General features: G+C 65.9%; 48 protein-coding genes and 3 tRNA genes (1 of these 51 running past the window's edge). 32 read left to right on the forward strand and 19 right to left on the reverse strand.

Annotated elements, in window-relative coordinates:
• Positions 1-123: 123 nt before the first annotated feature.
• Complete coding sequence (locus HUX88_RS27480) at positions 124-1,662, reverse strand: DUF1800 family protein (RefSeq protein ID WP_176363809.1); 1,539 nt, start codon at positions 1,660-1,662, stop codon at positions 124-126.
• 118 nt (positions 1,663-1,780) lie between these two features.
• Here HUX88_RS27480 and HUX88_RS27485 point away from each other — a divergent pair, with 118 nt between their 5' ends.
• Both HUX88_RS27485 and HUX88_RS27490 read left to right on the forward strand, forming a co-directional pair.
• Positions 1,781-2,416, forward strand: a complete 636-nt coding sequence (locus tag HUX88_RS27485) for a DUF6622 family protein (protein ID WP_308937153.1) — start codon at positions 1,781-1,783, stop codon at positions 2,414-2,416.
• A 79-nt stretch (positions 2,417-2,495) separates the two neighbouring features.
• Entirely contained in the window at positions 2,496-3,248 is a 753-nt protein-coding gene (locus HUX88_RS27490) for a tetratricopeptide repeat protein (RefSeq protein ID WP_176363811.1), read from the forward strand.
• On the opposite strand, the gene HUX88_RS27495 is transcribed toward HUX88_RS27490, so the two are convergent.
• A complete protein-coding gene (locus HUX88_RS27495) occupies positions 3,249-4,025 on the reverse strand; it encodes an ABC transporter substrate-binding protein (protein WP_176363812.1) in 777 nt (258 codons plus the stop codon). It lies immediately after the preceding gene.
• Between the two features lie 78 nt (positions 4,026-4,103).
• Here HUX88_RS27495 and HUX88_RS27500 point away from each other — a divergent pair, with 78 nt between their 5' ends.
• On the forward strand, positions 4,104-4,712 hold the full coding sequence (locus HUX88_RS27500; protein ID WP_176363813.1) for a transglutaminase family protein: 609 nt from the start codon (positions 4,104-4,106) through the stop codon (positions 4,710-4,712).
• 27 nt (positions 4,713-4,739) lie between these two features.
• On the opposite strand, the gene HUX88_RS27505 is transcribed toward HUX88_RS27500, so the two are convergent.
• From HUX88_RS27505 to HUX88_RS27515, 3 genes are read right to left on the reverse strand one after another with little or no spacing between them, the layout of a single operon-like run.
• Complete coding sequence (locus tag HUX88_RS27505; RefSeq protein WP_176363814.1) at positions 4,740-5,516, reverse strand: UDP-2,3-diacylglucosamine diphosphatase; 777 nt, start codon at positions 5,514-5,516, stop codon at positions 4,740-4,742.
• 3 nt (positions 5,517-5,519) lie between these two features.
• A complete protein-coding gene (locus tag HUX88_RS27510) occupies positions 5,520-6,014 on the reverse strand; it encodes a peptidylprolyl isomerase (RefSeq protein ID WP_117009952.1) in 495 nt (164 codons plus the stop codon).
• Between the two features lie 42 nt (positions 6,015-6,056).
• Positions 6,057-6,677: a peptidylprolyl isomerase gene (locus HUX88_RS27515; protein WP_176363815.1), complete on the reverse strand. Its 621-nt coding sequence runs from the start codon at positions 6,675-6,677 to the stop codon at positions 6,057-6,059.
• Between the two features lie 261 nt (positions 6,678-6,938).
• Here HUX88_RS27515 and cysS point away from each other — a divergent pair, with 261 nt between their 5' ends.
• The 8 genes from cysS (at position 6,939) to HUX88_RS27555 (ending at position 15,317) form a co-directional block, all read left to right on the forward strand.
• A complete protein-coding gene (cysS, locus tag HUX88_RS27520) occupies positions 6,939-8,330 on the forward strand; it encodes a cysteine--tRNA ligase (protein ID WP_176363816.1) in 1,392 nt (463 codons plus the stop codon).
• Positions 8,330-8,989 carry a DNA-3-methyladenine glycosylase gene (locus HUX88_RS27525; protein ID WP_117009955.1) on the forward strand — a complete coding sequence of 220 codons (660 nt, stop codon included), beginning with the start codon at positions 8,330-8,332 and terminating at the stop codon, positions 8,987-8,989. The genes cysS and HUX88_RS27525 overlap by 1 nt, the downstream gene beginning before the upstream one ends.
• A gap of 64 nt (positions 8,990-9,053) precedes the next feature.
• On the forward strand, positions 9,054-10,028 hold the full coding sequence (locus HUX88_RS27530; protein WP_117009956.1) for an acetyl-CoA carboxylase carboxyltransferase subunit alpha: 975 nt from the start codon (positions 9,054-9,056) through the stop codon (positions 10,026-10,028).
• 61 nt (positions 10,029-10,089) lie between these two features.
• Positions 10,090-11,499: a tRNA lysidine(34) synthetase TilS gene (tilS, locus tag HUX88_RS27535; protein WP_176363817.1), complete on the forward strand. Its 1,410-nt coding sequence runs from the start codon at positions 10,090-10,092 to the stop codon at positions 11,497-11,499.
• 143 nt (positions 11,500-11,642) lie between these two features.
• Positions 11,643-12,890, forward strand: coding sequence for an aspartate kinase (locus tag HUX88_RS27540; RefSeq protein WP_117009958.1), 1,248 nt, complete (start codon positions 11,643-11,645; stop codon positions 12,888-12,890).
• A 114-nt stretch (positions 12,891-13,004) separates the two neighbouring features.
• A tRNA-Ser gene (locus HUX88_RS27545) sits at positions 13,005-13,097 on the forward strand.
• A gap of 394 nt (positions 13,098-13,491) precedes the next feature.
• Positions 13,492-14,169: a GDSL-type esterase/lipase family protein gene (locus tag HUX88_RS27550; protein ID WP_176363818.1), complete on the forward strand. Its 678-nt coding sequence runs from the start codon at positions 13,492-13,494 to the stop codon at positions 14,167-14,169.
• 119 nt (positions 14,170-14,288) lie between these two features.
• Complete coding sequence (locus tag HUX88_RS27555; RefSeq protein WP_176363819.1) at positions 14,289-15,317, forward strand: cupin-like domain-containing protein; 1,029 nt, start codon at positions 14,289-14,291, stop codon at positions 15,315-15,317.
• Here the strand turns inward: HUX88_RS27555 and HUX88_RS27560 are convergent.
• Positions 15,314-16,357: a LacI family DNA-binding transcriptional regulator gene (locus HUX88_RS27560; protein WP_229219580.1), complete on the reverse strand. Its 1,044-nt coding sequence runs from the start codon at positions 16,355-16,357 to the stop codon at positions 15,314-15,316. The two genes, HUX88_RS27555 and HUX88_RS27560, sit on opposite strands and share 4 nt — an antisense overlap.
• A 299-nt stretch (positions 16,358-16,656) precedes the next feature.
• On the opposite strand from HUX88_RS27560, the gene HUX88_RS27565 reads away from it, so the two are divergent.
• Positions 16,657-19,044 (forward strand): glycoside hydrolase family 3 N-terminal domain-containing protein, encoded by a 2,388-nt coding sequence (locus HUX88_RS27565; protein WP_176363821.1) that lies wholly within the window; start codon positions 16,657-16,659, stop codon positions 19,042-19,044.
• A gap of 67 nt (positions 19,045-19,111) precedes the next feature.
• On the opposite strand, the gene HUX88_RS27570 is transcribed toward HUX88_RS27565, so the two are convergent.
• The 5 genes from HUX88_RS27570 to HUX88_RS27590 form a co-directional block, all read right to left on the reverse strand.
• The gene (locus HUX88_RS27570; protein ID WP_176363822.1) at positions 19,112-22,072 is read right to left on the reverse strand and encodes a TonB-dependent receptor; all 2,961 of its coding nucleotides are present in this window, start codon (positions 22,070-22,072) and stop codon (positions 19,112-19,114) included.
• 103 nt (positions 22,073-22,175) lie between these two features.
• Entirely contained in the window at positions 22,176-24,836 is a 2,661-nt protein-coding gene (locus HUX88_RS27575) for a glycoside hydrolase family 3 C-terminal domain-containing protein (protein ID WP_217916476.1), read from the reverse strand.
• Between the two features lie 145 nt (positions 24,837-24,981).
• Positions 24,982-25,974, reverse strand: a complete 993-nt coding sequence (locus HUX88_RS27580) for a porin (RefSeq protein WP_176363823.1) — start codon at positions 25,972-25,974, stop codon at positions 24,982-24,984.
• Between the two features lie 129 nt (positions 25,975-26,103).
• Positions 26,104-27,519, reverse strand: coding sequence for an aspartate ammonia-lyase (locus HUX88_RS27585; protein WP_117009965.1), 1,416 nt, complete (start codon positions 27,517-27,519; stop codon positions 26,104-26,106).
• 155 nt (positions 27,520-27,674) lie between these two features.
• Positions 27,675-28,571, reverse strand: a complete 897-nt coding sequence (locus HUX88_RS27590) for a LysR substrate-binding domain-containing protein (RefSeq protein WP_176363824.1) — start codon at positions 28,569-28,571, stop codon at positions 27,675-27,677.
• Positions 28,572-28,717: 146 nt separating this feature from the next.
• Here HUX88_RS27590 and HUX88_RS27595 point away from each other — a divergent pair, with 146 nt between their 5' ends.
• Positions 28,718-30,199 carry an aspartate/glutamate racemase family protein gene (locus tag HUX88_RS27595; RefSeq protein WP_176363825.1) on the forward strand — a complete coding sequence of 494 codons (1,482 nt, stop codon included), beginning with the start codon at positions 28,718-28,720 and terminating at the stop codon, positions 30,197-30,199.
• A 45-nt stretch (positions 30,200-30,244) separates the two neighbouring features.
• On the opposite strand, the gene HUX88_RS27600 is transcribed toward HUX88_RS27595, so the two are convergent.
• Entirely contained in the window at positions 30,245-31,072 is an 828-nt protein-coding gene (locus HUX88_RS27600; RefSeq protein ID WP_176363826.1) for an amino acid ABC transporter substrate-binding protein, read from the reverse strand.
• Positions 31,073-31,183: 111 nt separating this feature from the next.
• Entirely contained in the window at positions 31,184-32,452 is a 1,269-nt protein-coding gene (locus HUX88_RS27605) for a dicarboxylate/amino acid:cation symporter (protein ID WP_176363827.1), read from the reverse strand.
• 179 nt (positions 32,453-32,631) lie between these two features.
• Between HUX88_RS27605 and HUX88_RS27610 the strand changes: the two genes are divergently transcribed.
• The 7 genes from HUX88_RS27610 (at position 32,632) to HUX88_RS27640 (ending at position 40,025) form a co-directional block, all read left to right on the forward strand.
• Positions 32,632-33,534, forward strand: a complete 903-nt coding sequence (locus HUX88_RS27610) for a LysR family transcriptional regulator (protein ID WP_176363828.1) — start codon at positions 32,632-32,634, stop codon at positions 33,532-33,534.
• A gap of 106 nt (positions 33,535-33,640) precedes the next feature.
• A complete protein-coding gene (locus HUX88_RS27615) occupies positions 33,641-34,408 on the forward strand; it encodes a substrate-binding domain-containing protein (protein WP_176363829.1) in 768 nt (255 codons plus the stop codon).
• A gap of 55 nt (positions 34,409-34,463) precedes the next feature.
• Positions 34,464-35,768, forward strand: a complete 1,305-nt coding sequence (locus HUX88_RS27620; protein WP_176363830.1) for an MFS transporter — start codon at positions 34,464-34,466, stop codon at positions 35,766-35,768.
• 182 nt (positions 35,769-35,950) lie between these two features.
• On the forward strand, positions 35,951-38,017 hold the full coding sequence (locus HUX88_RS27625; protein ID WP_217916479.1) for a copper-translocating P-type ATPase: 2,067 nt from the start codon (positions 35,951-35,953) through the stop codon (positions 38,015-38,017).
• A 28-nt stretch (positions 38,018-38,045) separates the two neighbouring features.
• On the forward strand, positions 38,046-38,660 hold the full coding sequence (locus HUX88_RS27630) for a LemA family protein (RefSeq protein ID WP_176363832.1): 615 nt from the start codon (positions 38,046-38,048) through the stop codon (positions 38,658-38,660).
• Between the two features lies 1 nt (position 38,661).
• Complete coding sequence (locus tag HUX88_RS27635) at positions 38,662-39,525, forward strand: TPM domain-containing protein (protein WP_176363833.1); 864 nt, start codon at positions 38,662-38,664, stop codon at positions 39,523-39,525.
• 2 nt (positions 39,526-39,527) lie between these two features.
• On the forward strand, positions 39,528-40,025 hold the full coding sequence (locus HUX88_RS27640) for a TPM domain-containing protein (protein ID WP_176363834.1): 498 nt from the start codon (positions 39,528-39,530) through the stop codon (positions 40,023-40,025).
• Positions 40,026-40,040: 15 nt separating this feature from the next.
• Here the strand turns inward: HUX88_RS27640 and HUX88_RS27645 are convergent, their stop codons facing one another.
• Positions 40,041-40,451 (reverse strand): hypothetical protein, encoded by a 411-nt coding sequence (locus HUX88_RS27645; RefSeq protein WP_176363835.1) that lies wholly within the window; start codon positions 40,449-40,451, stop codon positions 40,041-40,043.
• Positions 40,452-40,591: 140 nt separating this feature from the next.
• Positions 40,592-41,401, reverse strand: coding sequence for an oxidoreductase (locus HUX88_RS27650; protein ID WP_176363836.1), 810 nt, complete (start codon positions 41,399-41,401; stop codon positions 40,592-40,594).
• A 101-nt stretch (positions 41,402-41,502) separates the two neighbouring features.
• Between HUX88_RS27650 and HUX88_RS27655 the strand changes: the two genes are divergently transcribed.
• Genes HUX88_RS27655 through HUX88_RS27670 form a run of 4 tightly spaced genes read left to right on the forward strand, consistent with a single transcriptional unit; the run spans position 41,503 to position 47,775 of the window.
• A complete protein-coding gene (locus HUX88_RS27655) occupies positions 41,503-42,126 on the forward strand; it encodes a TetR/AcrR family transcriptional regulator (RefSeq protein ID WP_176363837.1) in 624 nt (207 codons plus the stop codon).
• A 44-nt stretch (positions 42,127-42,170) separates the two neighbouring features.
• Positions 42,171-43,268 carry an efflux RND transporter periplasmic adaptor subunit gene (locus HUX88_RS27660; protein ID WP_176363838.1) on the forward strand — a complete coding sequence of 366 codons (1,098 nt, stop codon included), beginning with the start codon at positions 42,171-42,173 and terminating at the stop codon, positions 43,266-43,268.
• Positions 43,265-46,363, forward strand: a complete 3,099-nt coding sequence (locus tag HUX88_RS27665; RefSeq protein WP_176363839.1) for an efflux RND transporter permease subunit — start codon at positions 43,265-43,267, stop codon at positions 46,361-46,363. Before HUX88_RS27660 ends, HUX88_RS27665 begins: the two co-directional genes overlap by 4 nt.
• Positions 46,360-47,775, forward strand: coding sequence for an efflux transporter outer membrane subunit (locus HUX88_RS27670; protein ID WP_176363840.1), 1,416 nt, complete (start codon positions 46,360-46,362; stop codon positions 47,773-47,775). The genes HUX88_RS27665 and HUX88_RS27670 overlap by 4 nt, the downstream gene beginning before the upstream one ends.
• 18 nt (positions 47,776-47,793) lie before the next feature.
• Here the strand turns inward: HUX88_RS27670 and HUX88_RS27675 are convergent, their stop codons facing one another.
• On the reverse strand, positions 47,794-48,426 hold the full coding sequence (locus HUX88_RS27675; protein ID WP_117009982.1) for a TetR/AcrR family transcriptional regulator: 633 nt from the start codon (positions 48,424-48,426) through the stop codon (positions 47,794-47,796).
• Positions 48,427-48,535: 109 nt separating this feature from the next.
• Between HUX88_RS27675 and HUX88_RS27680 the strand changes: the two genes are divergently transcribed.
• Positions 48,536-48,874 carry a FlxA-like family protein gene (locus tag HUX88_RS27680; RefSeq protein ID WP_117009983.1) on the forward strand — a complete coding sequence of 113 codons (339 nt, stop codon included), beginning with the start codon at positions 48,536-48,538 and terminating at the stop codon, positions 48,872-48,874.
• 7 nt (positions 48,875-48,881) lie between these two features.
• On the opposite strand, the gene HUX88_RS27685 is transcribed toward HUX88_RS27680, so the two are convergent.
• A tRNA-Glu gene (locus HUX88_RS27685) sits at positions 48,882-48,957 on the reverse strand.
• A gap of 26 nt (positions 48,958-48,983) precedes the next feature.
• Positions 48,984-49,059, reverse strand: a tRNA-Ala gene (locus HUX88_RS27690).
• Positions 49,060-49,448: 389 nt separating this feature from the next.
• On the opposite strand from HUX88_RS27690, the gene HUX88_RS27695 reads away from it, so the two are divergent.
• From HUX88_RS27695 to HUX88_RS27710, 4 genes are read left to right on the forward strand one after another with little or no spacing between them, the layout of a single operon-like run.
• Positions 49,449-50,279 (forward strand): carboxylesterase, encoded by an 831-nt coding sequence (locus tag HUX88_RS27695; RefSeq protein WP_176363841.1) that lies wholly within the window; start codon positions 49,449-49,451, stop codon positions 50,277-50,279.
• 26 nt (positions 50,280-50,305) lie between these two features.
• A complete protein-coding gene (locus HUX88_RS27700; protein WP_117009985.1) occupies positions 50,306-50,551 on the forward strand; it encodes a phosphopantetheine-binding protein in 246 nt (81 codons plus the stop codon).
• Positions 50,548-51,783, forward strand: coding sequence for a beta-ketoacyl synthase (locus HUX88_RS27705; protein ID WP_176363842.1), 1,236 nt, complete (start codon positions 50,548-50,550; stop codon positions 51,781-51,783). The genes HUX88_RS27700 and HUX88_RS27705 overlap by 4 nt, the downstream gene beginning before the upstream one ends.
• On the forward strand, positions 51,780-52,496 hold the full coding sequence (locus HUX88_RS27710) for a MipA/OmpV family protein (RefSeq protein WP_176363843.1): 717 nt from the start codon (positions 51,780-51,782) through the stop codon (positions 52,494-52,496). The genes HUX88_RS27705 and HUX88_RS27710 overlap by 4 nt, the downstream gene beginning before the upstream one ends.
• On the opposite strand, the gene HUX88_RS27715 is transcribed toward HUX88_RS27710, so the two are convergent.
• A complete protein-coding gene (locus tag HUX88_RS27715; protein WP_176363844.1) occupies positions 52,497-54,605 on the reverse strand; it encodes a TonB-dependent siderophore receptor in 2,109 nt (702 codons plus the stop codon).
• A 160-nt stretch (positions 54,606-54,765) separates the two neighbouring features.
• On the opposite strand from HUX88_RS27715, the gene HUX88_RS27720 reads away from it, so the two are divergent.
• The 3 genes in view from HUX88_RS27720 to HUX88_RS27730 are tightly spaced (at most 2 nt apart) and all read left to right on the forward strand, a layout consistent with a single transcriptional unit that may run on beyond the window.
• Positions 54,766-55,800, forward strand: coding sequence for a glycosyltransferase family 2 protein (locus HUX88_RS27720; RefSeq protein WP_229219582.1), 1,035 nt, complete (start codon positions 54,766-54,768; stop codon positions 55,798-55,800).
• Positions 55,801-55,802: 2 nt separating this feature from the next.
• A complete protein-coding gene (locus HUX88_RS27725) occupies positions 55,803-56,768 on the forward strand; it encodes a hypothetical protein (protein WP_176363846.1) in 966 nt (321 codons plus the stop codon).
• Positions 56,758-57,227, forward strand: partial view of a hypothetical protein gene (locus HUX88_RS27730; RefSeq protein ID WP_176363847.1) — the 5' portion only. It continues 232 nt past the right edge of the window; only the first 470 of its 702 coding nucleotides appear in the window; its start codon is at positions 56,758-56,760; its stop codon lies off the right edge, out of view. Before HUX88_RS27725 ends, HUX88_RS27730 begins: the two co-directional genes overlap by 11 nt.

A 57,227-nucleotide genomic window follows, 5' to 3' on the forward strand; every position in this document is an offset into this window, starting at 1 on the left:
GGCCGAGGCCGCGGCCATCGCCGCCAGGTTGACGGCCAGCGGCGCGGCCACGCCGCTCATGGCCAGCATCGAGGCGCGTTGCAGGAAGGCGCGGCGGGAAGAGTTGGTGGTCATGGCGGCTCCCTATGATTGAACGAGGTATTCCGGCGCGGCCATGACCAGCGTCAGCGCGGCGTAGATGCGGTTGTGCAGCGCGGCGTCGGTCTTGGCGGACATGGTGTCGATGGCGCCGCGTATCAGGCCGACGCTGGCGCTGCTCAGCTGGCCGGCCGCCAGCACCACGTTGATTTCGTCGACCAGCGCCTGGCCGTTGGCGGCCAGCGGCAGCAGGCTGCCGTAGTCCGGCAGCACGTCGCCCACGCCCTTGCTGACCGCGCGCTGCATGTAGTTGACGTAGCCGACCACCGAGGTCTCATTGGTCAGCTGGAACTCCGGCGCCACCAGCCCCGCCTTGGACACGGCGCTGTTGGGCGGCACGTAGCCGGGCCGGTAGAAGTTGAACACCGACGGCGAGCGCAGCGGACTTTGTCCCAGCCGGCTGGACGCGTCGCTGGTGTTGCCGATGGCCCAGGCGTCCGTGGCGGAGTTGGCGTTGTAGGCGCGCGCCCAGCCGATGAAGCGCAGCATCGGTTCGCGCAGCTTGCCGGCGCCGGGCACGTTCAGGCTGTCGGCGCGCGCCTCGGGATCGAGCAGCAGCGCCCGCACCACCGCCGCCAGGTTGCCCTTGACGCCACGGTTGTCGCTGTTGAACACGGCGGCCACGCGCGCCACGTAGGCCGGCGAGGGATTGCTGGTCACCAGTTTCTGGATCAGCTGGCGGCTGATGAAGGGCGCCACGTTGGGATGGGCGTAGATGATGTCGAGCGCCGCCTTCAGCGCGTCGGCGCCGGACAGGCCGGCCGGCACCGTGCCGCCGAGGAAGGTGGAGGCGCCGGTCTCGTGCCGCTTGGCCACCTGCGCCATCGGCCGGCGCAGGAAGTCGGGCGTGTTGGCGTCCAGGCCGGCCATGTCGAAGTCCCAGCCGGTGAACACGCGGGCCAGGCCGGTGATGTCGCTCAGGCCGTAGGTTTCGATGGGCGCGCCGTTGTTGTTCAGCTTGGGTGTGCCGTCGAGGTTCAACTGGATCAGGCCGATGCTGAACAACTGCATCAGCTCGCGCGCGTAGTTTTCGTCGGGCAGGGCGCCGGTGGTGGGGTTCTGCTTGGCGTTGCCGCGGAAGGTCAGGTACTGGCCCATCGGCGCGCTGGTCGAGATCGCGCCCAGCAGCGCGCGGTAGTTGCCGAAGGCGTAGCCCTCCAGCAGGTCCAGGTAGGCCGCCGCCGAGAACGCGCGCCAGCCGGCGCCGACCAGCCCGTCGATCGCGACCACGCAGATTTCCGACAGCGCCAGCGTGACGCGCTGGCGCAGCGTGTCCGGCGCCGTGATCAGCTTGCGCCACGCGCAGGCGTCGAAGCCGTTCTCGGAGTTGCGGTTGGCGAGGGCGTTGTAGCCCTTGGCGACCAGCCAGTCCCAGCGGGCGCCGGAGCGCGGCGCGGCCAGCTGGGCGTCGATCCAGCCGGCGTAGCCCAGCGATTGCACCTTGGCGATCTCGGCGCGGTTGGCTCCCATCGAGGCTTGCGCCAGGAAGCGGGCGGCGGCGGCCGGAGTTGGTGTCGGGGTCATGACTGTGATCTCCAGGAAGGGGCTCAGACATTGCTGTGTGGTAATTTATGCCGAGTCCGCTTGTTGTGCCATCGAAATTTTGTAACGAAGCATTTCGCCGCAACGTTTGCTTGACGGGATGCACACACTTTGCGCCGCAGGCTTGCATTTCGCGCCGTGCCGCTGCATTTCGTCGCATCGCGAGCCGCGCCGGCGCCGCGCCCGGCATAGTGGCGTCACCTTAACCAGCCATGCGGAGCGAATCATGATTGCGCAAATCGTCAGCCACACACCAACCTACGTCTGGGCCTTGCTGGCCTTCCTGCTGTACCGCGGCGCGCTGGCCAGCCGCGACCGCGAGCTGGCGATGCGGGCGCTGTTCGTCATCCCGGTGGTGATGATCGGCCTGTCGTTGTCGAGCATGAACGGACACGGCGCGCTGGGCAGCGGCGTCTGGGCCGTGTGGCTGCTGGGCGTGCTGGCCGGCGCGGTGGCGACGTGGCGACTTGGCAGCGGCGTCCCCATCATGGTCGACCGCGCCGCCGGCACCGTGCGCCAGCGCGGCAGCTGGTTGCCGCTGATGCTGATGATCGCCATCTTCTGCACCAAGTACGCGGTGGCGGTGACGACGGCCATGCATCCCGAACTGGCGCAGAACCCGTTGTTTGCCGCGACGGTCACCTTGCTGTTCGGCTTGTTCAACGGTGTGTTCGTCGGCCGCCTGGCGCGCTACGTGGCAGCCTGGATGGCCCAGCCGGAACCCGTTGCGGCTTAATGAATTTGCAAGTTTCCTTGTGGTGCGGGGCAAGAGCTTCTACAATTCGCGGCATCGATGAAATGTTGGAGTTGGCCTCATGACCATATTTGGAATTGGATTGCACGTGCTGGTGGCGATATTCTTCGCCGTCCACGTGATCCGCAGCGGACAGCAGATGTACTGGCTGATGATCTTGTTCATGTTTCCCGGACTGGGCAGCATCGTCTACTTCATCGCCATCTACCTGCCGGACTCGAAACTGAACCACGGCGCCCGCAAGGTGGTGACGGCGGCGGCCCGCACGCTCGATCCCGGCCGCGAACTGCGCGAGGCGCGCGACGCCTACGCCTACACCCCGACCGCGCAAAACCAGATGCGCCTGGCCAGCGCGCTGCTGGAGGCGGGCAACGCCGACGAGGCGGCCGCCACCTACGAAGCCTGCCTGCAAGGGCCGTTCTCCGGCGACCTGGAGATCCGCTACGGCGCCGCGCGCGCCACGCTGGCTTGCGGCCGCGCCGCCGCAGCGGTGACGCATCTGCAAACCATCCGCGCCGCCGACGCCAATTTCCGTGGCGAGCAAGTGTCGCTGCTGCTGGCCCAGTCGCTGGCGGCGGCCGGACGCCAGGACGAGGCGAGGGCGGAGTTCGAGTTCGCACTGGGCCGCTACAACAGCTTCACCGCGCAGGCCGAGTTCGCGATCTGGGCTGCCGGCGCCGGCGACGCGGCGCGCGCCAACCAGTTGCATGCCGAGCTGCAGCGCACGATGGAACGCTGGACCCGCCACACCCGCGACTTGAACCAGGAATTGATACGCCGCCTGAACGCGGCCATGGCCGGCGTCAAGCGCTGATCATTTTTGCCGGGCGCTGTGGCCCGGGTTGTAGGCGCCGCCGGTCGCGGCGATGGCCTGGTTGAGCTTGGCCATGGTCTCGGCCGGTACGTCCTTGCTGCACAGGATGTAGCGCTTCATCCCCGGCGGCATGTCGGGGAAATCGCGGCGCACCGCCGTCTGCGGCGTGGTTTCGCGCGCGCGGAAATAGTCCCAATCCTCGCGGTCCACAAACATGAACGAGGCGCGCCCCACCGTGAGCATACGCATCATCAGCGTGGCCTCCACCGTGCGGCTCATGATGCGGTTCTTGCTGCCCTTGATCATCTGGTCCAGCGTCGGGCCGTAGGACACGCCGTCCACCAGGCCCAGCGTCAGCTCGGGATCGCTCAGCAGCGAGCTCAGCGTGGGATGCGCGGCCACCTTGTCCACGTAGGCCGGCGCGATCAGCACGCTTTGCGGCAGGTCTTCGTGGATGGCCGAGCTGAACTGCGCCACCTCCTCGCGCTCGGGCAGCCGGTACCAGCTGATCGAGCAGTAGTTTCTGGCGCCGTGCTTGAAGTTGGCCCAGATGCGCTTCTGCGGCTCGGTGATGAACTGCGCGGGGACGCCGGCGACGTTGAAGATATTTTTGACCCGCTCCAGCAGGAAGCCCTTGGGTTCGCCGTTCTCCTGGTAGTGATAGGGCGGCTTGTCGCGCCACACCACGGTCAGCGGCTGCGGTGCGCACCAGGCGCCGCCGACCGAAAGCACGCCGGCGACAAGGAGACTGCGTTGAAAAAAGATACGGAAGGTCATGCGCCGATTATAGGGCTATCCGCTGTGCCAAAACCATAAGTGTGGCAGACTGTTGCTCCTTTGATAAATGGGAGGACCATGAACGCCTTGTTGCCCGCATTCGTCGCCGCCAGCGACGTCATCGATTTTCACCATCCCGACGTGGAGCGCCTGGCGCGCTCGCTGCGGGCCGATACGCCGCGCGCGACGGCGCAGCGCTGCTTCGAATGGGTGCGCGACCGTATCGAGCACAGCATCGATTACCAGCGCGACGAGGTCAGCTGCGACGCCTCGCAGGCGCTGGCGCTGGGCACCGGCCTGTGCACGGCCAAGAGCCATCTGCTGGTGGCGCTGTTGCGCGCCAACGGCATTCCGTCCGGCTTCTGCTACCAGCGTTTGACGCTGCGCGACGCCGGCTCGCCGTTCTGCACGCACGGCCTGGTGGCGGTGTGGCTGGAGGAGGGCGGCTGGTATCGCTGCGACGCGCGCGGCAACAAGGCCACCGTGCATTGCGAATTCACGCCGGGCGCGGAGAACCTGGCCTTCCCGGTGGTGACGCCGGGCGAGCAGCTGTATCCGCAGGTGTGGGCGCAGCCCTGGCCCGAGCTGGTGCGGCGCATGCGCGAGCTGCCGTCGATCGCGGCCTATTGCGAGGCGCCGATCGACGCCGCGCCGCCGGTGGGCGGCGTGGCGGTTACGCTGGATTGACCGCGCCGCAAATGGGCGGCGTGGCGGCTATGACGGAATGACGGCGCCGTCGAGCGCGTGGCGCGTGATGGCGCCGTGGCTGTCGATGGCGATCCAGCCGCCGCGCGGCGGGTTGGCGTCCGGCTCCCAGTCCGGCAGCACGTAGCGGCGCTTGCCGTCCACGACGTGCAGGGCGGGGCGGTGGGTGTGGCCGTGGATCATGACGTCGGCGCCGGTGGCGGCGAACACGTCGCGGATCGCCTGCGGCGTCACATCCATGATCTCGTAGGATTTGGTGCCCTGGTCCTTGCGGCTGTTCTCGCGCATGCCGGCGATGATGGCCTTGCGCTGCGCCAGCGGCATCGCCACGAACTGCTGCTGCCACGCGGGCTGCCGCACCATGGCGCGGAACTCCATGTACTTGACGTCCTCGGTGCACTGGGCGTCGCCGTGCAGCACCACCAGGCGCTGGCCGCCGATCTCGGTCACATAGGTTTCAGGCAGCAGGGTCAGGCCCGCCGCCGCCGCGAACTGCGGGCCGACCAGGAAATCGCGGTTGCCGGCGATCCAGTAGACGGCCACGCCCGCATCGCTCACGCTGCGCAGCGCGGCAATGATCCGTTGATGAAAGGGATCGCTGATGTCGTCGTCGCCGGCCCAGTATTCGAACAGGTCGCCGAGCAGGTACAACTGCTGCGCGCGCCGCGCGTGCCGCTCCAGGAAGTCGAAGAACGCCGTGCTGGTGGCCGGATGCGCGGGCTGCAGGTGCAGGTCGGAGATGAACAGCGCGCAGGCCTGGCCCGCGCGCATGTTGGCGTCGCTCATTAATTAAGCGGCCAGTTCGATCTTCTCGATGATGATGTCTTCGGCGGGCACGTCGGCGAACATGCCGCTGCGGGTGGTCTTGGCCTTCTTGATGGCGTCGACCACTTCGGTGCCTTCGATGACCTTGCCGAACACGGCGTAGCCCCAGCCGTCCTGGCCTGGGTAGTCCAGGAAGGAGTTGTTCTTCACGTTGATGAAGAACTGGGCCGATGCCGAGTGCGGCGCCGAGGTGCGGGCCATGGCCAGCGTGTAGGTGTCGTTCTTCAGGCCGTTCTTGGCTTCGTTTTCGACGGTCTCGTCGGCCGGCTTCTGCTTCATGCCTGGCTCGAAACCGCCGCCCTGGATCATGAAGCCGTCGATCACGCGGTGGAAGATGGTGTTGCTGTAGTGGCCGGCTTCCATGTACTTCAGGAAGTTGGCTACCGATTTAGGCGCTTTCTCGTCGTTCAGTTCGACGGTCATGTTGCCCTTGTTGGTGGTGATGATTACGTTGGTCATGTTGTTATCCTGAGTAGTTAAAAAATACGGCAGGCCGCTATTTTACAGTTTTGGCTGGATTGGGGTCTTCAAAATCGTCGCCGACTTGATCACGACCGGGATCACCGGGATGTTTTGGAACATGCCCTTGTCATCGACCAGCACGCCCTTGATCTTGTCGACCACCTCCTGGCCCTTGATGACCTTGCCGAACACCGTGTAGCCGAAACCGTCGCGGCCCGGGTAGTTCAGGGCGTCGTTGTCGGCCACGTTGATGAAGAACTGCGAGGTCGCCGAGTTGGGATCGCCGGTGCGGGCCATGGCCAGCGTGTAGGTGTTGTTGGTCAGGCCGTTCTGCGATTCGATCGGCACCGGCGGGTTGGTTTTCTTTTGCTTGAGCTTCTCGTCGAAGCCGCCGCCCTGGATCATGAAGCCGTCGATCACGCGGTGGAAGATGGTGCCCTTGTAGAAGCCGGCCTTCACGTAGGTCAGGAAGTTGTCGACCGACTTGGGCGCCTTCTCGTGGTTCAGCTCGACCACGATGTCGCCCATCGAGGTCTTGATCTCGACCTGCGGCGTGGGGTTGGCGGGCGCCGGCGTGGCCGCCAGCGCGGCGCCGGACAGGGCGACGCCGGCAAACAAGGTCATCAGTTTGGCGAACAGCGATGGCTGGGTTTGGTGCATTGTTGCTTCCTCGTGGTGGTTTGATCAGTGGGGAACTGGCCGACTTGCCAAAAATCCTCAGTCAGATTGGGTCTATGCTGTTTTTATCAATGCTATACTTGTTCATTCTACCCCTTAGAAGGTGGAAAGAATAACACCCGAGTGTCAGCCGGTCTCCAACGCGATACGACGAATGCCAGGTGCGCGCCCACTGCGCCGCGCCCGGTTCTCGTATTGCCCGGGGCCGCGGCACGCGCTTAAAAGAGAATACGCAAGAGCCCGATGAGCAATTTAAAGATTTACAACACGCTGGCGCGTGACAAGCAGACATTCGTACCCATCGAGGCAGGCAAAGTCCGCATGTACGTCTGCGGCATGACCATCTACGACTACTGCCACATCGGCCACGCCCGCATGATGATGGCGTTCGACGTGATGTACCGCTGGCTGATGGCCTCCGGCTACCAGGTCACGTACGCGCGCAACATCACCGACATCGACGACAAGATCATCAAGCGCGCGGTCGAGAACGGCGAGACCATCTCGCAGCTGACCACCCGCTTCACCCGCTACATGGACGAGGACACCGGCGCGCTGGGCATCCTGCCGGCCACGCTGGTGCCGCGCGCCACCGAATACGTGCCGCAGATGCTGGCGCTGATCGAGACGCTGGAATCGAAGGACCTGGCCTATCAGGGCGCGGACGGCGACGTCAACTACGCGGTGCGCAACTTCCCCAACTACGGCAAGCTGTCCGGCAAGTCGCTCGACGACCTGCGCGCCGGCGAGCGCGTCGACGTCAACACCGGCAAGCGCGATCCGCTGGACTTCGTGCTGTGGAAGGCGTCTAAGGACTCCGAGCCGGACGAGGTCAAGTGGGACTCCAAGTGGGGCAAGGGCCGTCCGGGCTGGCACATCGAGTGCTCGGCCATGTGCTCGGCGCTGCTGGGCGAACACTTCGACATCCACGGCGGCGGCGCGGACCTGCAGTTCCCGCACCACGAGAACGAGATCGCGCAGTCGGAAGGCGCGTTCGGCCACACCATGGTCAACTACTGGGTGCACAACGGCTTCGTGCGAGTCGACAACGAGAAGATGTCCAAATCGCTGGGCAACTTCTTCACCATCCGCGACGTGCTCAAGAAGTACGACGCCGAAGTGGTGCGCTTCTTCATCCTGCGCGCCCACTACCGCAGCCCGCTGAACTACTCGGACGCCCACCTGGACGACGCCCGCGTCGCGCTGACCCGCCTGTACACCGCGCTGGACGGCGTGGAGGGCGACGGCGCAGCGCTGGACTGGAGCGAGCCGTACGCGGTGCGTTTCGCCGAGGCGATGGACGACGACTTCAACACGCCGGTCGCGCTGGCCGTGCTGTTCGACCTGGTGAGCGAGCTCAACAAATCGAAATCGCCGGCCGTGGCGCGCCAGCTGAAGGCGCTGGCCGGCGTGATCGGCCTGCTGGCCCGCACGCCGCAGCAGTTCCGCCAGGCCGCCGTCGGCGACACCGACGCTTCCGGCGACGCCGCCATCGACGAGCAGATCGCCAAGCGCATCGAAGCCAAGAAGGCGCGCAACTTCGCCGAATCGGACAAGATCCGCGCCGACCTGCTGGCGGCCGGCATCATCCTCGAAGACAAGCCTGACGGCACGACCAACTGGCGCCGCGCATAATGGTCACCGCCAAGGATAACGAGGGCGCAGGCGGCCCGGTATCGGCCGTGCCGCCGTACTGGGAAGAGGCCAAGATCGAGCTCATGAAGCGGGACCGCATCATGAAAAAGCTGATCCCGCAATTTGGCGACCTGCACCTGGTCGGCCATGACGACCCGTTCACCACCTTGGCGCGTTCCATCGTCGGCCAGCAAGTGACCACCAAGGCGGCCGACACCGCCTGGAAAAAACTGCTCCAGGTCAGTCCGAAGTGCACGCCGGCGCAGATCATCAAGGCCGGCGCCGAGCAATTGGCGGGCTGCGGCCTGTCCAAGCGCAAGACAGAATACATCCTCGACCTGGCCGACCACTTCAAGAACAAGCGCGTCCACACCAGCCAGTGGGACCAGATGGACGACGAAGCCGTCATCGCCGAGCTGGTCCAGATCCGCGGCATCGGCCGCTGGACAGCCGAGATGTTTTTGATATTTAATCTGCTGCGGCCCAACGTTTTGCCGCTCGATGACCCCGGTCTGATCCAGGGCATCAGCCAGAATTATTTTTCCGGCGAACCTGTCTCCCGCAGCGATGCGCGCGAGGTCTCGGCCAATTGGGAGCCCTGGCGCACGGTCGCCACCTGGTACTTATGGCGTAGCCTGGACCCGGTTGCTGTAGAATAGATGCTCTAATCGCTGAGCGAGGCAGGTTCGTGCCCGCATGGCTGAGAATAAACACGGAGGTACAATGACCAAAACGACTTTCCTCAACTTTGAGCAACCGATCGCCGAACTCGATGGCAAAATCGAAGAGCTGCGTTTCGTGCAGGACGATTCGGCTGTCGACATCTCTGAGGAGATCGACCGTCTGGCCAAAAAAAGCCAGCAACTGACCAAAGACATCTACGCCAAGCTGACCCCCTGGCAGGTCGCGCAGATCGCGCGCCACCCGCAGCGTCCATACACCATGGACTATGTGAACGAAATCTTCACCGACTTCCACGAACTGCACGGCGACCGCAGCTACGCGGACGACCTGTCCGTGGTCGGCGGCCTGGCGCGCTTCAACGGCCAGGCCTGCATGGTCATCGGCCACCAGAAGGGCCGCGACACCAAAGAGCGCGCGATGCGCAACTTCGGCATGCCGAAGCCGGAAGGCTACCGCAAGGCCATGCGCCTGATGAAGCTGGCCGAGAAGTTCGGCATCCCGATCTTCACCTTCGTCGATACCCCGGGCGCGTTCCCCGGCATCGACGCGGAAGAGCGCGGCCAGTCGGAAGCGATCGGCCACAACCTGTACGTGATGGCGGAACTGAAAGTGCCGCTGATCGCCACCATCATCGGCGAAGGCGGCTCCGGCGGCGCGCTGGCGATCGCGGTGGGCGACGCGGTGCTGATGCTGCAATACGCGACCTACTCGGTGATCTCGCCGGAAGGCTGCGCCTCGATCCTGTGGAAGACCTCCGAGCGCGCCGCCGACGCGGCCGAAGCGCTGGGCTTGACCGCGCACCGCCTGAAGGCCATGGGCCTGATCGACAAGATCGTCAGCGAGCCGCTGGGCGGCGCGCACCGCGATCCGAAGCAGATGGCCACGCTGCTCAAGCGCGCGCTGGCCGATTCGCTGCGCCAGTTCCACGGCATGAAGACCAAGGACTTGCTGGAAGCGCGTCACGAAAAGCTGATGAGCTACGGTAAGTTCAAAGAAACCACGCCGCAAGAGTAAGCGCGCGGCACGACACCACGACCGGGGGCGCTTGCCCCCGGTTTGCATTTTGGAGCAGCAATTGAAGAAGCAACAGATCCCGACCCTGTCCTCAACCTTCGAACAGGCCGTCACGGCGGCGCTGGCGCAGCGGCAGGGCGCTCCGCGCATGGCAGTGGCCCTCAGCGGCGGCCTCGACTCGTCGGCGCTGCTCCACCTGGCGCACGCCTACGCGCAGGCGCATGGCGTGGCCTTGTACGCCTTCCACGTCCACCACGGCCTCAGCGCCAACGCCGACGCCTGGCTGGCGCACTGCGAGCAAGCCTGCGCCGCGCTGGGCGTCACCTTCGAGGCGCGCCGCGTGCAGCTGGCCAACCAGCAGAAGAGCGGCACCGAGGCGGCCGCCCGCAAGGCGCGCTACGCCGCGCTGGGCGCGCTGTGCGCCGCGCACGAGGTCAAGCTGCTGCTGACCGCGCACCATCTCGACGACCAGGCCGAGACGGTGCTGCTGCAACTGCTGCGCGGCTCCGGCCCGGCCGGCCTGTCCGGCATGGACGCGGCCAACGCCGCACCCGAGCTGCTGGCCAATCCCGACCTGGTGATGGCGCGCCCGCTGCTGCCGGCCTCGCGCAAGCAGCTGGCCGCGTATGTGGCCGCGCACGACATCGCCTACATCAATGACGAGTCCAACGACGACCCGCGCTTCGCCCGCAACGCGCTGCGCCACAAGGTCATGCCGGCGCTGGACGAAGCCTTCCCCGGCTTCCAGGAACGCTTCGCGCGCAGCGCCCAGCACGCGCAATCGGCCCAGCGCCTGCTGACCGAGCTGGCGCAGCAGGATCTGGCCCTGTGCCTGGTCGACGACTGCATCGACATCGCCAAGCTGCGCATGCTGAGCCTGGACCGCAGCTACAACATGTTGCGCTACTGGTTCGGCACGCGCCAGCTGCGCATGCCGAGCGCGGCGTGGCTGTCCGAGATGCTGGCCCAGCTGCTGGAGGCGCGCGACGGCGCCCAGCCGCTGGTGACGCATCCCGATTGCCACGTCAGGCGCCACCGCGACCGCCTGCACATCACGCCCAAGCTGGCCGACCTGGAGGGCACGCGCGAAGACGAGTTCGACAAAACGCCGGGCACCACCTTCCACTGGAGCGGCGAAACCGAGCTGGCCTTCCCGGCCTACGGCGGCGTGTTGCATTTTGACTCCGCCGGCGCGGGCGAGGGTGGGCTGGATGCGGACTGGCTGCGCGGCCAGCCGCTGCTGATCGAATTCCGCAAGGGCGGCGAGCGCCTCAAGCCGGCCCACAACCGGCCAACGCGCGGACTCAAGTATCATTACCAGGCGCTGGACATCCCGGCCTGGGAGCGTTCGCGCCTGCCGGTGGTGAGCGCCGGCAGGCAGGTGTTGTTCGCGGCCGGGGTTGGCATGGATTGCAATCATCTGGTGGATGAAGGGGCTTCACGCTGGCGCCTGCGTTGGCAGGCTGTATAGACAATCGGGCGCATCTGCCGAATTTTGTATGTAGATATGTCTATTCGGTATGACATTATGAGTTTTTTGACTTGTTATTTTGCAGTGCGGCATGTAGAGTTAAGGGTTCCATTTACCTTTATTTGAGCGGAAAACTCACTGTTATGGCTTTAATCGTGCACAAATACGGCGGTACGTCGATGGGTTCGACGGACCGTATCAAGAACGTGGCGCAGCGTGTCGCCAAGTGGCATGACGCCGGGCACCGCATCGTCGTCGTACCGTCGGCCATGTCCGGCGAGACCAATCGCCTGATCGCGCTGGCCAAGGAAATCCAGGCCCAGCCCGACCCGCGCGAGCTGGACATGATCGCCTCCACCGGCGAGCAGGTGTCGGTCGGCCTGCTGTCGATGGCGCTGCTGGCGATCGGCAAAAAGGCCGTGTCCTACGCCGGCTGGCAAGTCGCGATTAAAACCGATTCCGCTTTCACCAAGGCCCGCATCCAGTCGATCGACAACGAGAAGGTCAACCGCGACCTGGACGACGGCAAGATCGTCATCATCACCGGCTTCCAGGGCGTGGACGACGACGGCAACATCGCCACCCTCGGCCGCGGCGGCTCGGACACCTCCGCCGTGGCGATCGCCGCCGCGATGAAGGCCGACGAATGCCTGATCTTCACCGACGTCGACGGCGTCTACACGACCGACCCGCGCGTGGTGTCGGAAGCGCGCCGCCTGAAGGCGATCACGTTCGAGGAAATGCTGGAACTGGCGTCGCTGGGCTCGAAAGTGCTGCAGACCCGCTCGGTGGAATTCGCCGGCAACTACCGCGTGCCGACCCGCGTACTGTCGTCGCTGACCGACCCAATGCTGGACCTGGAAGTAGAAGCCAACTCGGGCACCCTGATTTCGTTTGAGGAAGACACACACATGGAACAAGCAGTCATCTCCGGTATCGCGTTCAACCGCGATGAGGCCAAAATCACCGTGCTGGGCGTGCCAGACCGTCCAGGCGTGGCGTACCACATCCTGGGCCCGGTGGCCGACGCCAACATCGAAGTCGACATGATCATACAGAATCAGTCGGTCGACGGTAAAACGGACTTCACCTTCACCGTCTCGCGCAACGACTACCAGCGCGCCATCGACGTGCTCAACAGCACCAAGGCGGAACTGGGCGCGGCCAGCATCACCGGCGACGCCAAGGTCTCCAAGATCTCGGTGGTGGGCGTGGGCATGCGCTCGCACGTGGGCGTGGCCTCGCAGATGTTCCGCACCTTGTCGGAAGAGGGCATCAACATCATGATGATCTCCACATCCGAGATCAAGATTTCGGTGCTGATCGACGAAAAATACATGGAACTGGCCGTCCGCGCGCTGCACAAAGCGTTCGAATTGGAGAAGGCATAAATTTTTCGAAAAATATCGTCGGGTAGCCTTGACCAAAGTGGTCTCGCTCTATACTATGACGGTCGTCTGCTCTAGCGCAGTTTGGTAGAAAAGACATAGTTGAGTGATCGACTAGGAGACGTGGCCGAGTGGCCGAAGGCACATCCCTGCTAAGGATGCATACGGCTTATACCTGTATCGTGGGTTCGAATCCCACCGTCTCCGCCAGAACAAAAAAAAATGGACTCCCCTGCGGGAGTCCATTTTTTTTTATTCTAACGAAGAACAGTAAGTCAAGATTCTACGCGTGTGCCGCCGTCGAATCGCCCAACTGCTGGCGCAACGCGCCAGCGCCGCTGCCTCGGGGCGCGCGACGTATGCGTCATCTAAATTGTGGCTTTGGGCGCGGCCGCAACGGTTGACTCTCAAAATCAGTTCGTGTTAAATTCGAAGCAATATGGAAGCGCTTCCATAATGCATCGAACAGGCGACGGACAGCCATCCCAACGCAAGGCCAATGACAAGCCCGCAGCAATGCCTGGCCGCCGGTCGCGCGCCCGTGAGGGCGAGGTCGGCGCCGCCTGGGCTGGACCAATCGAATCACCATGACACTGGAGGATGGATGAGGATCAAAGAACTACTATGCGCGCTGCTCGCGGCCGCGGCGCTCCATGCTTCTGCGCAGCAAGGCGAAGACACGGCGCCAAACTTGCCGGAGCACTACGCCCAGCGCGTGGAGCTGTTCAACAGCGAGGCGCCTGGCAGCGGGCATATCGTGTTTCTGGGCGATAGCATCACCGAAGGCGGCGCCTGGGGCGCATTGCTGGGCGATCCGAGCGTGATCAACCGCGGCATTTCGGGCGACAACTCGTTCGGCGTGCTGAGGCGCCTCGATGAAGTCGTCCGCCTCAAACCGGCCAAGCTGTTCTTGCTCATCGGCGTCAACGACCTCTCCAAGAACATCGCGCCGTCGGTCGTTACGGAGAATATCTCGGCGATCGTCAAGGCGGTCAAGGCCGCGTCGCCGGCCACGCGCATCTACGTGCAGAGCCTGCTGCCGGTCGATCCTGGCGCACGCGACTTCATGCGCCAGTTCGACAAGGGGCAGGATATCTTGGACATCAACGCCCATCTGCGCAAGGACGCCCAAGCCTTGGATTACACCTTTGTCGATCTATACGCCCAATTTGCCGATGCGCGCGCAAGGCTCGATCCCCGATTCGGGCGCGATGGCTTGCATCTGAACGAAGCGGGGTACCGTCATTGGGTGGACTACCTGAAGACTACGCACTGCTTGTAATCGACGCATTCGGCGATGTCGGCGATGGTTGCGCATATCAATTTTCATTGACAATAACTTTTCAACCCTTTTACACTGGTTCGCCGGATAACAGGACCATGCGACCATGGTGAACCACGATGCCTCAAGCTGTTCCACTGCCGCACGCTAAGCCGATACGCGAGCTCCACGGCGTCGCCAAGGACGGCTTGACGGACGCCATCCTGACGTCGACGCAACCGCTGGTGCTGCGCGGCCTGGCGGCCGCGTGGCCGATGGTGCGCGCCGCGCAAAGCTCGCCGCAGGCGGCCGACGCCTATCTGCGGCGCTTTTACCGCGACGCCAGCGTCAACGCGATGCACGGCGCGCCCGATATAGGCGGGCGTTTCTTTTACAACGCCGACATGAGCGGCTTCAATTTCACATCGGTGCGCGTGCGCTTCGACGCCGTGCTCGACGCGCTGCGCGGCCACCTGGATGACAAGCAGCCGCCGGCCTTCTACGTCGGCTCGACCACGATCGACGCCTGCCTACCGGGCTTTCGCGCGGAAAACGATATCGACCTGGGCACGCGCGATGCCCTGGCCAGCATCTGGGTGGGCAACCGCACGCGCATCCCGGCGCACTACGACTTGCCGGACAACCTGGCGTGCGTTGCGGCCGGCCGGCGCCGCTTCACCTTGTTCCCGCCGGACCAGCTGGCCAACCTGTATGTCGGCCCGCTGGACCTGACGCCGGCCGGCCAGGCGATCAGCCTGGTCGACTTCGCCGCGCCCGATCTCACCGCCTTCCCCAAATTCGCCACCGCGCTCGAACACGCGCAGGTGGCTGAGCTGGAAGCCGGCGACGCGCTCTTCATTCCCAGCATGTGGTGGCACCACATCGAGGCGCTGGACAGCTTCAACGTGCTGGTCAACTACTGGTGGCGGCAATCGCCCGACTATATGGACACGCCGGTCAACACGCTGCTGCAAGCCTTGATGACGCTGCGCGAGCTGCCGCCGGCGCAGCGGCAGGCGTGGCGGGAGATCTTCCGCCATTACGTGTTCGACAGTGACGGCGGCGAAGCCGCCCACATTCCGCCGCATGCGCGCGGGGTGCTGGCGCCGTTCGATGGCGACGCGGCCCGCAGGCTGCGCGCGCAGTTGTTGAATATGATGCGGCGTTAAACCTTGAGCTTGCCCGCGATCTTGGTCGACGGGCGCGTCCGTGGGGCGGCGTCGGATTGGCGCCGTATCAGCTGATAGTCCATCACCACGTGCTCCGGCGCCTCGTCCTCGCCGTCGCGCTGGGCGTTGATCTGCCTGACCAGGAACTGCACCGCCGCCGCCGCCATGTCGGTGATGGGCTGGCGCACGGTGGTCAGCTCCGGCCAGATGGTGGTCGCCAGCGCGGTGTCGTCGAAGCCGGCCACCGTCAGGTCGCCCGGCACATCCAGTCCCAGCCGATGGGCGATGGCCACCGTCGCCGCCGCCATGTCGTCGTTGCTGGCGAAGATGGCGGTGGGGCGCTGTTCCAGTCCCAACAAGGTTTCGGCGGCGTCCAGGCCCGAGCGGTAGGTGAACAGTCCCTGGACGATCAGCTCCGCTCCGCCTTGCGCGCGCTTTTCGGCGATGGCGGCCTGGAAGCCGGCCAGCCGGCGCGCGCTGGCGGTCTGGTTGGGATGGCCGATGATGAAGCCGATGCGCTGGTGGCCCAGCGAGATCAGGTGGTTGGTCATCGCGTGCGCCGCGTGGAAATCGTCGATGCTGACGGCGCAGACGCGGTCGTCCGGGCTGCCGCAGGCCACCGTGACGGCCGGCGTGCCGGAAGCGACGATGGCATCGATCAGGTTCGGCGTGTCGCACAGCGGCGGCGGCAGGATGATGCCGTCGATGCCGTTGGCGATCATGCGGCGCGCCTGGTCGGCGGCCTGCTCGTCGGCCTCGCACTTTTCCACCAGCAGTTGCACGTTGTTCGGGCTGGCCTGGTTCAACAGGCCGACCAGCAATTCGCTCAGGTAGCCGGCGCTTGGGTTGCTGTACAAGAAGCCGACACGGATGGGCGGCGCCCCCGCCAGGCGGCGCGCGGCCTGGTTGGGCACATAGTTCAGCGCCGCCACCGCCTTGCCGACACGGTTGCGGGTGACTTCGCGGACACGGGTGTCGCCGTTCATCACGCGCGATACGGTCATCGGCGAAACGCCGGCCAGCTTGGCGACGTCGATCATCGTCGGCGCCCCCGACCGGGAACCCGCTGCGGGTTTGGATTTCACCTTGATGCTTGCCATCGGCCTTTTGCTAACCTTGTGTTGTAACATTTTGATTATGCCACGAGTGTTAGCAAACATTTTCACCACGCGGCGTGTCGACGATGATTTCCCGTAGAAATACCTTGGCCATGCTGGCCGGCGCACTCCGCTAAGACGTGTTGACTTGGCAATCTCAATCGATCACACTGGAAAAATGGTAGCGCTATTCATGGTGAGTTAATGGCGTCATACCATCTAACAAAAAACCAGGAGACAAGATGAGTAACGACAAGCGCAGGCAGTTCCTCAAATCGATGACCGGCCTGGCCGGCGCGGCATCGCTGGCGCCGGCGATGGCGCTGGGCGCCACCGCGCGCCCGCCTTACAAGGATGCGTCGCTGCCGCTCGCCAGGCGCGTCGACGACCTGCTGGGCCGCATGACGCTGGACGAAAAGGTCGCGCAGATGCAATGCATCTGGCAGGACAAGAAGCTGATCCAGGACGCACAAAACGAATTCTCCGCCGAGAAGGCGGCGCGGATGTACCCGCACGGCCTGGGCATGGTGGCGCGTCCGTCCGACCGCCAGGTGGGCCAGGCGGCCGGCGCCGGCGACACCGGCGTGGTGGCCAACCGCAATGCGTTTGAAACCGCGACCTACGTGAACGCCATGCAGAAATGGGCGCTCGAACAGACCCGCCTCGGCATCCCCTTGCTGATGCACGAGGAGTCGCTGCATGGTTACGTGGCGCGCGACGCGACCAGCTTCCCGCAGGCGATCGGGCTGGCGTCGTCGTTCGATACCGACATGGTGCGCGACATCTTCAGCGCCGCCGCTCGCGAGATGCGCGCGCGCGGCGCCAACCTGGCGCTGGCGCCGGTGGTCGACGTGGCGCGCGAGCCGCGCTGGGGCCGCATCGAGGAAACCTACGGCGAAGACCCGCACCTGTGCGGCGAGATGGGCAAGGCGGCGGTGCTGGGCTTCATGGGCGAATCGCGGCAGCTGGCCAAGGACAAGGTCTACGCGACGCTGAAGCACATGACGGGACACGGCCAGCCGGAGAGCGGCACCAATATCGGCCCGGCCGAAGTCAGCGAGCGCACGCTGCGCGAGGAGTTCTTCCCGCCGTTCGAGAAGCTGGTCAAGGAGACCCATATCAGCGCCGTCATGCCGTCGTATAACGAGATCGGCGGCGTCCCCTCGCACGCCAACCGCTGGCTGCTGACCAAGGTGCTGCGCGAGGAGTGGGGCTTCAAGGGCGTGACGGTGTCGGACTATTTCGGCATCAATGAACTGATCACCCGCCACAAGCTGGCCGCCACGCCGAAGGAGGCTGCGCTGGCCGCCTTCAAGGCCGGCGTGGATATCGAAACGCCGGACGGCCAAGCCTACAAGACGCTGGGCGAACTGGTGCGCGAAAAGAAGATCGCCGAGAAGGACATCGACGCCGTCGTGCGCCGCATCCTTGAACTGAAATTCCTGGCCGGCCTGTTCGAGCAGCCCTACGTGGATGCCAAGGCGGCCGACAGCCTGACCGCGACGCCGGAGGCGGTCGCGCTGGCGCGCCGCGCCGCGACCCGCACGCCGGTGCTGCTGAAGAACGACAAGGGCTTGCTGCCGCTGGACGCGAAGAAGGTCGGCAAGGTGCTGCTGCTCGGCACCCACGCCAAGGACTGCCCGATCGGCGGCTATTCCGACGTGCCGCGCCATGTGGTGTCGATCCACGACGGCCTGCTGGCCGAGAGCCGGGCGCAGGGTTTCGAACTGCGTTACGCGGAAGGCGTGCGTATCACCGAAGGCCACGTCTGGGGCGCGGACGAGATCAAGTTCACGGCGCCGGAAGTCAACGCCAGGCTGATCGCCGAGGCGGTGGAAGCGGCCAAATCGGCCGACACCATCATCATGGTCCTGGGCGACAACGAGCAGACCAGCCGCGAGGCCTGGGCCGACAACCACCTGGGCGACCGCGACAGCCTGGACCTGATGGGCCAGCAGAACGACCTGGCGCGCGCCATCTTCGCGCTCGGCAAGCCGACCGTGGTGTTCCTGCTCAACGGACGCCCGTTGTCGGTCAACCTGCTGGCGGAAAAGGCCGACGCGCTGATCGAAGGCTGGTACATGGGCCAGGAAACCGGCCACGCCGCCGCCGACCTGCTGTTCGGCCGCGCCAACCCGGGCGGCAAGCTGCCGGTGTCGATCGCGCGCAGCGTCGGCCAGCTGCCGGTCTTCTACAACCACAAGCCTTCCGCCCGCCGCGGCTACATCGACGGCCTGACCACGCCGCTGTATCCCTTCGGTTTCGGCCTGAGCTACACCAGCTTCGACATCTCGGCGCCGCGCCTGGCCAAGGCCAGCATCCGCGCCGGCGAATCGACCAGGGTCGAGGTGGACGTGCGCAACACCGGCAGGCTGGCCGGCGACGAGGTGGTGCAGATCTATATCCGCGACGACGTCAGCTCGGTCACGCGTCCGGTGCTGGAGCTGAAGGCCTTCAAGCGCGTCACGCTGCAACCGGGCGAGCAACGCACGCTGTCCTTCGACATCACGCCGGCCGATCTGTGGTTCTATAACATCGACATGAAGCGGGTCGTCGAGCCGGGCAGTTTCACCATCCATGCCGGCCCGGACAGCGTCCAGCTGAAATCCATCAAGTTGATGGTGTCGTGATCGAATAAAAAAGCCGCTCCCTTCAAGGCGAGCGGCCAAGACCACGAACGTGGCCGCGAGACGATGGTTAGAACTTGTAGCGCGCGCCGATCATGTAACGCGGTCCAGCCTGCGTCACGTTCAACGTCGATGCGAACGTGCGGCCATGCTGGCGCTGGGTGGCATCGTTCAGGTTGATCGCCTCAAGTTGGAAGCTCAGGTTCTTGTTGTAGTTGTAGCCCACGCTGACGTCGACCTGGCCATAGGCGTCGGTGTACACCGGCGCCGCCCGGTTGCTGCCGTCGACCGTCGCGGCCAGGAACTCGTCGCGCCAGTTGTACGCCACCCGCACCGACCATTCCTTGTTCTCGAAGATGCCCACCACGTTGGCTGAATTGCTCAAGCCGAGAATGGCGAACTGGTCGTTGACATCGGCGTTGTTGTACTTCAGCGGCGAGTGCACATACGTGTAGTTCGCCTGCAGACCGAAACCGCTTTCGCCGAACATGTGCTGCACGTTGACCTCGGCGCCGCTGACGTTGGCCGATTTCTGGTTGGCATAGGTGGTGGTCTGGAAGACGAGCAGCGGGTCGGTCGACAGGCCGGTGATGGTACCGTCCAGCATGCCATCGCCCTTGACCCCGGTTTTCTTCACGCCAGGCTGGCCGTCGAAATGGCCCAGGATGTAGTTGCGGATGCAGTTGGTATCGGCCGCGCCGCAGCCATTGCCCAATGCCGCCTTGTAGTAGGCGCCGCCGACGGGCGTGTGCAGGTCGTACAGCGTCTGCGAAACCAGGGTCTGGCCGGCGTAGTTGTCCAGCTGTTTGCGGAAGAAGGCCAGCGACATCAGGCTCTGCTTGTTGTAATACCATTCCCACGAGAGATCCAGGTTCTTCGACTTGACCGGCTTCAGCGCCGGGTTGCCGACCGAGGCGCTGCCGCCGGTGAAGACGTTGGCGATGGTGCCCAGCGTCAGGCCGCCTTGCAGTTGATCGTAGCGCGCGCGGCCAATGGTGGCGCCGAGGCTGGCCCGCAGCTTCATGTCGCTGCGCAGGTCGGCGTCCAGGTTGAGGGCCGGCAGCACGTTGGTGTAGGACGCATCGGTGTTGCTGAATGCCTGGCCGCCGAAGGTCAGCGGCAACTCGTTCTGCGCCACCCACACCACCGCGCTGGCCGGCAGCACCTGGGCGACCGAGCTGACCTGGGTGCGTTCCACCCGCACCCCGACCGACGTGTGGACCGGAATCTTGAGATCCCAATCGCTGCTGAGGGACAGATAGGCCGACGTGGTTTTTTCCTGCAGCGTGCGGTCGGTGTCGGGAACGCCGAAGTTGGGCAGGTAGGCGGCCTGGTTGCCCACCGCGTTGGCGGTCACCTGGCGCACCTTGGCGAAGTCGAAGGTGTACAGCGTGGCGAACAGGTCGGGCGAGTTGGCGCCGCCCAGCTTGTTGAAGAAGGAGGGCAGGGAGTTGGCCTGGTACAGGCTGGCCGGATAGTCCGACGCCTTGGTCGCGCCGCCCCAGGTGTTGTTCTGCACATTGGAGAACGTCGAGCGGTTGGTGGTGTCGGTGTAGCCGACGCCGAAGTTCAGCTCGGATGCCTCCATCAACTGCAGGCTGCCTTTTGCCTGCGCCTGCTTGATGACCGATTTCTCGTAGCCGTTGTGGAACCACGACCCGGCGGCCTGGATCGGCGCGGCGGCCAGGTTGGCGGCCGGCATGCTCAGGATCGGCAACTCGTGGGTGAAGTCGACCTTGGTCGTGCCACGGCTGAAGCTGGCGTTGGACAGGACGTTCTCGCTGCCGAACGGGCTGTCCGCGCCGGACTCGGCGGTGGAGTGGTGGGCGTCGAACTCCAGCTTCAGGCCCGGCCTGACTTTCCAGGCGGCGTTGAAGCCGATCGACTGGTTCTTGGTCTTGGTGGCGTAATCGCTGCCCACCACCGAGATATCCTGCGGTGTCGGGTAGACCTCGGAATAGGTCAGCGGGCTGACCACGTGTCCGCTTGGCCAGCTGCTGGTCGAGGTCGGCGTCTGTGCGAACCATACGCTGAGTTCGCTACGCTTGGTCTGTATCTTGTTTTCCGAATAGGTGTAGTCGACCGTGGTGGTCAGATCCTTGACCGGGCGGAACTGGAAGGTCAACTGGCCGTTGGTGCGCTGCCGCTGAACTGCGGCGACGTTGTAGTTCATATTCTGCGGAATCGAATACAGCGCGTCCTGCGCCGGGCGATTGGTGATGTTCTGCGAACCGGGCTGGCCGGGTTGCGGCAGGGTCTGTCCGTCGATGACCGCCGATCCCAGATAGGGGCCCTGGTAGCCGTTGAACAGGCCGGCGCGGTTGAAGCCGGAATCGCGCGACTGGAAGCTGGCGCTCAGCGACACGCCGAAGCGGCCATCGGCGCTGGTGTTCGAGTAAATCCCGGACACCTCCGGCGTCACGCTATTGCCCTTCATGCTATCGGGCAGGTGGTCGTTGGAGGTGTCCTTGACCGCCTTGACGCCGATACTGGAATGCATGCCGGGATTGTCGAACGGACGCGCGGTGACCACGTTGATGGTGGCGCCGATGCCGCCGGTCGGGCTGTCGGCGCGGCCGGTTTTGTACACCTGCAGTTGCGAGATCGATTCGGACGCCAGGTTCGAAAAGTCGAACGAACGGCCGGACAAATCGCTCAGGTCGGTGGTGGGCATCTGGCGGCCGTTCAGCAGCACCAGGTTGAAGTCCGGACCCAGGCCGCGCACGGTGACTTTCTGCCCTTCGCCGTTGCTGCGGTCGATCGAGACGCCGGAAATCCGCTGCAGCGATTCGGCCAGGTTGGTATCGGGGAACTTGCCCATGTCTTCGGCAACGATGCCGTCGACTATGCCGTCCGAATTGCGCTTCAGGTTCAGGGTCGACTGCATACTGGCGCGTATGCCCGTCACGATCACTTGCGGGCCCTCGGTGCCGGGGACCGGCGCCTGCTGGGCATGGCCGGGCATGGCCAGCGCGCTGCACGCACTGGCAACGGCCAGGTACATCAAACGACGTTGAAAAGGTTTCTGCATAAAGTCTCCGTATTTTTTATATTGAGTATCTTGTACGTGGTCCAACGCTTGGATATCCGGTCGCTTGCCTCCTTGTGACGGTTGATGTTTAGCCGCTTCCGTGTCATCTCTCCAATGACACGGTGCGCTTCAATACCAGGGGCGCTTGCTGTCCCGCCACGCCGGTGCCGGGTTGGCCGGAGCCCACGCTCAGTTGATACTGTCCCGGTGTCAGCTGGCGCTGGCCGTCGCGCGTGACGAAGCTCAGCTCACGTGGCGTCAGTTGGAAACTGATCCGGCGGCTCTCGCCCGCCTTCAACGTGACGCGCTGGAAGCCGCGCAACGCCAGCCGTGGCGCACCCTCGAAGGCCGGTGGCGTCAGGTACAGCTGCGCCACCTCGTCGCCGTCGCGGCCGCCGGTGTTGGTGACTTGCGTGGTCACGGTCACGCCGTTTTCCGGCGCGCCATCCACCGGCGCGACGTGCAGCGGCGCGTAGCCGAAGCTCGTGTAGCTGAGGCCGGCGCCGAAGGCGTAGACCGGCTTGCCGTCGTAGTAGCGGTAGGTGCGGCCGCGCATGCTGTAGTCGTCGAACGGCGGCAGGTCGGCCACGCTGCGGTAGAAGGTCAGCGGCAGGCGGCCGCCCGGATCGGCGCGGCCGGTCAGCACATGGGCAATCGCCAGGCCGCCGGACTGGCCGGGATACCAGGCTTCCAGGATGGCGGCGGCATTCTCCTTGGCCCATGAAAGATCGAGCGCGCTGCCATTCATCAGCACCACCACCAGCGGCTTGCCCAGCGCCTTGGCGCGTTCCAGCAGTTGCCGCTGCTCGACCGGCAGGTCCAGCGATGTTTTGTCGCCGCCCTCGAAGCCGTCCATCTTGATCGCCATTTCCTCGCCTTCCAGGTCGGACGTCAGGCCGACCACGGCAACGATCACGTCGGCGTCGGCGGTGGCGCGGCGCAGATCGGCATCGGCTTCGCTGGAAATGCGCTTCCAGAACAGGCCGGGCACGCCGCTGCCGCCGGATTCCACCTCGAAGTGCAGCGGATAGCGCTGGCCTTGCTCCAGCCGCACCGTGGTCAGTTTCAGCGGTTCGCCCCATTGCGAATACTCGCCGGCTTCGACCACCGCCTTGCCATCTGCCTTCAGCGCGCCCTTGACGCCGCTGACGCCCAACCGGTACAAGCCGCTTTCCGGCACGCTCAGCTCGCCATCCCAGACGACCTTGTGGTGATCGGCGACCGCCTTGAATTGCAGGCCGCGCGCCTCCAGTCCCGGTTCGATGAGGCTCAACACCGGTTTGCTGTCGTATTGCTGGCCGTTGCGGTTGAAGTACTCGACGCGCAAGCCCGGTTGTCCATCCGGCGCGCGCAAGGCGGAGGCCGGCACCGGATCGCCGTCGGTGATCGAGGCGCCGGCGGGCGCCAGCGTGATCCGCGCCTGCGGCAGCACGCGCCGCAAGCCCTCCAGCACCGACACCGGCGGCGCCGACTGGGTCGACGAGTAATTGCCGCGCAGGACGCGCGTGGCGTCCGCCAGCGGACCGACCAGCGCCAGTCTGAGTCCCTGCTTGAGCGGCAGCACGCCGTCGTTCTTCAGCAGCACCAGGCTGCGGGTGGCCGCTTGCAGCGCAAGCGCCTGGTGCGCGGGCGTGTTGATGGCGCTGACCGGCACCGCGTTGACCTGGCGCTGCGGCAGTCCGGGCAGGTCGCCGTTGCGGTAGCGCGCCGAGAACAGGCGCACCAGGGCCTGGTCGATGTCGGCCATGCCGATCAGGCCGCGCTGCCAGGCTTCGCGATAGCGCTCCGCCAGGCCTGGCGTTTCGCCCAGGGTCTTGGTGTTGCACTCGTTGTCGGTGCCGGCCTTCAGCGCCACGGCCACGGCGGCGGCCGGATCGGCGGCGTACTTGTGGCGTTCCGAGATGTCGGTCACCGCATCGCAGTCGGAGACCACGTAGCCCTTGAAGCCCCAGGCGCCGCGCAAGTGCTGCTTCATCAGCAGCTCGCTGCCGCAGGCCGGCTGGCCGTCGATGCGGTTGTAGGCGCACATGATGGAGCCGGCCTTGGCATCGACAATGGCGGCGCGGAAGGCCGGCAGATAGGTATCCTCCAGATCGTGCGCGGAGACGAACACGTTGGCCGCGTGGCGGGTCGATTCCGGCCCGCTGTGCACGGCGAAGTGCTTGGGCGTGGCGACCACGTCCGGCAAGTCCGGGTTGCCGCCCTGGATGCCGCGAATGAAAGCGACGCCCAGCGACGCCGTCAGGTAAGGGTCTTCTCCGTAGGTTTCCTGGCCGCGCCCCCAGCGCGGGTCGCGGAAGATGTTGAGGTTGGGCGACCAGGTGTCCAGCCCGGTGCCGATGCGTCCCAGGTGTCCGGTCTCGCGGCCCAGCGTGTGCAGGGCCCGCACTTCGGTGCTGATGGCCGCGGCCACCTGTTGCAGCAGCGGCGCGTCGAAACTGGCGGCCAGGCCTATCGGTTCGGGGAAGTTGGTGGTGGGCAGCGGCCCCAGTGCACCGTGCAGCGACTCGGTCCACCAATTGTAGGCCGGGATGCCCAGGCGCGGCACGGCCGGCGCCACGTTCAGCAACTGTTCGATCTTCTCGTCCAGCGTCAGCCGCGCCACCAGGCTCTGCGCGTGCGCCTGGGCGGCGGCGCGCACGTCCGCGCCGTGGGCGGGGAGCGGCATGGCAGCGGCCAGCACAAAGACCGGCACGGCCAGGCGCTTCCACCGGTGATACGTGTCTCCTGCTCGGCCCTGTAGGCGGGCCTTTTTATGTCGCATGTTAGCCTCCATGTTAGTGAAGCTAAAAATGTTTGCGATAACATTTTTTAATACGACAAATGTAGTCCTTGAATTGTCAATTAACCAATCACTTTTTTTTCTCGATTGATATCGAAAACGATATCAATCGAGAGATGCGGGGAAATCAGAAGCGATGACGGATGCCGATGTCGGTGCCGGTGTTACCAGTCCCCGTATCCGTGCCATTGCCCACCGTATAGCTGGCGCCGTTGCGGTTGGCGATATGGCCGTAGCTCAGATAAAGGTCGGTGCGTTTGGACAGCCCATACAGATAGGCCACCGCCCACTGGCGCGCATCCTTGTCGGCGACGGCTTGATCGTCATGGCGGATGTACGAGGCCAGCACCGTATGCGCGCCGGTCGTCCAGGTGCCTCCCAGCACATCGTCCTTGCTGCGGGCGCCGGCCAGGCCGTGGGTGACGCCGTGCGCGTAGTCCACACTGAACGCGGCGACCTTGTACTTCGCCACGATCAGGCTGTAGCGCGAGCTATCGCTGGCGTCGGCGTTTTCCTTGATGTGATTGGTCAGCGTCACATTGAGCGGGCCGTCGGCGTAGCTGAGCGCCGCGCCCAAGGTGCGGTTCTTGCGGCTGTCGCCAGCGGTTTCGCCGGCGCCGTAAGCCAGGTCGGCGGCAAAGCCCGCATATCGCGGAGTCTTGTATTCCACCATATTGTCGACCCGCGTATTGCCGGGAATGATGTTGGTGACGTTGCCGGCCAAGCCGATTTCAAACGGGTCCACGACATCGCGCAGCGTGCTGTACAGCGGCGAATACTGCCGTCCCAATGAAATGGCGCCATATTTGGTGGACAAGCCGACGAAGGCCTGGCGGCCGAACAGCAGCCCGCCCTGGCCGGCGCTGCCGGTATCGATGTTGTAGCCGTTCTCCAGCTGGAAGAAGGCGCTCATGTCGCCGCCGAGATCTTCCTTGCCCTTGAAGCCCAGGCGCGAGCCGGAGCCCACGCCGCTGCTCACGCGGCTGACGCTGCCGGCGGCGCCGCCTGTTTCGCGGACCAGGCCGGCGTCGGCGATACCATAGATGGTGACATTGGATTGCGCCGACGCGATGCCGCAAAGGCATCCGATGAGCGCGAGGCAGGTGGTTTGCGATTTCATGTGTTCTCCCGGTTTTGAAACGTTGTTATAAAAAGATGAGAAAGGGCGGATGACAGGCGTGCGCGTCCCCGGGCGCCGCCAGGGCGCCTGTCTGCCAGGACAATCGGGGAAGGGCGCTTAGCGCGTCGTCTATGCGGCCAGCGGCGACAGCCGGGGCCTGGTCAACTGGGCGGGCTGCAAAAGTTGACGCAATTCGGATTCGGTCAACAGGCCTTGTTCGACCACCAGTTCCGCCACGCCGCGGCCGCTGCTGAGCGCGAGCTGGGCGATGCGGGTGGCGGCCTCGTAGCCGATGTAGGGATTCAACGCGGTCACCAGGCCGATGGAGTTTTCCACGCTGGCCTGCAGGGCGGTGCGATTGGCGGTAATGCCGTTGATGCAGCGCGTCGCCAGCAAGGTGCAGCCGACCGTGAGATGGCTGATACTCTTGAACAGGCTGTAGCCGATGATGGGCTCGAAGGCGTTCAACTGCAGCTGGCCGGCTTCGGCGGCGAAGCTGACCGTGACGTCGTTGCCCAGCACTTCGAAGGCGATCTGGTTGACCACCTCGGGAATCACGGGATTGACTTTGCCGGGCATGATGCTGGAGCCGGCCTGCATGGCGGGCAGGTTGATCTCGCCGAAGCCGGAGCGCGGCCCGCTCGACAACAGACGAAGATCGTTGCAGATCTTCGACAGCTTCAGCGCCACCCGCTTCAGCACGCCGGACAGCTGGACGAAGGCGCCCACGTCCTGGGTCGCCTCGATCAAGTCTATCGAGGTCGACAGCGGCACGCCGCTGATCTGGCACAGCGCGGCGCACACCAGCTGCGCATAGTCGGGATGGGCATTGATGCCGGTGCCGATGGCTGTGGCGCCCAGGTTGATCTCGCACATCAGCATCGCGGCTTCGCGCAGGCGTTCCTGGTCTTCGGACAGCATCACGGCATAGGTGGACAACTCCTGTCCCAATGTCATGGGGACCGCGTCCTGCAGCTGGGTGCGTCCCATCTTGATGACATCGGCGAACTCGATGGATTTGGCGCGGCACGCCAATTTCAGCACATCCATCGCCGCGATCAAGCCGTCCATCGCGCGATAGGTCGCCAGCCGCAGCGCGGTGGGGTAGACATCATTGGTGCTCTGGCTCAGATTCACATGCTCGTTGGGATGGAGCGCGTGATAGGCGCCGCGCGGCTGCTGCAGCAGATCCAGCCCCAGGTTCGCGATCACTTCGTTGGCGTTCATATTGGTGGACGTGCCGGCGCCGCCTTGTATCATGTCGACCACGAAGTGCTGATGAAACTGGCCGTCGACGATTTGCCGGCAAGCGGCGACGATGGCGTCGAGATGCGCGTCGCTCAACAGCCCGAGCTTGTGGTTGGTGAGGGCCGCCGCCTGCTTGACCATCGCCAGCGCGATGATCAGGCCCGGCCATTGCGAAATGGGCGTGCCGGAAACCGGAAAGTTTTCCAGTGCGCGCAATGTGTGGATGCCGTAATACGCGCCTTCGGGCACGGCACGTTCGCCCAGCAGGTCGTGTTCTATTCGTGTTGCCATGGTCATCTTGTCTCTCCTCGCTTGAATGGGACTTCGCCGATGCCGCGTTGCGATGCGGCCGATGAAAGTCATTCTAGAGACGCGATGCCAGGCATTTATGCTGATTCCGCATACATTGATGTCATACGGGAATGCAGTCCTGGTGGCGCAGGCGCGCCGCTTCAGGGCTGCTTGAGCGTATCCCAGAGGCGCTGCAGCGCCGGCTTGCGGTTGTCCAGCGCGCGGAACAGGCGGATCTCCATGGTCATATTCCACTGCTCGCCGCCGGCCGCCACCAGCTTGCCTTCGCTCAGTTCGCGCTTGATGCAGCTCTCGGGCAGCCAGGCCAACCCGTGGCCGGACAAGGCCATCGTCTTCAGCAGCTCGGCCAGGTCGGATTCGTAGGTGTTGGTCAGAAAGCAGGGCTGGTCCACCCGCGCGACGATGCGCTCGACCACCCGCGCGAAGAAGGAGCCGGCGGTGTAGGCCAGGTGCGAGGTCGGCGCCAGCCGGTTGCCGGGCAAGGGGAAGGCCGCGAAGCCGCTGCGCTTGGGGATGGAGACCGGCATCACGATCTCACCGCCGAGATTGATGAATTCGAAGCGCGCGGGATCCAGTTCGATGGGCAGGTCGGAATGGTAGTAGCACAGCAGCAGATCGCAATTGCCTTCCACCAGCGACAGCACCGAATCATGCACGTTGGCCGGCAGCACGCGCGTGCGCAATGGGCCGTGCCGCGCTTCGATGGCGCCCAGCCATTTGGGGAGGAAGTTCAGCGACAGCGTGTGGCCGGCCGAGATGCTGAGCATGTTCTCGTCCTTGCTTTCGATGCGCAGCAGCGAGCGCGCGTCGTTCAGCAGGCGCATGGCGTCGGTGGCGGAGCTGCTGAACAGCTTGCCGGCCGGCGTCAGTACCAGCGGGTAGGTGCTGCGGTCGACCAGGTCCGCGCCGACCCAGGCCTCCAGCGCACGGATCCGGCGGCTGAGCGCGGATTGCGTCACATTGCGCTCCTGCGCCGAGCGCGAGAAGTTGCGCGTCTGAGTCAGGCTCAGAAAATCTTCCAGCCATTTGATATCCATAGGTCCCGAATCCGTTGTGATTGAAGAGCTTAGCCGTCGCCGGACATTTTGCTATGCTTGTGTCGCATGAGGTCAGATCTAAATTGCATAACCTGGGGATTGGACGCGGGTATCGTTTGAAGTGTCTCCCGGATACCACAAAGATCATGCCTCACACACCTAAATTCCCTACCTCCGCTGATCCCGCGAAAACCTGTATCGGCATCATTGGCGGTCTCGGCGCATTGGCCGGCGCCGACGTGCACGGCAAAATGTTGCGCAGCATCGCGACAGGAGGCCATGCCGACGACTACGCCGTGTTGTATGAGCAGCACCCGTTCCAGGGCGGGGACCGGCTGGAAGGCGGCACGCCCGAGCTGGCCGGCCGCAAGCTCTACATCTACGATATGCTGCAGCGCTACGAGCAGGCGGGCGCGCACTGCGCGATGCTGCCTTGCTTTATCAGCCATACCTTTCTGCACCAGTTGCGCAATGAGCTGCGCCTGCCGATCATCAGCCTGATGGATGCGCTGCTGGCGGCGCTCCGGCAAAGCGCCCCCGGCGCGCGCACGGTGGGCGTGCTGACTTCCGACTACGTGCTTGGCCAGCGGCTGTTCGAACGGCATCTGGAACCGGCGGGCTACCAGGTGCGCTATCCCTCGGCGCGGAGACAACGCGATTGCGTGATGGAGGCGGTGTACGGTCACGGCGGACTCAAAGCCCATGACCAGTCTCCGGCGGCGGTGGCGCTGCTGCTGGAAGCGTGCCATGACCTGATGGCGCAAGGCGCGGACTTGATCGTGCCGGGTACGACGGAAATCGCCATGATATCGAGCCTGCTGAACATGGCCGGCATACCGGCGATGGACAGCAACCAGGCCTATGTCGACCACGCGCTCTCGATCCGCGAGCAGATGCCGCCGCAGTCTTTCAAGATCGGCATCATCGGCGGCGTTGGTCCTGCGGCGACGGTCGATTTCATGGACAAGATCATCGTGAACACGAACGCCGGCCGCGATCAGGAACACGTCAAATTAATTGTCGAGCATAACCCGCAGATCCCCGACCGCACCGCCAATCTGATCGGCGACGGCGAGGATCCCACGCTGGCCATCTACGCCGCCTGCAAGCGCCTGGAAGCCCATCATGCCGACCTGATCGCGATTCCTTGCAATACCGCCCACGCCTATCTCCAGCGTATCAGCGCGCAGGTCGCCATACCGATCGTCAATATGCTGCATGAGACGGTGAGGCACATCGAGCGGCACCATGCGGGCCATAGTCGCGTGGGCTTGCTGGCGACCAGCGGCACCATACAAAGCCGTGTCTATCATGACGCGGCGGCGGGCGCGCCGTTTGACTTGCTGGTCCCGGACCAGGCCCATCAAGAACTGGTGATGCGCGCCATCTACGGCGAGCGGGGCATCAAGGCCGGCTATCTGGAGGGGGAGTGCAGGGACGATCTGATGCTGGCGCTGACCCATTTGGTGCAAGCCGGCGCCAGCGTGGTGATCCTGGGCTGCACCGAACTGCCATTGCTGTTGCGTGAAAACGAGGCGTTTCCGCTTGGTGAACTCAGCATCGTGCTGCTGGATCCCACCGCGATCCTGGCGCGCCGTTGTGTGGAGCTGGCGCGAGGCGGGGCGTAAGGCAAGGCGGGCGGCCGCCGTTGCCGGCATGGCCGCCCGGTCGATTCAATACGCTTGATTGCCCGGGTTTTTCAGCAATTTTTTCAATTCCTCGCTCATCGGGAAATGCATCGATGGCGTGACAAACCATTTGGCATAGATCTTGTTGAACTCACCGCTGGCCACCAGCGCCGACAGCGTTCGGTTGGCGATGCCGTGCAACTGGACATCCTGCTTCCTCATCATGATGCCCAGCGCGTCGATCGAGATGGGATCGCCAACGACCGCGTAGTCCTTGGGATGAGCGGAGTGCGCGATATACTCGGCGAACTGGATATCGTCGCTGACGAACGCGTCCACCTTGCCGCTGTCGAGCGCCTGGAAGCCGTCGGTGAAGTCCTTCACCCGCACATAGTGGATGTTCAATCCCTGCTCCATGTCGATCTTGCTCAGCAGCGGCGCCACGCTGGCGCCCTGGGCGATGGCAACGCGCTGTCCCTTCAAGCCGGCCACGTTTTTGATGGTGCTGGCGGTATGCGTCAAAATCCGGCTCGATGTCACGAAAGTCGTATTCGCGAAGGTGACCTGTTCCGCGCGCTCGCGGGTGTTGGTGGTCGAGCCGCATTCCAGATCGATATCGCCATCCACCAGCTTCTGGATGCGGTCGCTCGACTTGACCTCGACATAGCTCACCTTGAGGTTGGGCGCCAGTTCCTTGCGGATGTTGTCGATGATATGCGCGCACAGGTCCAGCGTGTAACCGGTGGGTGCTGCGCCTCCGCTGCGCATGGAAAACGGCACCGAGGCGGCGCGGTAACCGACGACGATGGTGCCGCTGGCCGCGATCTTTTGCAGTGTGCCGGCCGGACCTTCAGCGTGGCAGAGGGTGGACATGCCTAAGCAGAGCAGGGCGCCGGTTGAGATTTTTGAAAAGAGGGACATGGCTAACTCCATAAATGTGATGAAGCCACCGGCTTGCCCGGTGGCTCGGTGGACGTGGCTTGCTCAGGGGGCGGCGACGATCGCCGGACGGCTTGCGCCATGGGCAACCGGACCTGACTCCCACTTGGACACGACCGCGGTGGCGATACCGTTACCCAGCACATTGGTGGCGGTGCGGGCCATGTCGAAGATCTGGTCGATGCCCATGATGAGCAGCAGTCCGGCTTCCGGCAGGCCGAACATCGGCAGCACGGCCGCGACCACCACCAGCGAGCCGCGCGGCACACCCGCCATGCCTTTGCTGCTCACCATCAGCACCAGCAGCATGGTCAGCTGCTGGGTGAGCGACATGTCGATGTTGTAGGCCTGGGCGATGAAGAGCGCGGCGAAGGCTTGATACATCATGGAGCCGTCCAGGTTGAACGAGTAGCCGAGCGGCAGCACGAAGCCGGTGATCTTGTTATCCAGGCCGAATTTCTCCAGTTGCTCCAGCAGCTTGGGATAAGCGGATTCGCTGCTGGCCGTCGAGAAGCCCAGCATGATGGGCTCGCGCAGCAAACCCAGCAGCGTAAAGACGCGCGGCCCGATGAAGGCGAAGCCGGCGCCGACCAGCACCGTCCACAGGACCGCCAGCGCCAGGAAGAAGCTACCCAGCAGCTTGCCGTAGGTCGTCAGCGCGCCGAAGCCCTGCACGGTGATCGCCGCCGCCATGGCCGCAAACACGCCGAGCGGGGCGAAGCGCATCACGTAGCCGGTGAGCCGCAACATGATGCCGGTCATCTCGTCGGAGAATTTGACCACGGTGAGCGCTTCGCCCGGCCGCGCGGATGCCACGGCACAGCCAAAGAACAGCGAGAACACCAGGATCTGCAGGATCTCGTTGTTCGTCATCGCCTCGAAGAAGCTTTTCGGAACGAGGTGGGTCACGAAATCCTTGAGGCTGAAGCTCGCGGTGCTCAGCTTGGTCGCGGCGCCCAGCTCGGGCAAAGGCAGGCCCAGCGCCTGGCCGGGATGCAGCAGATTGGAAAACAACAAGCCCAGCGACAGCGAGACCAGCGAGGCCAGCACGAACCAGGTGAAGGCCTTGATGCCGATGCGGCCCAGTGCCTTGCCATCGCTCATGCTGGCGATGCCGCTGACCAGGGTGGCGAAGACCAGCGGAGCGATGATCATCTTGATCAGCCGCAGGAACAGGTCGGTGACCAGGCTGAAATAGCCGGCGAGATCCTTGGCGGCGGCAGGCGTGGGCGCCTGGCCGTGGCAGACCGCGCCCACCGCGATCCCCAGGATCATCGCGATCATAATCCATGTAGTTAATTTAACGCTTCTCATGCTTGTCCCGCTCCCGATGTAAGAACTTTATTGATCTGTTGTTGGATGGCTCCTGCAGGCCGACCGGTGGGGTATTTCCGATGGGAAGCCTTTGGAGACGCACCTAGTGTAGGATCGCGGGACGGCCGACTTATGCTACTTCGGCATAAAACTATTCCGAAATGGAAAATTGAAAAGACATGAATCAGTTGCGTTTTGATTTGAGCGATTTGCAGGCGATGGTGGCGGTGGTGGAACAGGGCGGCTTTCGCGCCGCCGCGACGGCCTTGCACCTGTCGCAACCGGCGCTGTCGCGCCGCATCGCCAAGCTGGAAGAGGCGTTGAACGTCAAGCTGTTCGAGCGCAGCACCCGGCGCGTGTCGTTGACCTTGATGGGCCGCGAGTTCTTCGTGCAGGCGCAGGAGATACTCGACGGCGTCGAGCGTTCGCTGCACCAGATCAGCGACCTGTCCCGCACCCATTCGGGCCAGGTGACCGTGGCCTGCGTGCCGTCGGTGGCGCACCACTTCCTGCCGCCCATGCTGCAGCGCTTTCATCTCGCGCTGCCGCGCGTGCGCGTGCGCGTGGCCGACGAGGGCGCGCACGAGGTGTTGAACATCGTCGCGCGCGGCGAGGCCGATTTCGGCGTCAATTTTCTCGGCGCGGGCGAGCCGGGGATAGACTTCGAACCCATCCTCAAGGAACGCTTCGTGCTGGCCTGCCTGGCCAACCACCCGCTGGCGCGGCGCCGCTCGGTCGGCTGGGACGACATCGGCAAACATCCGTACATGACCGTGGCCAAGTCCAGCGGCAACCGCCTGCTGCTGGACCAGGCCATGGCGCCGGCCGAGCAACGGCCGGCCTCGTTCATCGAAGTCCGCCACGTGTCCACCTTGCTGGAGCTGGTGCGCGCGGGCCTGGGGGCCGCCGTGGTGCCCCAGCTGTCGATGCCGGCCGGCGCCACCGGTGCGATGTTGCGCGCCGTGCCGCTGGCCGCGCCGGGCATCGAGCGCACGCTGGGCATTATCCGCCGTTCCGGCCGGGTGTTCGCGCCGGCGGCCCAGCAGCTATACGAGGAACTGAAGGCCGCGCTGACCGCCTGATTGATGCCTTAAGGGTATCAATACGAAGAAAGTATGCATTTTACTTTCGCAATGACGCTCCTGATAATGACTAGACAAAAATCTGATCGTAAAACAGGAGATACCCATGCAGACATCCATCGCGTGCGCGGCCGTGCTGGCGTTCGCCGCCACGGCGGCCTCCGCCGAACAGCTGGACATCATGAATTCCGGCGGCTACACGGCGGCCTACCTGGCGCTCAAGCCGCGCTACGAGGCGGCCAGCGGCGACACGCTGGTCACCGCCTGGGGCCCGTCGATGGGCAAGGCGCCGGAGGCGATCCCCAATCGCCTGGCGCGCGGCGAGCCGGCCGACGTGGTCATCATGGTGGGCTACGCGCTCGACCAGTTGATCGCACAAGGGAAGGTCGATCCCGCCAGCCGCACCGAGCTGGCCGACTCCCGCATCGGCATGGTGGTGCGCGCCGGCCATGCGCTGCCCGATATCTCCACCGTCGAGGCGTTCAAGGCGACCTTGCTCGCGGCCGATTCGATCGCCTATTCCGACAGTGCCAGCGGGGTCTACATCGAACGCGAGCTGTTGAAGAAACTCGATATCGAGGCGGCCGTCAAACCCAAGGCCCACATGGTGCAGAAGACGCCGGTCGCGATGCAGGTGGCCGAGGGCAAGTACGAGCTGGGCTTCCAGCAGGTCAGCGAGATCCTGCCGGTGCGCGGCGCCACCTTTGTCGCCCGTATCCCGGAGCCGTTGCAGAGCGTGACCCGCTTCGCGGCCGGCATTCCGGTGCAGGCGCGCCATCCCGAGGCCGCCCGCAAGCTGCTGCGCTTCCTGGCCGGGCCGGAGGCGCGCGACGCCGTGGCCGCCAGCGGCCTCGATCCCTTGCCGAGCAACTGAGCCCCCACGTTTTTCCACCCCTGATGCCGCCGATGCGCGGCCAAGCGAGATCACAATGACTGCCACTTCGACGAAGACGCAATCCCGCGTCGGCATGGTGCTGCGCGTTACCAGCGGCAATTTCATGGAAATGTTCGATTTTTTCCTGTTCGGGTTTTACGCGACGGCCATCGCCAAGGCGTTTTTCCCTTCCGATAACGAGGTGGCGTCATTGATGATGACGCTGATGACCTTCGGCGCCGGCTTCCTGATGCGGCCGCTGGGGGCGATCCTGCTGGGCGCCTACGTCGACCGGGCCGGGCGCCGCCAGGGCCTGATCGTCACGCTGGGGCTGATGGCGCTGGGCACGGTGCTGATCGCCTGCGTGCCAGGCTACGCCACCATCGGCGCGCTGGCGCCGGCGCTGGTGCTGACCGGCCGCTTGCTGCAGGGCTTTTCCGCCGGCGCCGAGCTCGGCGGCGTCTCGGTGTATCTGGCGGAGATGGCCACGCCGGGCCGCAAGGGTTTCTATGTCAGCTGGCAGTCGGCCAGCCAGCAGGTCGCGATCATCGCGGCGGCGGCGCTGGGCTACGGCCTGAACCTGTGCTTCACGCCGGCGCAGATGGGCGCGTGGGGCTGGCGCATTCCCTTCTTCATCGGCTGCATGATCGTGCCGGTGCTGTTCGCGATCCGCCGTTCGCTGCAGGAGACCGAGGAGTTCCAGCGCCGCACGCATCGGCCGACGCTGCGCGCCATCCTGCGCTCGATGCTGGACAACTGGGGCCTGGTGCTGTCGGGCATGATGCTGGTGGCGCTGACCACGGTCTCGTTCTATCTGATCACCGTCTACACGCCGACCTTCGGCAAGACCGTGCTCAAGCTCAGCACCGGCGACAGCCTGATCGTGACGCTGTGCGTGGGCCTGTCCAACTTCATCTGGCTGCCGCTGATGGGTTCCTTGTCCGACCGCGTGGGCCGCCGCCCGCTGTTGCTGACCTTTGCCTTGCTGACCATCGTCACCGCCTATCCGGCCATGCGCTGGCTGGTGGCCGATCCGAGCTTCGGCCGGATGCTGGCGGTGGAGTTGTGGCTGTCCTTCCTTTATGCGAGCTACAACGGCGCGATGGTGGTGGCGCTGACCGAAGTGATGCCGGTGGAGGTGCGGACGGCGGGCTTCTCGCTGGCCTACAGCCTGGCCACGGCGCTGTTCGGCGGCTTCACCCCGGCCATCGCCACCGCGCTGATCGAGGCCAGCGGCGACAAGGCCACGCCCGGGCTGTGGATGACGGCGGCGGCGGCGTGCAGCCTGTTCGCGACCTGGATGCTGTACCGCCGCCACGACATGCGGCGGGCCGTGCCGGCGCCTGCGCCTGCGCACTAGAAGTAGTCCGGCCGGCCGCAAGCCCATTGATAATCCGGCGCGGTTTGATGTAGATCAAGGATGTTGGGGGAGGCGGTGGACTACAGTGATCCTGCCTCAACAAATCGAACCCACACCCCATGATGTCTATTCCATTGCAGGAAACGGCCACGGCAGCGGCGGGCGCCATCTACACCTGCCCGATGCATCCGGAGATACGCCAGGACCATCCGGGAAGCTGCCCCAAGTGCGGCATGACGCTGGAGCCTGTCATCCCCGAGCTGGAGGCGGACGAGAACCCGGAACTGCGGGATTTCAGCCGGCGCTTCTGGGGGACCCTGCCGCTGACGGTCGTCGTGACGGTGCTGGCCATGTTCGGGCACCGCCTGGGCCTGTTCGAGATGCGCAGCCAGACCTGGGTGGAGCTGGCCTTGTCCATCCCCGTCGTGCTCTGGGCCGGCTGGCCGTTTTTGGTGCGCGCGGCCCAGTCCATCGTCCACCGCAGTCCCAATATGTGGACGCTGATCGGCCTCGGCACCGGCGCCGCCTTCGTCTACAGCGTCGCGGCGACCGTCGCGCCGCAGCTGTTTCCGGCGTCCTTCGTGTCGATGGGGCGCGTCGGCGTGTACTACGAGGCGGCGGCCGTCATCATTTCGCTGACCCTGCTTGGACAGATGCTGGAACTGAAGGCGCGTTCGCAGACCTCGGCCGCGATCAAGTCGCTGCTCGGGCTGGCGCCGAAGACCGCGCGCCGCATCAATGCCGACGGCAGCGAGCAGGATGTCCCGCTCGCGCACGTCCATGTCGGCGACGTGCTGCGCATCCGGCCCGGCGAAAAGGTGCCGGTCGACGGCGTGGTGACGGACGGCGCCAGCGCGGTGGACGAGTCGATGCTCACCGGCGAACCGCTGCCCGTGACCAAGCGTCCGGGCGACAAGGTGATCGGCGCCACGCTCAACACGGCCGGCGCGCTGACCATGCGCTCCGAGAAGATCGGCGCCGACACCGTGCTGTCCCAGATCGTCCAGATGGTGGCCAGGGCGCAGCGCTCCAAGGCGCCGATGCAGCGCATGGCCGACCAGGTCGCCGGTTACTTCGTCGGCGGCGTGGTCGCGATCGCGCTGACGACTTTCCTCGCCTGGGGCCTGTTCGGTCCCGAACCGCGCTGGGTCTACGGCCTGATCAACGCGGTGGCGGTGCTGATCATCGCGTGCCCGTGCGCGCTGGGCCTGGCCACGCCGATGTCGATCATGGTCGCCACGGGCAGGGCGGCAACGGGCGGCGTGCTGTTCCGGGATGCCGCGGCGATCGAGAAATTGCGCCTGGTCGACACCCTCATCATCGACAAGACCGGCACGCTCACCGAAGGCAAGCCGGCCTTCGAGCGCGCCATCGCCGCGCCGGGTTTCGGCGAGGACGAGGTGCTGCGCCTTGCCGCCAGCCTCGACCAGGGGAGCGAGCATCCGCTGGCCGACGCCATCGTGCGCGCGGCGCGCGGGCGCCAGCTGGCGCTGGCCAAGCCGGACAGCTTCGAGTCCGCGACCGGCATCGGCGTGCGCGGCAGCGTGGACGGCAGGTCGCTGGCGCTGGGCAACACGGCCCTGATGAGCGAGACCGGCGTGGGCGTCGACGCGCTGCGGGCCGAGGCCGAGGCGCTGCGCGCCCAGGGCGCGAGCGTGATGTACCTGGCCGTCGACGGCAAGCTGGCCGGGCTGCTGGCGGTGTCCGATCCGATCAAGGCGAGCACCGCCGAGGCGCTGGCCACCTTGAAGGCGGCCGGCCTGCGTGTCGTCATGGCCACCGGCGACGGCATGACGACGGCCAGGTCGGTGGGGCAGCGCCTCGGCATCGACGAGGTCCACGGCGAGGTCAAGCCGGCCGACAAGCTGGAACTGGTCGAACGGCTGCAGCGCGAGGGCCGCGTGGTGGCGATGGCGGGCGACGGCATCAACGACGCCCCGGCCCTGGCAAGGGCCGATGTCGGCATCGCCATGGGAACCGGCACCGACGTGGCGATGAACAGCGCCCAGCTGACGCTGGTCAAGGGCGACCTGCGCGGGATCGCGGCGGCGCGCCTGATCTCGGTGGCGACGGTGCGCAACATGAAGCAGAACCTGCTGTTCGCGCTGGTCTACAACGCCTTGGGCATTCCGGTCGCGGCCGGCGTGCTGTATCCGCTCACGGGCTGGCTGCTGTCGCCGATGATCGCGGCGCTGGCGATGAGCCTGAGTTCGGCGTCCGTCATCAGCAACGCCTTGCGGCTGCGGTGACTTGTCAACATCAACTTTTGGAGCTAATGTGCGAAAACTTCTCATTCTTCTGCTGGCATCGCTGACGCTCTCGCTCAGCGGCTGCGGCTACAACACCCTGCAGGCCAGCGACGAGCAGGTCAAGGCGAGCTGGTCCGAGGTGGTGAACCAGTACCAGCGGCGCGCCGACCTGGTGCCCAACCTGGTCAACACGGTCAAGGGGTATGCCGCCCATGAACAGAACGTGCTGACCGAAGTCACCCAGGCCCGCGCGCAAGCGGGCTCGATCCAGGTGACGCCCGCCGTGCTGGCCGATCCTGCCGCCTTCGCCAAGTTCCAGCAGGCCCAGGGCGCGTTGTCGGGAGCGCTGTCGCGCCTGCTGGCGGTGAGCGAAAACTATCCGCAGCTCAAGGCCGACGCCAATTTCCGCGATCTGCAGGCGCAGCTTGAGGGTACCGAGAACCGCATCACGGTGGCGCGCAAGCGCTACATCGAGTCGGTGCAGAACTACAACGTGACGGTGCGTTCCTTTCCCAGCAACCTGACGGCCAAGATGTTCGGCTTCGAGGTCAAGCCGAACTTCACGGTGGAGAACGAGAAAGCGGTCAGCGCGGCGCCCGCGGTATCCTTCGACGCCCCGCCGAAGCCGGCACCGGGCAAGTGAGATGACCTTGTCCAGGCTCCCATGGATGTTTGCAGCGGTCCTGTACGCGCTGGGCGGCCTGGCGTTCGCCCAGGATGGGTTGGTGAAGGTGCCGCCTTTGAGCTCTCCGGTCACCGACCTCACGTCCACGCTGAGCGCCGACCAGCGCAGCAGCCTGGAGGCCGATCTGCGCGCCTTCGAGCAGCGCAAGGGGAGCCAGGTCGCGGTGCTGATCGTACCGACGACCAAGCCCGAGTCGATCGAGGAATACGCGATACGGGTGGCCGAACAATGGAAGATCGGCCGCAAGAAGATCGACGACGGCGCCATCCTGGTGGTGGCCAAGGACGACCGCACCTTGCGCATCGAGGTCGGGTATGGGCTGGAGGGGGCGCTCAACGATGCCACGGCCAAACGCATCATTGACGACATTATCGTGCCGCGCTTCCGGCAAAACGATTTTTACGGCGGGATAGCCGCCGGCGCCGCCAGCATCATGAAGGTGATCGACGGCGAGGCTTTGCCGGCCGCTCAATGGGAGCGCCGGTCCGAGGAGGTGCCAGGCTTGAGGCAATTGCTGCCGGTCGCGCTGATCGCGGCCCTGGCGCTTGGCGGTGTCTTGCGAGCCGTGCTTGGCCGTGTGCCCGGCGCCATGGCCGCCGGCGGCATCATCGGCCTCGCCGCCTGGCTGCTCGCGGGCGCGGCGGCGATTGGATTGATCGCCGGCGTGCTCGGCTTCCTGTTCACGCTTGCCGGCGGTTCCCGCCTGGCCGGCATGTACCTCGGCAGTGGTCACGGCCGCGGCGGCTGGGGAGGTGGTGGCGGTGGAGGATGGGGCGGTGGCGGCGGTGGCTTTGGCGGCGGCGGCGCGTCCGGGAGGTGGTAACGATGAACTTCGCACGCACGATACGACACCTCTTGACCAGTCGGGGAACGGTCCGGCGCTATTTCACGGCCCCGGGTTTGGCTGCGATCAAGGCCGCCATCGCCGAGTCCGAAGCGGCCCATCTGGGGGAAATCCGGTTCGCCATCGAGGCGGCGTTGCATCCGACCCAGCTGTGGCGCGATGTCACGCCGCGTGAACGCGCGGTCGAACTCTTTTCCGAACTGCGGGTATGGGACACGGAGCACAACAGCGGCGTGCTCATCTATGTTCTGCTGGCCGACCACGCCATCGAAATCCTGGCGGACCGTGGTATCCACGCGCGCGTCGGCGGCGCCACGTGGGAAGCGATCGCGCAAGCCATGCAGGCCGAATTCGCGGATGGCCGGTTCGAGGCGGGAGCGCTCGGCGGCATCGCCGCCGTCTCGCGCGAATTGGTCGCCTGCCTGCCGGCGCAGGAGGGCAATCCGGACGAATTGCCCAACGACGTATCCCTGCTGTGAACCGGGCGCGGGGGCCTATTTTGCCGTGTCCGGTGCGGCCTCCATCCTGTCCATCATCATCTGCATCATCATCTTCATCATGCCCATCTGTTGCTGGGTGGCGTTGGTGTCGCCTTGCTTGCCGCCGCCCATGGTGCCGGTCGGGCCGTTCATCATCGACATCGCATCTTTCATCGCCTTCATGTGCTCGCCCATCAACGCCTTGCGCTCTTCCGGCGTTTTGGCGCTCATCATCTTTTCATGCATTTCCTGCATATGCTTCATTTGCGCATCGATCTTCGTGGCTGGCCCGGCGGGCTTGGCCGCCGCTTGCTTCGGCGCGGAGGCAGCGGGATGGTGCGCGTCGTGATTCGGCTGATCTTGTGCCGCAGCCAGCATCGGGCTCATGATCAGGGCGCATGCCAATGCGATATTTTTGCTTTTCATATTGTTCTCCAAAGTAGGTCGGCATCCGAACGGTGCCGATTCATACTACGGAAGTGGTCGTTCAATTTGATTGATCCAAATCAAAGCACCACCAATGCCGCGATTGCACGATGCGCGCGCTGCCGCTGTCACGCCCGGGTTCAGGTGTTCAGGCTCAGGTTTTTCCGGAGCGCCGAGTCCACCGGCCCGGCGGGCAGGAAGCGGCGCAGCTTGCTCAGCAGCGTTGCCTGGCCCTTGGGCGTGCGGCGCATCTTCCACGGGCCGAACGCCGCCTCGACGATGGTTCGTGCCACGCTGTCCGGTCCGGGGGCGTTGGCGGCGTGCTGCGTGACCGCGCGCGTGGCGGTCTCGCGTTCGTTGTCGTAGGCGGCGATCTTGCCGGCCGCCTTGGGGGCGTTGGTGTCCAGGCTGGTCTTGGTGTAGGACGGTTCGACCAGCACCACGCGCACGCCGAACTGGCGGGCCTCGTGGTCCAGGCTTTCCGACATGCCCTCGACCGCGTGCTTGGAGGCGGCGTACCAGCCCATGTAGGGCGCGGGCAGGAAGCCCAGGACCGAGCTCAGGTTGATGATCCTGCCCGCGCCTTGCTTGCGCATCTGCGGCAACACCGCCTGGGCGGTGCGCAGCAGGCCGAAGACGTTCACCTCGAACAGCGACTGCGCCTCGGCCACCGAGGTCTCTTCCACGGCGCCCACCAGCGAGACGCCGGCGTTGTTGACCAGCACATCGATGCGCTGCGCGCGCACGATGACCGACTGCATCGCCTGCGTCACGGATTCGCCGTCGCGCACATCCATTTCAACCAGCGTCACGCCGGGGATGGGGGCGATTCCCGCAGTGCTGCGCACCGTGCCATACACCTCGCAACCGCGCGCGGCGAACTGCGCCGCCGCCGCCCGGCCTATGCCCGACGAAACGCCGGTGACGACCACTACCTGTGAATTGGACATTTTGCTTCTCCTGAAGTTATAGAGTTCAATTAAACGCTAAAAATAGATTATACTAAAACTCTAAATGTGGCAAGCAGAATGGCAAGACAGGAGTGACACGCATGAAAAAGTCAAAAAGCGCAACGATCGACACGCGCAAGCGCATCGTGGCGGCCGCGACCAGGATGTTTCTGGAGCACGGGCTGGCCGACACCGGCATCGCCAGCATCATGGCCGCCGCCGGGCTGACCCAGGGCGGCTTCTACCGCCATTTCCGCTCCAAAGAGCACTTGATCGTGGAGGCCAGCAACGCCGCCCACGACAGGCTGCGCGGCCTTTTCAACGAGGCGATCCACGGCAAGCCGGCGGCGGAAGGGTTGGACATCGCGGTGGACTTGTACCTTTCCCAGTCGGAGCAACAGGGCTGCGAGGCCGTGTGCCCGCTGCCCAGCCTGGGAAGCGAGCTAGGCCGTGCGGACCAGCAGGTCAGGGACGCCGCGATGGGAGGCTACCAACGGCTGGTGCAGTTCTTTGCCGGGCTGGCTGATCAGGCGGGCTACGCCGAGCCGGCCCGGTTGGCCGACGCCATCGTCTCCACCATGGTCGGCGCGGTGATGCTGGCCAGGCTGGCGGCCGGTCCGGCGCCGGCCGCCAGCGTCCTGCGCAACGCCAGGCAGACCATCCGACTGATGCTGCGGGCTCCCGGAGGCGAAAAATGGCTTGAGTTTTATAGATTATCGATGTAATCTATTTTTAGCGTTTGCTAGAACTCTAAAATAACGAGGGCCTTATGAAAACGATATTCCCCACTTTCCCCCGGCGTAGCGTCGCCGGCGCCGTGCTGCTGCTGGGCCTGGCCGCGTGCAGCCAGCCGGCGCCGCCGCAGGACACGGTGGCCAGGGTCGCCTGGTTCACCGCCCAGCCGGCCACGTCCGGCGTGGCCACCTTCACCGGCGTCGTGCATGCGCGGACCGAAAGCAACCTCGGCTTCCGCGTGGCCGGCAAAATCGTCGAGCGCCTGGTGGACCCGGGCCAGACCGTCCGCAAGGGCCAGCCCCTGATGCGTATCGACGCGGTCGACTATGACCTGGCGCTGGCCGCCGCCCGCTCGTCGGTCGACGCGGCGCAGGCGCGCCAGGTGCAGGCGGTGGCGGAGGAGGCGCGCCTGCGCAACCTGCTGGCCCACGGCGCCACCTCGGCCCAGGCCTACGAACAGGCCAAAGCCGCCGCCGACGCCGCCATCGCCCGGACCCGCGCCGAGTCCGCCCGGGCGCGCGAGACCGAGCACCAGCGCGACTACGCCGTGCTGCTGGCCGACATGGACGGCGTGGTGCTGGAGGTGCCGGCCGATGTGGGGCAGGTGGTGGCGGCCGGCCAGAGCGTGGTCAAGCTGGCGCGCCAGGGCGTGCGCGAGGCGCAGGTGTTCCTGCCCGAGCAGGAGCTGGCGCTGGCCAAGCGCCCGGCCAGCGCCTCGCTGTACAGCGAACCGGGCAGCACCGCGCCGGCCACCTTGCGCGAACTGGCCGCCGTCGCCGATCCGCAGACCCGCACCTACCTGGCGCGCTACACGCTGAGCGGCAGCGCCGGCCAGGCGCCGTTGGGCGCCACGGTGACGATCCGCATCGCCACGGCGAGCTCGGCCGCGATCAGCGTGCCGGTCAGCGCCCTGACCGACCAGGGCAACGGCCCCGCCGTCTGGGTGATCGACAACAAGACCTCCACCGTCAGCCTGCGTCCGGTGACGGTGGCGCAGCTGGGCGAGGAGCAGGCCAGCCTGTCGCAGGGCCTGGCCGCAGGTGAACGCGCGGTGGCGGTCGGCGGGCATCTGCTGAAGGCCGGCCAGAAGGTCCGCCTGCTGGCTGAGACCAAGACCGGGAGCGGATCATGAGCGGTTTCAACCTGTCCGCCTTCGGCGTGCGCGAGCGCGCCATCACGCTGTTCCTGATCATCGCCATCAGCGCCGCCGGCCTGTTCGCCTTCTTCCGTCTCGGGCGGGCGGAGGATCCCAGCTTCGTGGTCAAGGTCTTGACCGTGGCCGCCAGCTGGCCGGGCGCGACCGCCAGCGAAATGCAGGAGCAGGTCGCCGACCGTCTTGAAAAGCGCCTGCAGGAACTGGAAGCCTACGACCGCGTGGAAACCAGCGCGCGGCCGGGACTGGTGACGATGAAGGTCTACCTGAAGGACGACGCCTCGGCCAAGACCGTGGAAGACCAGTTCTACCAGGTGCGCAAGAAGCTGGGCGACGAGGCGATCAACCTGCCGCGCGGCGTCCTCGGTCCCTTCGTCAACGACGAATTCTCGGACGTGTATTTCTCGCTGTTCTCCCTGAGCGGTAAGCAGCTGCCGCACCGCCAGCTGGTGCTGAAGGCGGAGGAGGTCCGCCAGCGCCTGCTGCATGTGCCGGGCGTGCAGAAGGTGAACATCCTGGGCGAGCAGCAGCAAAGAATTTTTGTCGAGATCTCGCATGAACGCCTGGCCACGCTGGGCATCAAGGCGCAGGCGGTGATCGACGCGCTGGGCCGGCAGAACACCGTCACCTCGGCCGGCTTCGTCGAGACGCGCGGTCCGCGCGTGCAGCTGCGCCTGGACGGCGCCATCGACAGCGTGGACAGCGTCAAGGCCATTCCCATCGTCGACGCCGGCCGTACGCTCAAGCTGGGCGACATCGCCGACGTGCGGCGCGGCTACGAAGACCCGGCCAGCTTCGCCATCCGCACCCAGGGCGAGGCCTCATTGGTGCTGGGCGTGGTGATGAAGCGCGGCTACAACGGCCTGCAGCTGGGCCAGGACCTCGGCGCCGCCCAGCAGACGCTGCACGGCGAACTGCCGACCGGCATCGAACTGGACCAGATATCCGACCAGTCGCTGGCCATCAAGGCTGCCGTCAACGAGTTCATGGTCAAGTTCGTGGTGGCGCTGGCGGTGGTGATCGTGGTCAGCCTGGTCACGCTGGGCTGGCGCGTGGGCCTGGTGGTGGCCGCCGCCGTGCCGCTGACGCTGGCCGCCGTGTTCGTCATCATGCTGGTGACCGGGCGCGTGTTCGACCGCATCACGCTCGGCGCGCTGATCCTGTCGCTGGGCCTGCTGGTGGACGACGCCATCATCGCCATCGAAATGATGGTGGTGAAAATGGAGGAGGGCGTGAGCCGCATCGCCGCTGCCACCCACGCGTGGACCGCGACGGCCGCGCCGATGTTGTCGGGCACGCTGTTGACCATCATCGGCTTCCTGCCGGTGGGCTTCGCGCGCTCCACCGCCGGCGAGTATGCCGGCAACATCTTCTGGGTGGTGGCCTTCGCGCTGATCACCTCGTGGGTGGTGGCGGTGCTGTTCATCCCCTACATGGGCGTCAAGATGCTGCCGGACATACCGGTCAAGGCCGGCGGCCACGACGCCATCTACAACACGCCGAACTACCAGCGCCTGCGCCAACTGGTGCGCTGGTGCGTGGACCACAAATGGCTGACCGCCGCCGTCACCGTCACCTTGTTCGCGCTGGCCGGCGTGGGCATGGGCGCCGTGCAGAAGCAGTTCTTCCCGAATTCCGAACGTCCCGAGCTGACGCTGGAAGTGAACCTGCCGCCGGGCAGCGCCTTCGCCGCCACCGACGCGGCCGTGCGCCAGATCGAGGCCGCGCTGCGCAAGGAGCCGGAGGCCAAGCTGGTGTCGAGCTATGTCGGCCAGGGCACGCCGCGCTTCTTCCTGTCGGTCAATCCCGAGCTGCCCAACCCGGCCTTCGCGCAGCTGATCGTGCTGACCGCCGGCCCGCAGGAGCGCGACATCCTGAAGCAGAAAATCCGCACCATGATCGCCGAGGGCCGCTTCCCGCAGGCGCGGGTGCGCGTCAGCCAGTTCCTGTTCGGGCCGCCGGTGCCGTATCCGGTGCTGTTCCGCGTGGCAGGTCCCGACCTGGACCGCGTGCGCGAGCTGGCCGGGCAGGTGCGCGCCATCATGGCGCAGAACCCCGACATGCGCGACGTCCACCTCGACTGGGGCAACCGCACGCCGTCGCTGCATTTGGCGCTGGACCAGGAGCGGTTGCGCCAGGTCGGGCTGTCGCCGCGCGACGCGGCCAATCAGTTGCAGGCGCTGTTGAACGGCATCCCCGCGACCCAGGTGCGCGAAGGCTTGCGCACCGTGGACGTGCTGATCCGCAGCCCGCACGCCGAGCGCAACAACCTGGCCGACATCCGCAACCTGACCCTGACCAACGACAGCGGCGCCAGCGTGCCCTTGTCGCAAGTGGCGCGGCTGGAGACGCGCATGGAGGACTCCGTCCTCAAGCGTTATGACCGCGAGAGCTATATCGCCGTGCAGGGTGACATCCGCGACGGCACGCAGCCGCCGGACGTGACCAAGGCCATCCTGCCCAAGCTGGAGCAGCTCAAGGCCAGCCTGCCGCCCGGCTATCACATCGACACCGGCGGCGCGGTGGAGGAGAGCGCCAAGGCCGACATGGCGCTGGCCAAGCTGTTCCCGCTGATGATCATCCTGATGCTGGCGGTGATCATGGTGCAGGTGCGTTCGTTCGCGACGATGTGGATGGTGTTCGCCACCGCGCCGCTGGGCCTGGTGGGCGCGGTGCCGACGCTGCTGGTGTTCCATCAACCGTTCGGCTTCAACGCCATCCTCGGGCTGATCGGGCTGGCGGGCATCTTGATGCGCAACACGCTGATCCTGGTGGACCAGATCCAGCACGACCTGGCCGCCGGCCTGACGCCGTATGAGGCCGTGATCGAATCGACGGTGCGCCGCGCGCGACCGGTGATCCTGACCGCCGCCGCCGCCATGCTGGCTTTCATTCCGCTGACCCATTCCAGCTTCTGGGGGCCGCTGGCGTATGTGCTGATCGGCGGTGTCGGCGTCGGCACGGTGCTGACGCTGCTGTTCCTGCCGGCGCTGTATTCGCTGTGGTTCAAGGTCAGCAAGCATGCCGCTGCGGCGGTTGAATCGAATGATATGCAATCCAGGGAGGCAGCATGAGCACCAAACATTTAGGGGGCGCGTCGGTCCTGCTGGCCGCGCTGCTTGCCGGCTGCTCGCTGGCGCCGACCTACGAACGTCCGGCGCTGCCGGTGGCCGGCGAGTGGCCTGCGCCTCAGCGCACCGAGGAAGGTCCATCGGCCAGCAGCGTGCCGTGGCAATCGTTCTTCAGGGACGAGCAGTTGAAGCAGCTGATCGGCATGGCGCTGGAGCACAACCGCGACCTGCGCGTGGCGACGCTGAACATCGAGCGCGCCCGCGCCCTGTATCAGGTGCAATCGGCCGACCGCCTGCCGAGCGTGAACGCCGGCCTGAGCGGCGCGCGGCAGCGGGTGCCGGACCTGGTGGCGCCTGGCGGCCGGGGAGGGCTCACCACCAGCTACACGGCGGGCCTGGGCGTGACCGCCTTCGAGCTGGACTTGTTCGGCCGCGTGCGCAATCTGTCGGGTGCGGCGCTGGAGCGCTTCGCCGCGACCGAGGAAGGCCAGCGCGCAGCGCAGATCAGCCTGGTGGCGCAAGTGGCCTACATCTATGAGGCGGTGCTGGCTGACGAACAGCTGCTGGCGCTGGCCCGCCAGACGCTGGACAGCCGCAGCGCCTCGCACCAGCGCCAGACGCTGCTGCGCGCCTCGGGCGCCAACTCGGACTACGATCTGCGGCAATCCGAATCACTGCTGGAGGCCGCGAAGATCGCGGTGCTGCAGGCGCAGCGCCAGCGCGCGCTGGACGAGAACGCGCTGGTGGTGCTGATCGGCCGGCCGGTGCCGGCGGCGTTGCTGCCCGGTCCCGGCAAGCGCTGGGACGGCGAGGCCATCGCGGCCCTGCCGGCAGGGCTGCCGTCGGACTTGCTGACGGCGCGGCCCGACATCCGCCAGCAGGAATCGCTGCTGCGCGCCGCCAACGCCAACATCGGCGTCGCGCGGGCCGCGTTCTTCCCGCGCATCAGCCTGACCGGCGCGTTCGGTTCGTCGAGCGACGCGTTGAGCGGCCTGTTCGATTCCGGCAGCCGCGCCTGGAACTTCCTGCCCCAGGTCACGCTGCCGATCTTCGACGGCGGCCGCAACCGCGCCAATCTCGGCGCGGCCGTGGCGGAGCGCGACATCGCGGTGGCGCAGTATGAAAAGACGGTGCAGGTGGCGTTCCGCGAGGTGGCCGACGCGCTGGCCGGCCACGCGACGCTGGGCGAGGAGTTGCAAGCGGTGAGGGCGCAGGAGCAGGCCGAGCAGGCGCGGCACGATCTGGCCAGGCTGCGCTACGACAGCGGCGAGGCCAGCTACCTCGAATACCTGGACGCGCAGCGCGCCTTGTTCGCGGCGCAGCAGCAGGCCATCCGGGCCGGCCTGGCCGAGCTGCAAAACCGCATCGCCTTGTACAAATCGCTGGGTGGGGGCTGGAGCGCGCCGCAAGGCTAGCGTTCCAACGGGCCGCCGCTAGGCTTCGGCGGCGGCCCGGTTGTCCTGTTCCAGGCCGGTGCTGGTGGCGGCGTTGCGCAGGATAAGGTTCACCGTGTTCTTCGCGTTGCGCAGGACGGTCTCGGCCAGGACCGGATCGGTGACCACGCTCGCCACCGACACCGCGCCGACCAATACCGAGACGATGGACTCGGCCACGCCCAGATAATCGCTGTAGTCGAGGCGCATCAAATAAGACGCGAACAGTTTGACGAAGCGCGTATAGCCATCGGTGACGACTTCCTTGATCTGCTCATCCGCATCCCTGAGTTCGCTGGCAAGGTTCGCTATCGGGCAGAGATTGCCCAGCGTCGTATCCTGGTGCTGGCTGAGGTAGTACTCCACGATCAGGTCGAGTGCTTCGCGCGGCGGCTTGCCGGCGGTGGCGGCGTCGAGCAAGGCGCGGATCTGCTCGAACGCGGCGGCGCTGGCCGCCGCCACCAGATGTTCCTTCGATTGGAAATGGCGGTAGAAGCCGCCCTGCGTGAGCCCGGCCGCGACCATGATGTCGGCAATCGGCGTCGCCGCAATGCCGTTCCTGAGAAACATGCCGGAGGCGGTCGACAGGATACGCTTGCGTGTCTCCGCCGTCTCCGCGTTTGATTTGCGCATACCCACACCTCGCCGAAATATAGATGTTCATTGTACGCCAAAATATGCCCGGCTCAAATCGCTTAAAGAAATGGTATTCTTGTGGAATTAACACCCTTTGGAGGTTGAAATGGTGAAGGCTTTGGGATCGAGCACGGCGGCCGCCAGCAGCGCGTCGGGCGGCAACAGCGCGATCGAAGTGCTGCAAGCGAAAATGGGCGAGCTGATAAAGAAGCTGCGGGACGCCACGCAGGACCGCTCGCCGGGCGCCAAGGAGCGGCTCAAGCTGATCCAGATCCAGATCCAGGCGCTGCAAACGCAGATCGAGCAGCTGCAGTCGCAGGCCGCGCAGAAGGCGGCGCTGGAACAATTGAAGCATCAGCAGGAACAGGCCGCCAGCGCGAAACGGCAGCGGGCGTCGAAAGACGCCAGCGCCACGGTGGGCAGCGTGGTCGATACGACGGCGTGAGATGGAATGGCGTCCCCAGGGGGATTCGAACCCCCGTACTCACCGTGAAAGGGTGATGTCCTAGGCCTCTAGACGATGGGGACTGTGAACTGCCGGATATTTCGCACATTGGTGGAGGTAAGCGGGATCGAACCGCTGACCTCTTGCATGCCATGCAAGCGCTCTCCCAGCTGAGCTATACCCCCCTGTGTGCGGGCCGCATTATAGCAAAGGCCCGGACAAAGCAAAAGGCGGCGTTTTCAAGCGCGCGCTACCTTTCCAATCTGTAATGAAGTGATCATGCTACCGATAGCCGCGAATGGCTAAAATTCGCCATCCAAATCGGTCGGACCAGTTTATCCTCGCAATTTCCCACAGCATCCACGTCCCGCTAGTGCCATCACGCGAGCCGATTGGTCTCGCGGCGCGCACCCCGGCAAAAAAACCTGCATGTCGACGGCATTCCGGCGCTGAGGTGACTGGAGTTTCTGTGTCAAACGAGGGTATGATGAACCCATTTTTTAACGCTCGCGGCAACAGCGACTGATGATCGTTTCCCGGTCAACAATAAAAAGCTTTTCTTGAACAGGGTAGTATGAAGACTATTGAATTGGCAGGCGGTCCGCATGCCGTGCTGGCTTTGCACGGCTTGCTGGGCAACCCGCTGGAAATGCAGTATGTGGGCAAGCGCCTGCAACGTGCAGGGTACACCGTTGTCATTCCATTGATACCGGGTTACGGCTACTCGTCCGGCCAGGCCGACTCCTATCGTACTACCCGCAGCGAGCGCTGGTACGAGGAAGTCGCGCGCCTGTTCGACCAGCTCAAGCAGACCCACGCCAGCGTGTCGGTGGTCGGCCTGTGCATCGGCGCGGTGCTGGCTTTGCGCCTGGCGATCGAGCGCGGCAACGAAATCGCCTCGCTCGGCTTGCTGGCCACGACCCTGTCCTACGACGGCTGGAGCATCCCCAAGTACCGCTTCCTGTTGCCGCTGGCGTACTACACGCCGGCCCGCCACTGGTATTCGTACGAAGAGCGCTATCCCTACGGGCTGAAAAACGAGAACCTGCGGCGCTGGATCGCGCGCGAGATGAAGGTCAGCGATTCGTCGGCGGCCGGCGCCTCGCGCCTGTCGGCCGAGGGCATCTTCCAGGCGCACCGCCTGATCAAGCAGGTGCGCGCCCAGCTGTCCAAGGTGACCGCGCCGGCGCTGATCATCCACGCCGAGGAAGACGACGTCGCCAGCACCAAGAGCGCCGACCTGGTCGAGCGCAGCATCAGTTCGGCCAGCCGCCGCAAGGTCATCCTGCACGACAGCTACCACATCATCACCCTCGACAATGAGAAGGAACTCGTTGCCGACGAAACGGTTGCGTTCTTCAACCAGCATCTGCCGTCCCAGGACGCGCTGCTGAACCGTGCTTAACACCTATTAAACAGAGATTATTTTTTATGAATTCATTCCCCACCGTCGCCAAACTGCTGGCCAAAAGCCTGGACGTGCCAGAAGATACCATCCAGCCGCAGACCGAACTCGAGGCGCTGGGCGCCGATTCGCTGACCGTGATCGAATTGATTTTCGATCTGGAAGAAGAGTTCGGCATCGAAGTGGGCGACGAGCGTCCCAAGCTGGTGGTGGTGCAGGACATCGCCGACCAGATCGATACCTACCTGGCTAACAAGGCCACCAGCGCATGACAGCGCAGCGCGTGGTGATCACCGGCCTCGGGGCGATCTCGTCGCTGGGCGTCGGCGCCGACCGCAATTTCGAGCAGGCGCTGGCCGGCCACAGCGGCATCGGCCTGCTGCAGCTCGGCGGCGACCGCCAGCGGCCGGACACGCCCGCCGCGCAAATCCGCGGGCCCTTGCCCGAGCTGGTCAAGAATTCCGAGCTGCCGATCTTCGACCGCTTCTCGCTGCTGGGCTGGGCCGCCGCCAGCGAGGCGCTGGCCCAGTCGGGCCTGGACGCGAGCGTCGCGCCCGAGCGCAGCGGCGTGTTCTGGGGCAGCGGCATGGGCGGCGCCGGCACCGTCGAATCGGGCTACGTCGACCTGTTCATCGACGGCAAGACCCGCGTGCGGCCGATGTCGGTCGTGGCCGGCATGACCAACGCGGCGGCTGCGCAGATCGCGCTGCGCTGCGGCTTCAAGGGCAGCGTCAACAACTACAGCAGCGCCTGCGTGTCGTCGGCGCAGGCCATCGGCGAGGCCTACCGCCACGTCCGCCACGGCTACGCCGACCGCGTGCTGGCCGGCGGCTCGGAAGCCTTGCTGTGCTACGGCGTGGTCACCGCCTGGGACGCCTTGCGCGTGCTGGCGCCGTTCGACGCCGAACACCCCGAGCGTTCGTGCCGGCCGTTTTCGGCCGGACGCGGCGGCCTGGTGCTGGGCGAGGCGGGCGCCGCCGTGATGCTGGAATCGCTGGCGTCGGCGCAGGCGCGCGGCGCCACCATCCTGGCCGAGCTGGTCGCCTACGGCACCAGCAACGACGCCACCCACATCACCAAGCCCGACGCCGACGGCCAGGAACGGGCCATGCGCCAGGCGCTGGAACAGTGCGGCCTGCCGGCATCGGCGATCGGCTACATCAACGCCCACGGCGCCGGCACTCCGGCTGGCGACCTGGCCGAGACCACCTCGATCAAGCAGGCCTTCGGGCCGTTGGCGCGCGATCTGATGGTCAGCTCCACCAAGTCCATGCACGGCCACACGCTGGGCGCGGCCGGGGCGCTGGAATTCGTGATGACCACGCAGGCCGTGCGCCACGGCGCGGTGCCGCCGACCGCCTTCCTCGACCGGCCCGATCCCGAGTGCGACCTCGATTTCGTGCCGCTCGAAGCCCGGCGCGGCGTGCCGCTGCGGGCGGCGATGTCGAACTCGTTCGCCTTCGGCGGCAGCAACGTCGCGCTGATCGTCAGCGCGTTCCGATGAGGGCTGGGCTGCGGCGCTGCGCCGCGTTGCTGCTGCTGCTGACGGCCGGCTGCGCTCAGGCGCAGCAGCAACCCGCGCAGGATCAGGCGCCGCGTCTGGTCGGCGACATCGGGCTGGGCATCAGCAGTTCGCCGGTCGCGGTGTCGGCGCAATCGCGCAGCACCAGCGCCGTCCCGTACGCCAATTTCGAATACGGCCCGGCGTTCGCGCGCATCGACACCTTCGGCGTCAAGCTGGCGCCGGCCGGCTACGGCAGCGTCGAACTGCTGACGCGGGTGCTGGACGACGGCTACCGCGCCAGTGCGCCGCCACAAGAGCGGCTGCGCTCGTCGGTGCCGCTGGGACTGGGCACCTTGCAGGTCACGCCGGTGGGCGCCTTCATGGCCAATGTGTACCGCGACCTGGGCAAATCCCACGGCACCATGCTCGACCTGATGTATGCGGCAGAGATCGATCACGACCGCTTCGCGTTTTATCCGCAAGCCGGTATCGAATACCGCTCGGCCAGCTACGTGCGTTACTACGACGGCGTGGCGCGCTCGGCCAGCAACCCGTTTGCCGGCCTGCTGGTGGAGGCGCGCCTGAGCGGCCACTGGTACCTGGTCGCCAACGTGCGCCGCACCTGGCTGGACGACTCCATCCGCAGCAACCCGGCGGTGCACCGCCGCTCGCTCGATTCCGGCCTGGTGGCGCTCAGCTACCGCTTCGAATAATCACAAGTCCACCTTCACACCCAGCTTGACCAGGCGCGGCGCGCCGGCGGCAAGGCGCGTGCCGGCGCCGGCCCAGTACTGCTTGTCGCCGAGGTTCTCGATATTCAGCTGCCACGTGGCGCGCTTGCCGCCGATGCTGGTGGCGTAACGCGCGCCGGCGCTGAACAAGGTCACGCCGCCGAGGAAGGCCTGGTCCAGGTCGTTGACCGGACGGGCGCTGTAGTAGTAGGCGCCGCCGTCGACCGACCAGCCGGGCAGGGCATCCACGTCATACGACAGGAAGGCGCTGGCGGTGCGCCGCGAGGCGTTCTCCGGCGCCTTGCCGTTGTAGGCGGCGGTGGTGTTTTCAAATGCCGGGTCCAGCAGCTGGGCCGAGGTCTGCCACGACAGCTGGCGCGTCAGCTTGCCCTGCGTGGACAGTTCCAGCCCGCGATAATGCTGCGCGCCGTCGGCCACGAACACATTGGCCGCGTTGGTGTAGTAGCCGGGGCGGTGGATGTCGAACAGCGCGGCCGACACCAGCGTGCCGCCGCCACTGAGCCAGCGCGCGCCCAGCTCGCGCTGCTTGCTGACACCCGGCGCCATCTTGACGCCCTGGTTGGCCGTGCCGGTGGGCGCCGATTCGCCTTCCTCCAACCCGCGCGCGGCCGATGCGTAGAACGACAGCGCCGGCGACAGCTTGTAGATCAGCGAGGCCATGGGCGTGGTCTGGCCGACGTCGTAGTGGTTGTCGCCCTGGTCGCTGCGGTAGCTGGTGTGGCGCAGGCCCAGCACGGTCTGCCACTGCGGCGACAGGACGATGCGGTCCAGCGCGTAGACGCCGGTTTCTCGCGTCTTCAGTTCGGCCGTGGTGGGCGTCGTCGGCGCTGCGCCGAACGCCACGCTCGCCAGCGGGATCGCCACCGGGTTGTACAGGTTCTGCGCGGCGATGGTGTAGTTGCGCTGGTAGATCGGGTCCTGCGATTTGCCGGTGTGGGTGGCGCCCAGCGTCAGCTCGTGCGTCAGCGCGCCGGTGGCGACCGTGCCAGCCAGCTCGGCGCGCAGCAGCGTCGACGCCGTCACCTGATGCTGGATGTTGCCGGTGATGCGGCCGGCGCCGGTCTGCAGCGCGGCCGCGTTGTTCAGGCGGAAGATGGGCAGCGTGCGGTCGCGCGCGGTTTCCGAGCGGCCCGCCTCCAACGTCGCGGCCCAGTCGCCGGCCAGCGCGTAGTCGGCGCGCAGCTGGGCGTTGTCGCTCCTGGTTTCGAAGCGGGCCCAGTCCGGGCCGACCAGGGCGCGCGCATCGACCGCGCGCGGCAGGCTGATGACGTTGTTGACGGCGGCCGGCAGCATCACGGCGGCTTGCTCCGTCACGCGGCGGTGGTCGTGCTCCAGGTCGGCCTTGAGCAGCAGGCGGCTGCTGACGCGCCAGTCCAGCGCGGCCGAGGCAAAGCCGCGGTTGCCGTTGCCGACGTCGCGCAGGTAGGAGCCCAGCGTGCCGCCGGCGGCGTTGACGCGCACGCCGAATTCGCCGCGCTCGCCGAAGCGGCGCGCCACGTCGGCGCTGGCGACCGCGCTGCCTTGCTGGTCCAGCGCCAGGCCGACGCTGGTGACCGGTGTGGTGCCGGCGCGCCTGGTGACGAAGTTGACCACGCCGGACGGCGACGTGAAGCCGTAGTACAGCGCGGACGCGCCCTTCAGCACCTCGACCCGCTCCTTGTCCTCCATCGGCACCTGCGAGAAGTTCATGATGGGCAGCGAGCCGTTCAGGCGGTAGTTGGTGCGGTTCTCCACGGCGATGCCGCGTATCACCAGCTGGTCCCAGGTATCGCCGCCGTTCTGCTGGCGCGTGACGCCGGCGGTGTTGCGCACCGCGTCGTAGAGACCGGCGGCGGCCTGGCGTTCCAGCAGCTCGCGCGTGACGACGTTGACGGTGGATGGCACGTCCATGATGTCGGCGCCGCGAAAGCTGCCGGCCTCGGTGGTCCGCGGCAGCAGGCCCTGGGCGCGGGCGGCGGTGACCTTCACGGTCTGCAGCACCTCGTCCTCGGCGGCCTGGGCGGCGGCGGCGCCGGCCAGGCAGGCCAGGGGGAGGGCATAGCAAAGACGGAAATATGAGGGACTGCGCATGTTCGGCTTTCGGACGACGGAAACGCGTATATTATCGCAAATGAGAAGCATTCGCAATTATGGCGGCGCTTGCCTCGGGGCTGCGCACGGCTCGCGCATGCAGGGTTGCACATTAGCCACTATAATTCGCATTAATTATTTTGCAATGAATGGGACGCTTATGCCGCATGAGTCCATCGCCGCGCGCACCGCGCTGGTCCTTGAAACCAACAACCTGCGCGGCGGCGCCGCTGCCGGGGCCGCCGCCGCCAGCCTGCTGCCCGTGGTCGGGCTGCTGTCGCGCCAGACCGTGCCCTTGACGGCGCTGGCGCAGGTGGTCATCACCCACGACGGCCTGGACGAGGAAACCCGCGCCGCCGCCGCGCGGCTGGCCGGGCGCGCCATCGACTTCGTCCGCATCGACGCCGGCACCGGCTACTACTCGGCCAAGAATGACGGCTTCGCCGCCACCGACGCCGCGCGCTGCGACTACGTCTGCTTCGCCGACACGGATTGCGTGCCGGCGCCGGACTGGCTGGCGCAGTTGCTGGCGCCGCTCGACAGCGCGACACCGCCGGCGGTGGTGGCGGGCCGCACCAGCTACGCCGCCACCGTGGCCGGCGCGGCGCTGACCACCATCGACTTCATGTATTTCCCAAGCCCGCTGCGGGCCGGCGCCACGCGCAACTTCTACGCCAACAACGTGGTGTTCCGGCGCGAGGTGTTCGCGCACCACAGCTACCAGTCGCTCGACGGCGTCTACCGCGCGCACTGCCAGGTGCTGGGCCTGCGCCTGCAGGAGGCCGGCGTGGCGCTGCACTACGCGGCCGGCGCGCACACCGAGCACAAGCTGCCCGACACGCGCGGCGAGCTGTTCAAGCTGCGCTGGCTGCGCGGCCAGGATACGCAAGGCCTCACGCCGCACCTGGTGCGCGCCTATCTGCCGGCCGGGATGCAGTGGCTGGCGCACAGCGGCCCGGTCGGTCCCTTATGCGTGCTGGGTTCGCGGCTGTGGTTCAGCATGCGCTCGCTGAACAAGCAGGACCTGCCGCCTCTGCGCGGCTGGCGCCGTCTGTCCGCGCTGGCGCTGATCGCCGCGTTCTCGGCGGTCGACATGCTGGGTGCCCTGTTCCGCGGGCTCGGCCTGCGCACGGCCGGCGGCATCGATGCCGATGCGCGCGCACTCTCTTACCATCAACGTCAACCAGGAGCCTGAACATGAATGTGAAACGTCACGCCATCCTTGCCGCGATCTGCGCCATGTCCGCCACTGCCGGCGCCGCCGATTTTGCGGGACGCGGTGTGTACTACTTCGCCTCGGCCAGCGGCTGCCCGTTGAGCGAGCTGACCGGCAACGCCACGCAATGCAACCGCATCGGCCTCGACGACGCGGCGACCTCGGTCGAGGTGGATGAGAAGGCGCACCAGGTCCACTTCAGCAACAACCGCAGCTACGACAGCAAGGCCATCGTCGGCGACCTGCTGCTGCAGGGCAGCGCCGCCAGCGAGGGCGGGGCGCGCGTGCCGGTCAGCTTCCATCTGGTGTTGAGCAAGTCGGGCGGCAAATGGTCGGTCACCGGCCATTCGCACGCGCCGGTCAAGGGGCGCCTGAGCGACGTGCACATCGATCCTTACGACGTCGACGTGACCGAGGCGGGCGGCAAGCGGCAGGTGCTGCCGGCCGCGCAGATCGCCAAAACGCTGACCGATCCCGGCCTGGCCGCCCGCTTCACCAGCCATCTGGTGCAGGTGCGCAGCAACCGCGCGGCCGGCGCGCACGATGCCGACATCACCATCGGCCTGGGCGCGAGCAAGCTGTCCAAGCCGGTGATGCGCGCGGTGCTGCACGGCGTGCCGGCGGTGGCCGGTCCGCAGGCGCCGGACAACTGGTCGTTCGAGCTGGAAGCGCTGACCGGCAAGATCCCCGACCGCGTGGCGCAGCGCGAGCTGTTTCTGTACGGCCTGGACAACCAGCCGCTGCTGAAGCCTCTGATGGAACGCGGCTTCGCCTCGCACGACAAGCTGGTCGTCGGCGCCACCGGCGGCAAAGGCTTCCTGCGCTACGGCGACCAGCAGCAGCCGTTCGACGGCGCCGACGCGGTGGCGCGCGCCTTCCTGCAGCAGAGCTTTATCGGCCTGGTGCTGGGCTGGCAGCAGACGCAAGAGCAGGCCCATGCCCATTGATTTGCAACCGCCGCCGCCGCGCGGTTGGGCGGCGCGGCAGGCGCGCTGGGTGGCGCGCATCAAGTGCGCCGCGCTGCGCCAGCTGCACGCCAGCGCCGCCGGCGAGCGGCTGCTGCTGCGCGTCTACCTGATCGGCGAGGAGGCCACCGAGATCGCGCTGGCGTCGGACCTGGCCGGCACGCCGCCGGACTGGCTGGCGCGGCAGATGGAGCATCACCTGGCGGACGAGCGCCGCCACGCCGCCGCCTTCGCCGCCGAGCTGGCCGCGCGCGGCGGCCCCGCGCCGTCGGGCGAGCCCGGCCGGCCGGACCTGCTGAGCCGGCGCAAGATCGCGCAGTGGCGCGCGCTGGCGCAACGCTACGGCGGACAGTTCGGCGCCGGGATGATCGTGCCGGCCTTCGCCATCGGCCTGTGCGCCGAGCAGATGGCCAGCCGCGTGCTGCAGCGCCACTGCGCGCT

Origin of the sequence: Duganella sp. BJB1802 (assembly GCF_013369445.1) — a bacterium.
Classification (GTDB): Bacteria; Pseudomonadota; Gammaproteobacteria; order Burkholderiales; family Burkholderiaceae_D; genus Rugamonas; species Rugamonas vulcania_A.

Coding starts and splice junctions, on each gene's coding strand:
- HUX88_RS27540 (WP_117009958.1), top strand. CDS start 11,643: ATGGCTTTAATCGTGCACAAATACGGCGGTACGTCGATGGGTTCGACG.
- HUX88_RS27640 (WP_176363834.1), top strand. CDS start 39,528: ATGAACTTCGCACGCACGATACGACACCTCTTGACCAGTCGGGGAACG.
- HUX88_RS27665 (WP_176363839.1), top strand. CDS start 43,265: ATGAGCGGTTTCAACCTGTCCGCCTTCGGCGTGCGCGAGCGCGCCATC.
- HUX88_RS27525 (WP_117009955.1), top strand. CDS start 8,330: ATGGTCACCGCCAAGGATAACGAGGGCGCAGGCGGCCCGGTATCGGCC.
- HUX88_RS27710 (WP_176363843.1), top strand. CDS start 51,780: ATGAGGGCTGGGCTGCGGCGCTGCGCCGCGTTGCTGCTGCTGCTGACG.
- HUX88_RS27555 (WP_176363819.1), top strand. CDS start 14,289: ATGCCTCAAGCTGTTCCACTGCCGCACGCTAAGCCGATACGCGAGCTC.
- HUX88_RS27660 (WP_176363838.1), top strand. CDS start 42,171: ATGAAAACGATATTCCCCACTTTCCCCCGGCGTAGCGTCGCCGGCGCC.
- cysS (WP_176363816.1), top strand. CDS start 6,939: ATGAGCAATTTAAAGATTTACAACACGCTGGCGCGTGACAAGCAGACA.
- HUX88_RS27725 (WP_176363846.1), top strand. CDS start 55,803: ATGAATGTGAAACGTCACGCCATCCTTGCCGCGATCTGCGCCATGTCC.
- HUX88_RS27605 (WP_176363827.1), bottom strand. CDS start 32,452: ATGAGAAGCGTTAAATTAACTACATGGATTATGATCGCGATGATCCTG.
- HUX88_RS27580 (WP_176363823.1), bottom strand. CDS start 25,974: ATGAAATCGCAAACCACCTGCCTCGCGCTCATCGGATGCCTTTGCGGC.
- HUX88_RS27505 (WP_176363814.1), bottom strand. CDS start 5,516: ATGAGCGACGCCAACATGCGCGCGGGCCAGGCCTGCGCGCTGTTCATC.
- HUX88_RS27590 (WP_176363824.1), bottom strand. CDS start 28,571: ATGGATATCAAATGGCTGGAAGATTTTCTGAGCCTGACTCAGACGCGC.
- HUX88_RS27635 (WP_176363833.1), top strand. CDS start 38,662: ATGACCTTGTCCAGGCTCCCATGGATGTTTGCAGCGGTCCTGTACGCG.
- HUX88_RS27575 (WP_217916476.1), bottom strand. CDS start 24,836: ATGCGACATAAAAAGGCCCGCCTACAGGGCCGAGCAGGAGACACGTAT.
- HUX88_RS27670 (WP_176363840.1), top strand. CDS start 46,360: ATGAGCACCAAACATTTAGGGGGCGCGTCGGTCCTGCTGGCCGCGCTG.
- HUX88_RS27715 (WP_176363844.1), bottom strand. CDS start 54,605: ATGCGCAGTCCCTCATATTTCCGTCTTTGCTATGCCCTCCCCCTGGCC.
- HUX88_RS27680 (WP_117009983.1), top strand. CDS start 48,536: ATGGTGAAGGCTTTGGGATCGAGCACGGCGGCCGCCAGCAGCGCGTCG.
- HUX88_RS27510 (WP_117009952.1), bottom strand. CDS start 6,014: ATGACCAACGTAATCATCACCACCAACAAGGGCAACATGACCGTCGAA.
- HUX88_RS27615 (WP_176363829.1), top strand. CDS start 33,641: ATGCAGACATCCATCGCGTGCGCGGCCGTGCTGGCGTTCGCCGCCACG.
- HUX88_RS27650 (WP_176363836.1), bottom strand. CDS start 41,401: ATGTCCAATTCACAGGTAGTGGTCGTCACCGGCGTTTCGTCGGGCATA.
- HUX88_RS27700 (WP_117009985.1), top strand. CDS start 50,306: ATGAATTCATTCCCCACCGTCGCCAAACTGCTGGCCAAAAGCCTGGAC.
- HUX88_RS27495 (WP_176363812.1), bottom strand. CDS start 4,025: ATGACCTTCCGTATCTTTTTTCAACGCAGTCTCCTTGTCGCCGGCGTG.
- HUX88_RS27705 (WP_176363842.1), top strand. CDS start 50,548: ATGACAGCGCAGCGCGTGGTGATCACCGGCCTCGGGGCGATCTCGTCG.
- HUX88_RS27655 (WP_176363837.1), top strand. CDS start 41,503: ATGAAAAAGTCAAAAAGCGCAACGATCGACACGCGCAAGCGCATCGTG.
- HUX88_RS27485 (WP_308937153.1), top strand. CDS start 1,781: ATGCACACACTTTGCGCCGCAGGCTTGCATTTCGCGCCGTGCCGCTGC.
- HUX88_RS27620 (WP_176363830.1), top strand. CDS start 34,464: ATGACTGCCACTTCGACGAAGACGCAATCCCGCGTCGGCATGGTGCTG.
- HUX88_RS27625 (WP_217916479.1), top strand. CDS start 35,951: ATGCATCCGGAGATACGCCAGGACCATCCGGGAAGCTGCCCCAAGTGC.
- HUX88_RS27515 (WP_176363815.1), bottom strand. CDS start 6,677: ATGCACCAAACCCAGCCATCGCTGTTCGCCAAACTGATGACCTTGTTT.
- HUX88_RS27675 (WP_117009982.1), bottom strand. CDS start 48,426: ATGCGCAAATCAAACGCGGAGACGGCGGAGACACGCAAGCGTATCCTG.
- HUX88_RS27570 (WP_176363822.1), bottom strand. CDS start 22,072: ATGCAGAAACCTTTTCAACGTCGTTTGATGTACCTGGCCGTTGCCAGT.
- HUX88_RS27480 (WP_176363809.1), bottom strand. CDS start 1,662: ATGACCCCGACACCAACTCCGGCCGCCGCCGCCCGCTTCCTGGCGCAA.
- HUX88_RS27595 (WP_176363825.1), top strand. CDS start 28,718: ATGCCTCACACACCTAAATTCCCTACCTCCGCTGATCCCGCGAAAACC.
- HUX88_RS27720 (WP_229219582.1), top strand. CDS start 54,766: ATGCCGCATGAGTCCATCGCCGCGCGCACCGCGCTGGTCCTTGAAACC.
- HUX88_RS27585 (WP_117009965.1), bottom strand. CDS start 27,519: ATGACCATGGCAACACGAATAGAACACGACCTGCTGGGCGAACGTGCC.
- HUX88_RS27565 (WP_176363821.1), top strand. CDS start 16,657: ATGAGTAACGACAAGCGCAGGCAGTTCCTCAAATCGATGACCGGCCTG.
- HUX88_RS27550 (WP_176363818.1), top strand. CDS start 13,492: ATGAGGATCAAAGAACTACTATGCGCGCTGCTCGCGGCCGCGGCGCTC.
- HUX88_RS27610 (WP_176363828.1), top strand. CDS start 32,632: ATGAATCAGTTGCGTTTTGATTTGAGCGATTTGCAGGCGATGGTGGCG.
- HUX88_RS27560 (WP_229219580.1), bottom strand. CDS start 16,357: ATGATCGACGTCGCCAAGCTGGCCGGCGTTTCGCCGATGACCGTATCG.
- HUX88_RS27530 (WP_117009956.1), top strand. CDS start 9,054: ATGACCAAAACGACTTTCCTCAACTTTGAGCAACCGATCGCCGAACTC.
- HUX88_RS27645 (WP_176363835.1), bottom strand. CDS start 40,451: ATGAAAAGCAAAAATATCGCATTGGCATGCGCCCTGATCATGAGCCCG.
- HUX88_RS27500 (WP_176363813.1), top strand. CDS start 4,104: ATGAACGCCTTGTTGCCCGCATTCGTCGCCGCCAGCGACGTCATCGAT.
- HUX88_RS27695 (WP_176363841.1), top strand. CDS start 49,449: ATGAAGACTATTGAATTGGCAGGCGGTCCGCATGCCGTGCTGGCTTTG.
- HUX88_RS27600 (WP_176363826.1), bottom strand. CDS start 31,072: ATGTCCACCCTCTGCCACGCTGAAGGTCCGGCCGGCACACTGCAAAAG.
- HUX88_RS27490 (WP_176363811.1), top strand. CDS start 2,496: ATGACCATATTTGGAATTGGATTGCACGTGCTGGTGGCGATATTCTTC.